Here is a 56,295-nt window from a genome sequence, read left to right as displayed (position 1 = left end):
ATCTGTTGAGGGTGCAGCAGAAGGGTGTTGTGCCGATTGCCTTTTTCGATGTCGGATATACCTCGGTACGCGATATCGAGCTGTTCCCCTTTTCCGAAATCTACGCCACCACCGTGGGCGGGGATTCAGGATTGACCCGTAGCGTATCGCGCCTGTTGCAAGGTGATCGGATGACCGAGATCGATTACAAGGCTTCCTGGTGGCCGACTTCCAGCATGCTGGCGAATTACGGCATGACGACAGCGCGTGATCTGCTTGCCCGGCAATTCAATGCCATGCGTACGGAAATGCTTAAACGCAGTGCTGGTAAATAAAAACACCGTATTGCCATTTCTGATTCAATTGCGTGGATGGGCCGGCATCGGCATCATTGCGCCTTTCTTTTGTTGGCGGCAGGCATGAGAACCATTGCTCTCAAGGTTGAAATTGCGACATTGCGCGGCATGCGCGAGGGCGTGCCACGCTTGCTCGAACTCTTTGCCGCCAAGGATGTGGGTGCCACTTTCCTGTTCAACCCCGGCAAGGACCACAGCGGGCGCGCGCTTGGCCGCATTCTTGCCAATGCCTGGGGCCGGAAAGTCTGCCGACCAAAATTGCGTGAACAGTATGATCTGGCTGCCCTGTTTTACGGTACCTTGCTCCCTGCGCCGGAAATTGGCTGGCGGGGTGCAGAGATCCTGCTGCAGGCAGAGCATGCAGGGTTCGAGCTGGGTATTTCATGCTGGAATGTACTGGCTGCGCGCAAGCGCCTCGCTGGCGCAGATGCGGCCTGGACGCAGATTCAGATCAGGCAGGCATGCAAGCAGTTTGCAGAAGTTATCGGCCATGCGCCTGCCACGCATGGTGCTGCGGGCTGGCAAATGAATCGTGCGGCGTTCCGCCTGCTGCAACGAGAAGGCATGGCCTATTGCTCCGATACGTACGGGAGTGGCCCGTTCTGGCCAATGGTGGCGGGTGAGCCGGTTCGCTGCGTGCAACTGCCAACGACGCTACCCTTGCTGGATACCTTGGCTGCGGAAAGTGACAACAAGCTGGATGTCGGGGTGACGAAGCTGCTGGCGACAACCGAAGCCGAACAGCGCTATGGCCATGTATTCACGTTGCGCGCTGATCTGGAGGGGCTGGCCTGGCTGCCTTATCTGGAACGGTTGATCGATGGCTGGCAGGCACAAGGTTATCGTTTGATCGCGTTGAGGGATCTGCATGCGGTACTTGATCTGGGCGCGCTGCCTTATCACGCCGTGGATTTGCCGGCCGTAGATAGCCAGAAGATTTGTACCAGGCAGGGGGAAAACTATCCGGCCTGAGGCAGGCCGGATAGTCGGATGCGGGATTGCTTGGCAATCAGGATGCCGTATTGCCTTGTTTGACCACCTTGAGTGCCGTGGCCACCATGCCCGCGACATCGGCGGCATTAGCCGGCAGCAGCATGGTATTGCTTTCCTTGGCCAGATTGCTGAAGGCATCGATGTACTGCTCCGCAACCTTCAGGTTCACCGCTTCCATGCCGCCGGGCTGGCGTACGGTCTGCGCCACCATATGAATGGCTTCGGCCGTGGCACGCGCCACCAGCTTGATGGCCTCGGATTCGCCCTCGGCGCGATTGATGGCTGCTTGCCGATCACCCTGTGACTGGTTGATTGCGGCCTGCATTTCACCTTCCGAGCGCTGGATTGCGGCCTGGCGCTCACCTTCGGCCAAGTTGATCTGCTCCTGGCGCACACCTTCTGATTGGGCGATGCGCGCGCGTTTTTCCCGTTCGGCCGTGATCTGCTGCTGCATGGCATGCAGAATTTCCTTGGGCGGAGTCAAGTCCTTGATCTCATAGCGCAATACCTTGACGCCCCAGCTCAGCGCAGCCTCGTCGAGCGCCGCGACCACGGCGCGGTTGATGTCGTCGCGTTCCTCGAAAGTCTTGTCCAGTTCCAGTTTGCCGATGACCGAACGCAGCGTGGTCTGCGCGAGTTGGGTAATTGCAACGATATAGTTGCTGGAGCCATAGGAAGCCTGCTTGGGGTCGGTAACCTGGAAATACAGAATGCCGTCGACCTGCAGTTGCGTATTGTCCTTGGTGATGCAGACCTGGCTTGGCACGTCGAGCGGCACTTCCATCAGCAGATGGCGATAGGCGACCCGATCAATGAAAGGCAATACGAAATTGAGGCCAGGCTCCAGCACGGCATGAAAACGCCCGAGTCGCTCAACCACCCACGCATGTTGCTGCGGAACGATCTTGATGGTTTTTGCGACAAAAATGATGGCGATAACCAGAAAAACGGCGGCAAATTCTAGGGGCATCAGCTTGGCTCCGGTGGTTGATGATGAAGAAGCAGGGTGGTGCCGCGAACGGCAACGATGTAGTAGTGGCTATGGCCGCTTTCTGCGTCATCGGTCAGTTCCGCATCCCACTGGCTGCCGCGGTGTTGCACGCGCAACAGCTTGTTGTTGTGCCAGTCGATAACCATCACACGCTGGCCAACGTCGAGGAAATCATGGGTTGTGGGATGAGGTTGCCTGCTGCGCCAGCGTCGCAACAGAATGGCAACAATGATACTGATCGTGGCGGCGATACTGATTTGCAGGGGAAATGAAAACCCCAGCCAGGCTGCGAGTGAACCGCAAGCAAAACCGATGGCCAGTGCCAGCATGAAGAATGTTCCGGTCAGCATTTCCATGCCGGCCAGAATAAGGGCCAGAATCAGCCAGATACTGGTGTTGGACAGCACGCTCATGGCTCCGAAAACATTTGAATTGCTTTTATAGCCGATGAGCGGTGGCGATGCACGAAAAAAAGCGCACCGCGTGGGTGCGCTTCAGATGTATAACGCCACGGATCGTGAACAAGTTCTCAGTTTTTCCGGAGTACTTCCAGAATGCGCAGGATTTCCGGCAGCAACTGCTTCTTGCGCGAGAGCACCCCGGGTAAATCGAAGATGTGGTTTTCCTTGCGCCGGTATGGCAATTCCTTTTCGGCCGCCGGCCATTCAGTACACAGCAGGATGCTGTGTTCCTTGATGATATCGGTGACCAGCAGCATGGCCCAGCTCAGGTTGCGTTCCTTGCGCACGCTGTTGAGCGTGGCCAGGATATTGGCCTTCACGTCATCGATGTCCGCCAGGGTATTGACCTCGACCTGACCGACCCCGACGGAAAGCCCGCCTTCGGCATATTCCTTGAAGTCGGCCCCCACCATCTGCTGCGGGTCGGCGGTTTTCAGGCTGGACATGCGCGAGAGCATCAGCGTGCCATATTCCTGCAGATCCACCCCCGCGAGGCGTGAGAGTTCGCCTGCGTAGAGGCGATCTTCGGGCGTGGTGGTGGGCGAGCGCAGAAGCATGGTGTCGGACAACAAGCCTGAGAGCATCAGCAGCGCCGTGGTCTGATCCGGTTCCACCCCGGCCATGCGGTAGTGGCCGTAGACGATCGAGCAGGTCGAGCCGATCGGTTTGGAATAGATATAGATAGGCGTACTGGTTTTGGCAGCGCCCAGACGGTGGTGGTCAATGATTTCGCACACTTCGGCATCTTCGGCGCCGAGGATGGCTTGCGACAACTCGTTGTGGTCGACCAGGATCAGCTTGCGCCGGGGTTTTTCAATGAAGCTGGCGCGGCTGACCATGCCAGCATAGCGACCTTCGCGCAGTACCGGCAGACCGCGGTATTCGGAATCGAACAGCGTTTTCTTGGCGTTGTCGAACAGTTCGTCATGATCGAGGCACAGTGGTTCGCTATCCATGATCTGCTTGACCGGAACCGACAGGCGCAACAGGCGGATGGTTTCCGCGGTATCGCATTGCGAGAGGAAAACCGTGCCTTCATAACCCGAAAAATCCAGATAGGGCACGTCGTCATCGGATTCGAAACCGGTCAGGATAATGGCCGGAACCTGGTAGTTCACGGCATGGTAGATCAGTTCCGGACGGTGGCCGACCACGATGATGGGCTTGGTTGCTTCCAGTGCCTTGAGTCGCTTGACCGATGTCTCGAAACTCATCGCGCCGATCATCAGCGGCGCGCTGAATTCATCCTGCTTGCCGCGCTTGAGAAAACGCCCCGGAATGACCTTCTCGATATTGTCGGCGCGGAAGGTGAGCATTGGACGGGATTTCAGGCTGCCTTCCACAAAGTGACGGGTCATTTCGTGAATGCCGACGATGCCGGCAAATTCATCCTGATCGCGGAAAACCGGAACCACCGAAGCGGACTGTTCTTCCAGATCCTCGAAAGCCATCAGTGCCGGATCGTTGCAATCCAGGCGCAGGCCATCGGGCTCTGCCACATCCAGCACGCGTGGCTGGACATCGCGCAGATACTCGGGCGGCTCGATCCCGGCATTGGTAAAGACAAATTTTGCCTGGTTGCCCAAGGGGCCGCACACGGCTGCCTGGTATTTATTATCCGGATCAATGGTGTTCTTGAAACGCGCATAGCTCCAGGCCGCGCAGACCGAATCGGTATCAGGGTTCCTGTGCCCGATGACGATGATTTTCGACATGTTCTCTCCTCATTGACCCGTGGGCGTGCATGCCTGCACGGATCATATCCCTGTCGGGATGTTCTTTATTTTGGCCACCCGCAGATGGCCATGTTGCGGTGCGGTAGTATGGGGATGCGCAACTACAGGGTCAACGTGCAGTTTTTACGATTTAACCTCTGTAAGGTATAGTGCAGTGTGTCGTTTTTTCGGCATGATTGGCATGTTCAGATGCAAAAAAAGCGCACCATGACGATGCGCTTTTTTCGTTTTTGCTGAACCGGTTACGGAACCAGTTTCTCGATCCCGCCCATGTAGGGGCGCAGGGCTTCCGGTACGATCACCGAACCGTCGGCCTGCTGGTAGTTTTCCAGTACGGCTACCAGCGTGCGACCCACGGCCAGGCCGGAGCCGTTGAGCGTGTGGACCAATTCGTTCTTGCCTGCCTCGTTCTTGAAGCGCGCCTGCATGCGGCGCGCCTGGAAGGCCTCGCAGTTGGAGCAGCTGGAAATTTCGCGGTAGGTGTTCTGCGCCGGCAGCCACACTTCCAGATCGTAGGTTTTGGCCGCGCCAAAGCCCATGTCGCCGGTACACAGCGCTACTACGCGGTAGGGCAGGCCGAGCTTTTGCAGGATGGCTTCGGCGTGCGTCACCATCTCTTCCAGTGCTTCGTAGCTCTTTTCCGGGTTCACGATCTGCACCATCTCGACCTTGTCGAACTGATGCTGGCGGATAAAGCCCCGCGTATCCTTACCGTAGCTGCCGGCTTCCGAGCGGAAGCAGGGCGAGTGTGCGGTCATCTTCAGCGGCAGGTCGGTATGCTTGAGGATCGAATCGCGTACCGTGTTGGTCAGCGAGATTTCGGAAGTGGAGATCAGGTACTGGGTCTGATCGTTGCTGGTACCGCGCTCGACGCGGAACATGTCATCGGCAAACTTTGGCAGCTGGCCGGTACCGTACAGCACATCGGCGTTCACGATGTACGGCGTGTACATCTCGGTATAACCGTGCAGGCCGGTGTGGGTGTCGAGCATGAACTGAGCCAGTGCGCGGTGCATGCGGGCAATCTGGTTGCGCAGCACGGTAAAGCGCGCACCCGAGAGCTTGGCGCCGGTTTCGGCATCCAGACCCAGCGGGGTACCGACATCGACGTGATCCTTCACTTCGAAATCGAACTGTTTGGGCGTGCCCCAGCGCCGCACTTCCACGTTGGCGGTTTCGTCGCGGCCGGTCGGCACCGTAGCGGACGGCACGTTCGGTATGGTCAGCAGAAAGCCGTTGAGCTTGTCCTGCAATTGCGCCAGCGCAGTTTCGTTGGCTTTGAGTTCATCGCCCAGATTGGCGACTTCAGCCATGATCGCGGAGACATCTTCACCCTTGGCCTTGGCCTGGCCAATGGCCTTGGAGCTGGCATTGCGCTTGGCTTGCAGATCCTGCGTGCGGGTTTGCAGGGCCTTGCGTTCGTTTTCCAGCGCCTGGAAAGCGGCCACGTCGAGGGTATAGCCGCGATCCGCCAAACGGGCGGCCACGGCGTCGATATCGTTACGGAGCAGTTGAATGTCGATCATGGTAAGTGTGATAGCGGGTTGTGCAATCCGCGGATTCTACACCAAGCCCGTGAGCCTTACCGCGCCGTTTTGGCCAGAATCAGCAAGGCCAGGATGCCGGCGATCAGCCCCCAGAAGGCTGATCCGATGCCAAATAGTGTCAGTCCGGATGCCGTGACCAGAAAGGTGATCAGCGCCGGTTCGCGCTGCTGCTCGTCGCGCATGGCAATCGTCAGGCCGCTGGCGATGGTGCCAAGCAGGGCAAAACCGGCAATGGCAAAGATCAGCTCGCGCGGAAAGGCATTCAGAAACGCGCCGACCGCCGCACCGAAAATGCCCAGGATCAGGTAAAACCCGCCCGCCGCCATGCTGGCCTGATAGCGCTTGGCCGGGTCTTCATGCGCTTCACGCCCCATGCACAGGGCTGCCGTGATCGCGGCCAGGTTGACGGCAAAGCAGCCGAACGGTGCCAGCAACAGGTTGGTGAGCCCGGTCCAGCCGATCAATGGCGAGATCGGGGGCTGGAAGCCTGCCGAGCGCAACACGGCTACGCCAGGAATATTCTGCGAGGCCATCGTGACCACAAACAGCGGCAAGCCCACGCCGATCAATGCCTGCCACTGGAATTCTGGCGCAATCCAGACCGGGCCAGCCAGCGCGAAGCGGCTGGCGTCGAGTTTCAATAGATCCTGGAAGCCGGCCAGCGCGATGCCGGTCAGCAGCACGATCAGCATCACATAGCGCGGTTTTGCACGTTTGCAGATCAGGTAGACCACGAACATTGGCAGGACCAGCATCAGCGCGGTTTGCATCGATACAAATGCGTTCATGCCAAAGCGCACCAGCACGCCCGCGAGCAGCGCCGCGCACAGCGACATCGGTACCTTTGACATGGCGCGCTCAAACCAGCCGGTGATGCCGCACAGCAGGATCAGGGCTGCGGCGAAGATGAAACAGCCCACCGCCACGTTCATCGAATAACCGTTCAGGCTGGTCGCCAGCAGCGCCGCGCCGGGCGTGGACCACGCTGTGACCACGGGCACCTTGTAGCGCAGCGACAAACCGATGCAGGTCAGCCCCATCGCAAATCCCAGCGAAACCAGCCACGAGGCAATCTGCTCGGGTGTGCCATGCGCCGCACGTGCGGCCTCGAACACAATGGCGGCAGAGCTGGTATAGCCCACCAGCACGGTGATGAAGCCGGCGGTCAGGGTGGAAAGCGAGAGGTGGCGGGCGAAAGACATGTTGATTGATCAAGCCTGCTTTTAGTTTGAACGCGTCACCCCGGCGCAGGCCGGGGTCCAGTGGTTTAAAGTGGCTTTGTCGCTGGATACCGGCCTGCGCCGGTATGACGACCAAAGGAAGTCCCTTTTCGGGGCGACCAAAGGAAGTCCCTTTCCGGGACAGCAAAAATCCAGACTTCGGCCAGATTATTCAATGACCTGCTTGCTTGCGGCAATGCACAGCAGTAATCCCGCAAGAGGATAACAGTTGTTTATCTGACTGTGGGAGTGTGAGAACTGTAATCTTTGGCGCTAGGAGTTGTGCTTGTTCCATTCCCGGTCGAGTTCGGCCAGGTGCTTGAGCTTTTCCCCGATCTTGCCTTCCAGTCCACGCGGTGTCGGTTCATAGAATTTCAGCTTTTCCAAACCTTCAGGCAGATAGGTTTCGCCCGCAGCGTACGCTTCGGGCTCGTCGTGGGCATAACGATAGGCCTTGCCGTAACCCAGTTCCTTCATCAGCTTGGTTGGTGCATTGCGCAAGTGCACAGGCACGCTGCGCGACTGATCCTTGGCGACGAAGGCACGCGCGGCGTTGTAGGCGTTGTAGCCGGCATTCGATTTGGGCGCCACGGCCAGATAGATCACGGCTTGCGCCAAGGCGAGTTCGCCCTCGGGGCTGCCCAGCCGCTCGTAGGTTTCGGCGGCATCGTTGGTGATCTGCATCGCGCGCGGATCGGCCAGGCCGATGTCTTCCCACGCCATGCGCACGATGCGCCGGGCCAGATAGCGCGGGTCGGCGCCGCCATCGAGCATGCGGCACAGCCAGTACAGTGCCCCGTCCGGGTTGGAGCCGCGCACCGATTTGTGCAAGGCAGAAATCTGGTCGTAAAAGGCATCGCCGCCCTTGTCGAAGCGGCGTGCATTGAGCGTCAGGGCATCGGACAAAAACTCGGCATCGACCTCGCTGATCTCGGCTGCTTGGGCGGCATGCGCGGATTGCTCCACCAGATTCAACAACCTGCGCGCATCGCCATCGGCATAGCCGACCAGCGTATCGATGGCGGCTTCATTAAAAATGAGACCCGGAAAACATTGCGAGCGGGCGCGTTCGATCAGGCTTTTCAGGTCTTCGGCGGCCAGCGGCTTCAGCACATAGACCTGCGCCCGCGACAGCAGCGCGGCATTGCATTCGAACGATGGATTTTCGGTAGTGGCGCCGATAAAGGTGACCAGCCCGGATTCAACGAAGGGCAGAAACGCATCCTGCTGCGCTTTATTAAAACGGTGGACTTCATCGACAAACAGAATCGTGCGCCGGCCGCGCAGGCGGTTCTGCTCGGCCTGGTCCATCGCGGCGCGGATATCCTTCACGCCGGAAAATACGGCCGACAACGGAATGAATTCGGCTTCGAATGCATGCGCGAACAGGCGCGCCAGCGTGGTCTTGCCCACGCCGGGCGGACCCCACAGGATCATCGAATGTGGCTGACCGCTGGCCAGTGCCAGTTGCAGCGGCTTGCCCGGCCCGAGCAGTTGCCGCTGGCCTACAACTTCCTCAAGGGTTTTGGGGCGCAGCAGCTCTGCCAGCGGTTCATGCAGCGGCGGCGGGGCGAACAGATCATTGACGGATGACATCGGCACCCTTGGGCGGCGTAAAGCGGAACAGGCCAGCCTCGGGCTTGCCATTGAGCGTGATGTTGCGGAACTCGATCCGGGTGGTCTGGCCGAAGCTGTCTTCCAGCTCCATCTTGCGGATTTCATTGTTGGCAAAACCCAGCCGCACGCGGTTGAAGCTGCTTTCGCTCTGTTTGGGCGAGGCTTCGACCCAGGCCAGGCCATCGCGCGCTGGCAGGGCTTTCATGTTGTAGCGCTTGTCCAGGTTGTTTTCACCCGAAAGCAGTGCGGCCGGGCTGGCATCCAGTGCGTTGTCCATGCTGCGCACGGTGACCTGTTCCAGATCCGGATCGTACAGCCAGACCTCCTTGCCATCGCCTACCAGCAGTTGTTCATAGGGCTTGCTGTAATGCCAGCGGAATTTGCCCGGCCGCAGGATGGCGAAATCGCCCTGCGAAACCTGCACCTTGCCCGAACGCGCCGTAACCGTCTGGGAAAAGTTGCCCTGCATGGCGCGCATGCCGGCGAGCGTAGCTTGCAGGTTGGCCACATCGTTGGCCTGTGCCGGCAGCATGGGGGCCAGCAGGCTCAGGGTAAGGAACAGTTTGGAAAATAAGCGCATGAAACAGGATTCCTGATGCAATCAAGGCCGACAGTTTATGCCGTGGGTGGGTGCTAGACAAATCCGGTGCCGCCGGGTTCCGGCATTGCTGCATGGCAGCCAGTTGCGGCTTCTCGGGTAGAATGGCGTTTTTCCCATCCTGACCGATTGTCGTGCGCCTGACTCACATCAAATTGGCCGGTTTCAAATCCTTCGTGGATCCGACGACCATCGTCACGTCGGGCCAGCTGGTGGCCGTGTGCGGGCCCAATGGTTGCGGCAAATCGAACGTGATCGATGCCGTGCGCTGGGTGCTGGGCGAATCTTCGGCCAAGCAGTTGCGCGGCGAATCGATGCAGGATGTGATCTTCAACGGTTCTTCCTCGCGCAAGGCGGTCAGCCGGGCGTCCGTCGAGCTGGTGTTCGACAACAGCGCCGGGCTGGCGGCGGCGCAGTGGTCGCAATACGCCGAAATCTCGATCAAGCGCATGCTCACCCGCCAGGGTGAATCCTCCTATTACATCAACAACCTGCAGGTGCGGCGGCGCGATATCACCGATCTTTTCCTCGGTACCGGGGTAGGCAAGGGCGGTTATGCCATCATCGAACAGGGCATGATCTCGCGCATCATCGAAGCACGCCCGGAAGACCTGCGCCATTTTCTGGAGGAAGCCGCTGGCGTTTCAAAATACAAGGAGCGCCGGCGCGAAACGGAAACGCGTCTGGCCGACACGCGCGACAATCTGGCACGGGTCGACGATATCCGCCAGGAGCTCGATAGCCAGCTTGAAAAGCTCGCCGCACAAGCTGAAATTGCCGCGCAGTATCAACAGCTGAAAGAAACGATTACCGAAAAGCAGAATCTGCTGGCGTTGGCCAGAAAGCTTGAGGCCGCACGCGAGGGCGAAAACGTCCGCCGCCAGATCGAAGCCGCACAGAATGCGCTGGAAGCGCAACTGGCCGAGTTGCGCACGCTCGAAGCCACCATCGAAACTCTGCGCGAGACCAACTACAGCGCCAGCGATGCGGTGCATGCCGCGCAGGGCGAGCTCTACGATGCCAATGCCGGCGTGGCGCGGCTGGAGCAGCAACTGCTGCACTTGCGCCAGACGCGCGAGCGGCTTGGCAGCCAGATTGCCGATACCCGCAACGAATTGGCGCGCATGCAAGCCAGCCATGAAGAAACGCGGGCCGAGCGCGAAGACTGGCTGGCGCGGCTGGAAAATGCCCAGATGACTGGCGAAGAGACCAGCATGGCGCTCGAAGAGGAAAACCTGCACCTGCCCGAGCTCGAAGATGCCCAGCGTAGCGCGGACCAGATCTTCCAGCAGGCACGCGATGCTCTGCAGCAGCGCCGCAATGCCAACCAGCTTGCGCAACAGCAATTGCAGCATCACGAACGCACCCTGGCCACACTGAAACAGCGCCATGAGCGCCTGCTGGCCGATCAGCAGCGCCTGCACGAGGATGCCGAAGATCCGGAACTGGAAGCCATGCTGATGGCGCGGGAAGAATCGCTGCTGGCCGAAGAAACCCTGAACCAGCGTGTGCACGAGCTGGAAGGCTCGCTGGAGTCCTTGCGCGAATCCCAGCTTGCTGCCCGCCAGCAGCGTGAACAGCTGGCGCTGGAGCGCGCCGGGCTTGCTGCACGTGTCGAAGCCTTGCAGGGCTTGTTGTCGGACAGCGATGAAACGGTGCTGGATGCCTGGCTGGCGCGGCACGGGCTGGCGGATACGGCGCGCGTGCTGGAGCTGATCGAGGTCGAGCCGGGCTGGGAAACTGCCGTGGAGGCCGTGCTGGGACTCAAACTGCAGGGACGCATCGTGGATGCCTGCCCAGCTGAGCCGGCGCCTGCGCAGACGGTATTGGTGGATGGATTGCACCAGAATACCGACAGTTCAGGGACGGTGCCGGCGGGCTGTATGGCCTTGTCGACGCACGTCAGCAGTTCGCACCCGGCCTTGCGGGCTGCCTTGCCCGACTGGCTGGCGCAGGTCTGGTGCGCGCAATGGGAAGAAATCGAAGCCCGGCGTGCCGAGCTGCCATCCGGTGGCTGGCTGGTAACGCCGCAAGGCCACATGGCCAGCCGCAACAGCGTGCAATGCCACGGTAGCGGTGGGGCGCTGGCAGGCATGGTGTCGCGCCGGCGCGAACTGGCGGCGTGCCAGGAGCGGCTGGAAGCGCTCGACCCCGTGCTGACAGAGGCCGATGCCGCGGCAAAAACGGCAGGCGATGCGCTGACCCAGGCGGAAGCCAGCCTGCGTGTCTCGCGCCGGGAACAGATGGAACAGCGCAACCAGCTGGCCAAGCTGGAGCGTGAAATCGCCCGCCGTCAGGAAATTGCCTTGCAGTCCGGACGCCGGCGCGAGGAACTTGGCGAAGAGCTGACCAGCGTGCAGACCATGCTGGAAGACGAAACCGCCGCCAAAATGGAATGCGAGGAGACGCTGACGCTGGCAGAGGACGACATGGCACCCTTGGTCGAAGCCATGGAATCCGCGCGGCTATCCAAGGCCGAAGCCGAATCGGCCTGTGAGCTGCAACGCAGCCGCTTGCGCCAGGCCGAGCGCCAGGCGCAGGAAGCACGTTTCGCGATTCAGGCTGCGCAAGCCCGCTTGCGCGAACTGGATCAGCGCGAAGAGGAGTTTTCCGTGCGGCAGGAAATCCTGACCGAGCGCATGGAAAATCTGCTGACCGAGCTTGATGGTATCGATGAAGGCCAGTTCGATGTCGGCTTTCAGGAAGCAGTCAATCTGCGCGCAACCAGAGAGCAGGCGCTGGCGCAGGCTCGCGATGCCTTCAATGCCAGCACACAGCAATTGCGCGAACAGGAAGCAGCGCGCCAGCGTGTGGAAGCCGGGCTGGAGCCGGCCCGCGAAGCCGTCAGCGCACTGCGCCTGAAAGAGCAGGAAGCGCGCCTGGCGATCGAGCGCTTCAGCCAGGAGCTCGAAGAGGCCGGTGCGGATGAAGCCGCCTTGCGGCCCAAACTGGTCGAAGGCATCAGGATTTCAACACTGGTGGGTGAGATCGGCCGGCTTTCGCAGGCTGTGAACGGTTTGGGCGCGGTGAATCTGGCTGCGCTGGAAGAGCTGACCACCGCGCGCGAACGCAAGGCGTATCTGGATTCGCAATCGGCAGATCTGTTCTCGGCCATCGAAACGCTGGAAGGCGCAATCCGCCGTATCGACCGTGAAACCCGCGCTTTGCTCAGCGAAACCTTTGAAGCGGTCAATGCCAGTCTGGGCGAATTGTTTCCGGCGCTGTTTGGCGGTGGCCATGCAGAATTGAGCCTGACCGGCGAGGAAATCCTCGATGCCGGCCTGCAGATCATGGCGCAGCCTCCGGGCAAGAAAAACAGCACGATTCATCTCTTGTCCGGCGGCGAGAAAGCACTGACCGCGCTAAGTCTGGTATTCTCGCTCTTCCGGCTCAACCCCGCGCCGTTCTGCCTGCTCGATGAAGTCGATGCGCCACTCGATGATGCCAATACCTTGCGCTATTGTGATCTGGTGAAGAAAATGGCAGAGCGTACGCAATTCTTGTTTATCAGCCACAACCGCCTTGCCATGGAAATGGCACAGCAACTCGTGGGTGTCACCATGCAGGAGCAGGGCGTGTCCCGCGTGGTGGCCGTGGATATTGAAGCGGCCCTCTCGATGCGGGAAGTCGTCCCGGCGTGAGCTGCTGCAAAGTAAAATTGACAGGTAATGAACCATGACCGACTTGCAACTCGGATCGCTGATCGTCGGCGGCGCCATCGTTGGCCTCGTTTACGCATATAACTGGTGGCAGGAACGCCGCTACCGGCAACAAGCCCAGAAAGCCTTTGCCCGCAATCATCCCGATGTCTTGCTTGAAACGCCGAAAAACATGGTGCGTCAGGGCGAATCCATGCGTATGGAGCCGGTGATCCAGACATCGGCCCCGGCAGAAGCTGTTGCCATGCCGACGATGCGTGTGGTCGAACCCGAAGTTCGCGCAGAGCCGCGTATCGATCCGGTTCTGCTGGCCGATGATGATCTGGACGATTTTGTGGATCCGCAAGCGGCACTGGCAGCACGCAAGCCGGTTGCGCCTACTCCCGCGCCTTCGATTGTTCCCTCGGCGCCCGTGATCGAGGAAGAAGAACCGCAGGACGAAGTGGTAACAACCAGCATGCTGGATGCAGCACTCGATTTCATTGCGGAAATCCGCGCCAGTGATCCGATTCCTGCCGTCAACGTGCCGACTTTCCCCGGTGCCAAACGCATTGTCACACTCGGCCTTAACGATGCCAGCCAGTGGGAAGTGGTGGTTTCAACCAGCCGCAGCCGCTATCGCCAGCTGCAGGTCGGTTTGCAATTGGCTGATCGCCAGGGCGCGCTGACACAGGAGCAGCTCAATGCCTTCTGCATGGGCGTGCAGCAATTTGCCGATGAATTCGATGCGACGGTGGTTTTCCCGCAGCGTTCGGCCAAGCTCAATACCGCGCGTGAACTCGACGAATTCTGCGCCAGCGTCGATGTGCTCATCGGTTTGAACATTCTGCCGGTCACAAAACCTTTCCCGGTTGAAAAAATCCGCGTGTTGGCAGAAAAGGCCGGGCTGCTACGTGGCCCCGATGGCAATTTCCACTATCGCAGCGATTCCGGCAAAACCCTGTTCACGCTGACCAATCATGATGAATCGCCGTTCGGTACCACCAGCGAAGGTCTGACCTTGCTGTTTGATGTGCCGCGTGTCGCGGGCGGCCTGGCTGTATTCGATTATCTGGCCGATTTCGCGCAAACCCTGTCGACTGCGCTGGAAGGTACGCTGGCTGATGACAACGGCAAGGTGCTGACCGAGAGCAGCCTGGACAATATCCGCGCGCAGTTGGCCGATATCTATGCCCGCATGGATGACCGGGGGATTGCGGCGGGATCGATGGCCGCACTGCGCCTGTTCGCTTAAGAAATTCTGACTATTGCAATTGCCCGGCACACATTCGTGTCCCGGGCGATTTGTTTTTTTGGGGACGATGTTCGATGACAATCGATTTTGACCGCGTACGTGAACTGCATGCCCTGTTGCATCGCTATGCCCACGAATACTACGTGCTGGATGCGCCTTCGGTGCCCGATGCCGAATACGACCGTCTGTTTGCCGAATTGCAGGCGTTGGAAATGGCGCATCCGGAGCTGCTCACGGTGGACTCCCCCACACAGCGCATTGGCGGCAAGCCTTTGCCCGAATTCAGTCAGGTGTCGCACAAGGTGCCGATGCTCTCGCTCAACAATGCGTTCGAAGATGCCGACATCGTCGCCTTCGACAAGCGTGTGCGCGAAGGGTTGGGCGTGGCCGAAGTGGCCTACGATGCCGGTCCCAAGTTCGATGGGCTGGCGATTTCGCTGACCTATGTCGATGGCATGCTGGTGCAGGCCGCCACGCGTGGCGATGGCGCCACGGGCGAGGAGGTGACACAGAACGTACGCACGATCCGCGCGGTTCCACTGCGTCTGGTTGCTGCTTCCATCCCGCAGTTGCTGGAAGTACGCGGCGAAGTGCTCATGCTCAAGAAGGATTTCGAGCGCCTGAATGAAGAGCAGGCCGCGCGCGGGCAAAAGACCTTTGCCAACCCGCGCAACGCGGCAGCCGGCAGCCTGCGTCAACTCGATTCGCACATCACTGCTACGCGCCGGCTCACCTTCTTTGCTTATGGGGTTGCGCAATGCGAAGGCGCCGATCTGCCCGATAGCCAGTCGGCCATCATGGATTGGCTGGCCACGCTGGGTTTCCCGGTCTGCCACGAGCGTGGCCGTGTGAGCGGTGCCGAGGGCCTGCTTGATTACTACCAGCGTATCGGCGAAAAGCGACCGAACCTGCCGTACGACATCGATGGCGTGGTGTACAAGGTCGATAGCCTTGCACAGCAGGAAGAGCTGGGATTTGTTTCGCGTGCGCCGCGCTGGGCCATTGCCCACAAGTACCCGGCGCAGGAAGAGCTGACCGTGGTCGAAGCCATCGATATCCAGGTCGGGCGTACCGGCGCATTGACCCCGGTGGCGCGACTCAAGCCGGTGTTTGTGGGTGGGGTGACGGTGACCAATGCCACGCTGCACAACGAAGACGAAGTGCGGCGCAAGGATGTGCGCGTGGGCGATACCGTGATCGTACGCCGGGCCGGCGATGTGATTCCGGAAGTAGTGGGCGTGGTGCCGGAAAAGCGTCCGATGCGCGATGTGCCGGGTGCCGATCTCTTCAGCGCGGCGCAGGAACCGGTCAATCCGCCGTTTGAAATGCCCAAAACCTGCCCGGTTTGCGGCTCGCATGCGGTCAAGGGCGAAGACGAAGCCGTGACCCGCTGCACCGGCGGACTCTTTTGCGGCGCGCAGCGCAAGCAGGCGCTCTGGCATTTCGCCAGCCGCCGCGCCATGGATGTCGATGGCCTGGGCGACAAGCTGATCGAACAACTGGTCGACGCCGTGCTAGTTGAAACACCGGCCGATCTCTATTTGCTGCGGCATAGGAAAGACAAATTAGCAAATCTGGAACGCATGGGTGAAAAATCCGAGCAGAACCTGCTGGCCGGTATTGAAGCCAGCAAATCCACCACGCTACCGCGGCTGATCTATGCGCTGGGAATCCGCAATGTCGGCGAAGCCACCGCGCGCGATCTGGCCAACCATTTTGGTACGCCAGGTATCCGGAAGGATGAAAAAGTTGTTATCGAAGAGTGGCCGAAATACTTTGGTCAAATGCGAGAGTTGATGACGGATTTGCCTGAAGGCGAAGCGGAACGTCGGCAACAAGTTGCCCGCCGCCAGGACCTGCTGACCCAGGTGCCCGATGTCGGCCCGGTGGTGGCGCAATCCATCGTCGATTTTTTCGCCGAGGCGCATAACCGCGAAGTGGTGCAAGCCTTGATCGCCGCAGGCGTGCACTGGCCAGCGGTCGAGGTGAATGCTGCGAAGGAAGGATCGTTCACTGGCAAGACCTTCGTGCTGACCGGCACCTTGCCCACGCTCTCGCGTGATGAAGCCAAGGCCATGATCGAAGCCGCTGGCGGCAAGGTGGCAGGCAGTGTCTCCAAAAAAACCAGCGTGGTGGTGGCCGGTGAAGAAGCCGGTAGCAAGTTGGCCAAGGCCGAGGAACTGGGTGTCACGATCTGGTCGGAAGAAACGCTGCTGGCTGAAATCAGGGCAGGGCGATAGGGTCTTTGTAATCGAATCAAGAGTGGTGGTCGGAAATGAATGCTTTTGTTTTGCGCAACATGAAAACGCTCGAAATGATTGGCGTGATGATGCGTATCGTCAGTTTCACGGTTGTTGGCTGGATGGGGCCTCAAAGCCCGTTTTTACTGGTCTGGATAGTCAATACAATCGATGCCGTATTGCTGACGTGGTGTGCGGTTTTGAAGGCGGACAGGGCATATACCTTGCTCAATGCCTTCTGGATCATCGTAGGCTTGATCGGAATAGCGCGCGCCAGCGGCTGGATGGCTTCTTGACAAGTTAGTCGAAGCCCACAGCCCGACAATGCCTCTACGCCGGCAGCAAAGCCGGCAATCGCGGAGCCAAGGCCGCGCGCTGCTGCGTGGCATCGCCCAGCAGGGCAAAGCCCAGCAGCTCGCCATTTTCCCCGATATAACGTGCCTCCAGCCCGCTTGTGCTTTCATGGATTTGCCACTTGCCTTCACTGGCAAGCGGCGGCGGGGCAATGACCGTTGGGCAGGCCGGGGTTTTGACCACGACCGGCATGGCCGGGTAGACAACACGGGTGGGGTTTCCGGCCAGGGTGGCGGCCAGCGCACGTGCAGCGTGCATGATGGGCTGCACAAAAGGCAGCGCCAGCCCGGCCACTTCGGCGCAATCGCCTAGCGCATGGATGTACGGGTCGGATGTGCGCAGCGTGCGGTCGGTAGCGATGCCGCGATTGGCCAGCAGGCCGCAGGCCTTGGCCAGTTGGGTTCTGGGTTGCAACCCGACGGCGCTGAGCACCAGGTCGGCATGAATCTGATTTTTGTTGCTGAGGGTGATCAGATAGCCTTGGTCCACGTGATCCACCCGGGTGGCGGTGCTGCCGGTATGGAAAACGATCCCGGCATGCTGCAGTCGGGATTGCAGGTATTCGCCGGCGGCCTGCGGCAGCAATCTGCCCAAAGGCCAGGTGGCCGGATCGATCAGAGTGGGTTCGATGCCGCGTGCCAGCAGATCGTTGGCAAATTCGCAGCCGATCAGACCCGCGCCAAGAATGGCTACATGGCGTACGCCGGCCAGTTTTTCAACGTAATGGGTAAACCCCTTCAGGTCGTTCACCGACAGGACATCATCAGCGGCGTTGCCGGCCAATGGCAGGCGGATCGGGTCGGCGCCCACGGCCAGTACCAGATCGCGGTAAATGACCTGCTCGCCATTATCGAGGAACAGTTTTTTTTGCGCGCGGTCGATGGCCAGCACTTCCACGTTGGGGCAGACCTGCAGGTCCAGTTCGTCTGCCATGGCGTCGGCATCCTTCAGTCGCAGCGAATCGGGCGTGCGACCGTGGGCAAATGCATTGGATAGCATCGGCTTGGTGTAGAACGTGGCATCGTCGCGCGCGATCATCAGGATCGGTACGCACAAATCCAGCTTGCGCAACTCACGCACCAGCGTATAGCCGGCCAGACCGCAGCCGACGATGACGACGGGGGCCAGCGCATCTGTCTTGCAGCAATTGCTCACGCGATTTCTACCATCTCGAAATCGGATTTCGCTGCACCGCATTCAGGGCAGCTCCAGTCATCGGGGATGGCCGCCCAAGGTGTGCCGGCCGGGATACCTTCTTCCGGCAATCCGGCAGCTTCGTCGTAGACAAAACCGCAGATTGCGCATTGCCATTTTTTCATCGCGGATCTCCTTCCTGTGTGTATGGCCAGCATAGGAGGTGCCCATCTTTTTGTTAAATGAATCGTTTAAATCCCGGAGATAGCATCTGGCTATGTGGTTCTGCCAGTTGAACTCTTGATCTGTGGTTTGCCGCTACGTAATCGTATTTCACGCGGCCGATTGGACGTTCGCTGCGGGATGAAACCTTATTGAACTTGGGTTTTACGGGGATGTGGTGGCTATGGCTTGCGCCTGGTGTGCCACGGGCATACAGTGGTTTTTGATGTTGAACATATGTTCCTTGTATGGAACTTTCCGGTTTGTTTTAATCTTCGCACACAGGAAACCACCATGAGCCAACCGCTTTATCAGGGCATCATTCCGCCCGTTCCCACTGTTTTTGATGCCCAGGGCCAGTTCGATCCGGCCGGTATGGGCCGTTTGCTCGATCACCTGATCGACAACGGCGTCAACGGCGTGCTGGTGCTGGGCAGTGCCGGTGAATTCAGCCATATGGATCGCGCCATGCGCGAGGAAATCGCAGCTTTCACCGTCAAGTACGTCAATGGCCGTGTGCCGGTGTTGTTTTGCGTAAGCGTGCCGGGTACCAAGGAAACCATCAGCTATGCCGAGCATGCCAAGGAAGTGGGTGCCGATGCCGTGCTGATCGTGAACCCGTTCTATGCGCCACTGAGCCAGGAAGCGCTGTACCAGCATTACAAGCAGATCGCTGCTGCCGTGGATATGCCGCAGATGCTCTACAACTATCCGGCCATGACCAAGCAGGAGCTTGAAATCGGCCTGATCAAGCGCCTGGCGCTGGAATGCCCGAATATCGTTGGCATCAAGGATTCGGTGGTGAGCGTGACGCATACGCGCGAGATCATCGTGGAAGTCAAATCGCAGCGTCCGGATTTCATGGTGTTCTGCGGCTTTGACGAGCACTTGCTCAACACGTTGGCGCTCGGTGGCGATGGTGCAATTCCGGCCTGTTCCAACTTTGCGCCCAAGATCCTGTGCGGCCTGTATCAGGCTTTCCGCGCCGGCGATTATGCCAAGGCGATCGAATTGCACCGCGAAGTAGGCAAGCTGGCTTCGATCTATGGCATCGACACCCCATTCTACGGTGTGATCAAGGAGGCGATTCGCCAGTCCGGCGTGGATATTTCCACAGCCGTGTTGCCGCCATCGGTACCGCTCTCGCCTGCAGGGCAGCAGAAGGTGGCAGAATTCCTGGCCCGTATCCAGTAATACTTGCCAGGAATTTTTTGTATGACAACGCCCGTAACATCCGTGCCCGCACTCGACAAGATCGTGCGTATCTGTGCCTATCTGGAAGAGGTGGGTCTGGCCGGTTTCAGCCAGATCCACCAGGCGCTGGATCTGCCCAAGAGCAGTACGCATACCCTGCTGGCAGCGCTGCTGACGCACGGTCTGTTACGGCAGGATCACGACGGCAAATATGCGCTGGGCCTGCGCTTGTACGAACTCGGCAACCAGGCGGTGGCCGGGTTCGATATCAAGCGCGAGGCCATGCCGATACTGTATGAACTGCGCGAGAAAACTCATCTGACCTGCCATCTGAGCATCTTGCAGGAACGCGAGGCCATTTACCTGGCCAAGCTGGAAAGTCCGCAATCGGTCATTGTGCGCAGCTGGGTGGGCAAGCATGTGCAACTGCATTGCTCCGCCCTGGGCAAGGCCTTGCTGGCGTGGAAGAGCGAGCACGAAATCGACCAGATTTTTCCGCAGGAAGAGTTGCCCGTCTTCAATGCCGCCACCCCAGCCACGCGCACTGCATTGAAACAGCTACTGGTGCAGACGCGTGCGCGCGGCTGGGCCATCGATAACGGCGAGGAAGTGCCGGAAGTGCGCTGCATTGCCGCGCCGGTGCGCGATGCGCACGGCGAGGTGATGGCAGCGATCAGCCTTTCTGGCGTGAATTACCAGATTCCGGATAGCCGGGTGGAAGAGCTGGCGATTCAGGTGCGCGCTGCCGGCATCGCGCTGTCGCGTACGCTCGGCTATACCGGTGATTTCAGCTGAGAAATATCTGTTCAGCCTCTTTGACTGTGCGCAGGCGGGGTCTTCCGTTACCATCACGCCCATGCCAGCAATCGACCCCTCCATCTTCAAAGCCTATGACGTGCGCGCCAGGGTTTCGCGCCTGACGCCCGATGCCGCATACCTGATAGGTTGCGCGCTGGGTTCGCTTGCCATCGAGCGCGGATTCTCACAGCTGGCAGTTGCGCGTGACGGACGCCTGTCCAGCCCGGCACTGGCGCAAAGCCTGATTGCCGGCATGTTGCAGAGCGGTGTCGATGTGCTGGATCTGGGGCTGGCGGCAACGCCGTTGCTCTATTTTGCTGCCAACCGGCTTGCCAACGGCTGCGGGGCGATGATCACCGGCAGCCATAATCCTCCCGATTACAACGGCATCAAGATGATGCTGGGTGGCGATACCATCGATGGTGCTGCCTTGCAGGACTTGCGCGTGTGCATCGAGGCTGGCCGGTTTTCGACAGGGCAGGGTACGCGGCACCCGCGCGACATCTCCGGTGAATACTGTGCTGCCGTGGCAGCGCAGGTGCGGCTGCTGCGGCCACTCAAGGTGGTGATCGATGCCGGCAATGGCGTGGCGGGTGCGATTGCACCGCAGTTGTTGCGGCAACTGGGGTGCGAGGTGGCCATGCTGTATTGCGCGGTGGATGGCCATTTCCCCAATCATCACCCTGATCCGCAGGATGCCGCCAATCTGGGCGACCTGCAGCACGAAGTTACCCGCCAGCGTGCCGATATTGGCCTGGCGTTCGATGGTGATGGCGACCGGCTGGGTGTGGTAACCCGCACCGGCAACATTGTTGCCGGCGATCGTCTGCTGATGCTGTTTGCCGCGGCCGAACTCGCACGCAAACCGGGCCATGTGCTGTATGACGTCAAATCCAGCCGGTTGCTTGCCCGCTGGGTGGCTGCGCACGGCGGCAGCAGCGAAGCGATTCCCACCGGCCATTCGCATATGAAGCGCCGGCTCAAGGCCTGTGGCGCACTGGTGGCCGGTGAGTTGTCCGGTCATTTCGCCTTTGCCGGCTGGGGCGTGGACGATGCCCTGTACGCGGGTGCCAAGTTGCTGCAGATGATTGCTGATGGTACAGATATTGATGCTGAGCTCGCACGTCTGCCCGTGTCCCTGATCACGCCGGAATTGCAGATTGCGCTGCAGGAAGATGGCCAGGCCCGTGTCGCACAGATTGCGCGCAATGCGGTGTTCCCGAGTGCCGAACGCGTGTTCGGGGTCGATGGCTTGCGTATCGAATATGCAGACGGTTTCGGCCTGATCCGCGCTTCCAATACCACGCCGGTTTTAACCCTGCGCCTGGAAGCGGATAATGCCGCAGCATTGCAAAGAATTTACCGCGAAATGGCAACAGCAATTGCGCCGTTGCCCATGCCGGAACTGAAAGAACTGGAATGACCATGATTGCTCTCCCTCCCCGACACATCATCGCCGCCAATGTCGCGGCCGCATTGGCCGAGGATATCGGCGAAAACGACTGGACCACGCAACTGATCCCGGCAGGCAAGCCGGGCGTGGCGCGTGTGATTGCACGCCAATCTGCCGTGATTTGCGGTAAACCCTGGTTTGACGAAGTGTTTCACCAGGTTGATCCGGATGCGTGTATCGATTGGAAAATCGCGGAAGGGGATAGGGTCGAAGCCGGAACCTTGCTGTGCGAAATCAGCGGCCAGGCGCGCAGCCTGTTGACCGCCGAGCGTTCGGCGCTGAATTTCCTTCAGATGCTCTCGGCCGTGGCGAGTGAAACCCGGTGCTATGTCGATGCCGTGGCCGGTACCGGCGCCCGCATCCACGATACGCGCAAGACCCTGCCTGGCCTGCGCCGCGCCCAGAAATATGCCGTGCTGGTTGGCGGCGGGTGCAACCAGCGCATCGGTCTCTACGATGGCATCCTGATCAAGGAAAACCACATCATGGCAGCCGGTTCGATCACCGCCGCGCTTGAGGCTGCGCGCGAGATCGCACCGAGCCATGTCACGATCCAGATCGAGGTGGAAAACCTCACCGAGCTCGATGAAGCCCTGGCTGCTGGCGCCACATCGGTGCTGCTCGACAATATGAGCAACGACGACATGCGCGAAGCGGTAAGCCGCTCGCGCGGCAAGGCCGTACTGGAAGCCTCCGGCGGCATCGAGATGGCAACGATCCGCGCGATTGCGGAAACCGGGGTGGATCGCATTTCGATCGGCAAGCTGACCAAGGACGTGATCGCGGTTGATCTGTCGATGCGTTTTCAGATGTAGCAAAACGGGATTTGTCGCTGTCGTTCTGCGCGGTTGTGGGCTACTGTGAAGGAAAGGGCGTAGGTGCCATGTTGGGGCGCCCACTGTGTTCAATCACTTCAGAGGAGCATGTGTTATGGCAACACGCGAAGAATATGTCCGCAAGCTGCAGGCCAAACTGGACGAATGGAATGCCGATATCGACCGTCTGGCCGTCAAGGCCGCGCTGGCTGAAGCAGAGCTGAAGACCCAGTACAGCGATGAAATCGAGATGTTGCGCAACAAGCAGATCGAAGCACGCGTGAAGCTCGAAGCCATGCAGGAAGCCAGTGAGAGCGCTTGGGAAGACATGCGTTCCGGCCTTGATATTGCCTGGGATGCAATCAGTGAAGCCGTGAGCTCAGCCAAATCACGTTTCAAATAACCTCTGCAAAGCCTGTGAAATAACACAGGCTTTTTTTGTGGTTATTTATAAGCTGTTGGTCTAATATCTGGCCATGTCTTCAACCCCCGAACTTCCCCGCCGTCCGCGCGGCCGGCCAGCCCGTAATGGGCTGGATTACGCCGATACGCGCGCCCTGCTGATTCGCTGCGGCATCGAACTGCTGACCCAGCAGGGGGTGAGCGCGACCGTGATCGACGATGTGCTCAAACGTGTCCAGGTGCCCAAAGGATCGTTCTATCACTACTTCGAGAGCAAGGATGCGTTTGTCGCCGCCGCTATCGAAGCCTATGCCGATTATTTTGCACGCAAGCTCGACAAGCATTTCGGCAATGCCGATCTGATGCCGCTGGCGCGACTGGCTGCCTTTGTTGATGAGGCCTGTTGCGGGGTCGAGCGCTTCGATTACACGCGCGGATGCCTGGTGGGCAACCTGGGGCAGGAAGTCAGTTGTATCGATGCGGCACTGCGTATCCGGCTTGAAGAGATCTTTACCGACTGGGAACAACGCCTCGCGCAATGTTTGCAGCGCGCGGTGGAGGCGGGTGAGCTGGCTGCGAATGCCGATTGTGCGGGCCTGGCGCATGTGTTCTGGATCGGCTGGGAAGGTGCCGTGCTGCGTGCACGTCTGGCGCGTTCGATCGAGCCGATGCAGGCCTTTCTGCGCTTGTTTCTGCAGGCACTGCCACGCCACTGAATTTGTCTGGTTTATTTGTAGTTGATTGGTCTATTTATTTGAAAAGGAAAAAAGATGTTCAAGGGCATTCTGATCACCAAGGATGAGGCCGGCTATCGCGCGAGCTGCCAGCAGATCGACGAGAGCGTGCTGCAGGAGGGCGACGTGACCGTGCAGGTCGAGTGGTCGACACTGAATTACAAGGATGGTTTGGCCATTAGCGGCAAATCTCCGGTCGTACGGCGCTTTCCAATGGTGGCCGGCATCGATTTCGCCGGTACGGTCATCGAGAGCAGCCATCCGCGCTGGAAAACTGGCGACAAGGTTGTACTCAACGGTTGGGGCGTGGGCGAGACGCATTGCGGTGGCCTGGCCCAAAAGGCGCGCGTGAAGGGCGACTGGCTGGTGGCGCTGCCCGCTGCTTTTTCCACACGCCAAGCCATGGCGATCGGTACGGCCGGCTATACGGCAATGCTGTGCGTGCTGGCACTGGAAAAGCATGGCGTAAAACCGGCGGATGGCCCGGTGCTGGTCACCGGTGCCAATGGCGGCGTAGGAAGCGTTGCGGTGGCACTGCTGGCGAAACTGGGTTATCAGGTGGTGGCATCGACCGGCCGCACGCATGAGGCTGATGGGCTCAAGGAATTGGGTGCTGCGGAAGTGATGGATCGCGCCGAGTTGGCAGCGCCCGGCAAGCCGCTGGCAAAAGAGCGCTGGGCCGGCGTGGTCGATACCGTGGGCAGCCATACGCTGGCCAATGCCTGTGCTTCCACGCGCTATGGCGGTGCGGTCGCGGCCTGCGGTCTGGCGCAAGGATTCGATTTTCCGTCGACGGTGATGCCTTTCATCCTGCGCGGTGTGACCTTGTACGGTATCGACAGCGTGATGGCGCCGCTGCCGGTACGCGAGGCCGCCTGGCAACGCCTGGCGCACGATATCGATCCGGCCAGACTGGAAAGCCTGACTTCTGAAATCGGTCTGGAAGAGGCCATTGCCGCAGCAAACGATCTGCTTGCGGGCAAGGTGCGTGGCCGGGTAGTGGTTGATGTAACGCGCTGATTCGGGCGTTACGGCGAATCGGCCGGATGCAATAAAAAAGCATCCGGTCGATTTGGATCAATGAGTTACATGTTTTGCAGAAGAGTTGTCACGGATTCGTCACATTGCCTTCTTATGCTGCCGGGGTGTTCACGGGAAACGAGAATGGCACCACTATCCACCGAGTTGCAGCAGGCAGAACTGGTCCGGCTGTTGCATGATGACCTGCTGACTGCCCTGTTCCAGCCGATCGCCGCGATGGGCGCGGGCGAGGTATTCGGCTATGAAGGCCTGATCCGCGGCCCGTCAGCGAGTTATCTGCATTCCCCTCTGAATCTGTTCGCTGCTGCACACCATTGCGGCATGCTGCCCGAACTCGATTTCGCCTGCCGGCGCGCGGTGATTCGCAGCTTTGTCAAAGCCGGTTTGCCGGGCCGCTTGTTTCTGAATATTTCGCCGGCCTGCCTGACTTCCCCCTCGTTTCGATCCGGGGCTACGCTGGAAATCCTGCGCGAAGTGGGGCTCTCCCCGCAGCGCGTGGTGATTGAACTGACCGAAATCCACCCGGCCGACAACTTCGACCAGTTGTGCAATGCGCTGCAGCACTATCGCGAAATGGGGTTCCGCATTGCCATCGATGACCTGGGCGAGGGCTTTTCCGGTTTGCGTCTGTGGTCGGAATTGCAACCGGATTTCGTCAAGATCGACAAGTATTTCATTCAGGGTATCTCAGGGGATGCGCAGAAACGCCAGTTCGTGCGCTCGATTCACCATATCGCGCTCAATACCGGCGCACGCGTGATTGCAGAAGGCGTGGAAACCCAGGCAGAGCTTGAATGCGTGCGTCGTATCGGCATCGATCTGGCGCAGGGCTACCATCTGGCCCGGCCCCAAGCCAATCCGCCACGCAAGTTGCTGATCGAGCCGGCAGTGCCGGTGCGCGGCGGCCTGATAGCGCAGCAAAGCGCGCGCAGCCTGCTGGTGGATGTACCCACCGTGCGCGAGACCGACAGCAATGAAAGCATTTACCAGCGATTCAGCAAGGCACAGGAATTGCCGGCCTTGCCGGTGTTGTCGGAGTCGGGCGAACCGGTGGGTCTGATCAAGCGCCATGAGGTACTGGAGCGCTTTGCCCGGCCGTTCAATCGCGAACTGTATGGCCAGAAGCCGTGCAGCATGTTGATGGACCCGGCCCCGCTGGTGGTGGAACACAGCATCAGCCTGGAAGAGCTATCGCGTCTGGTGACATCGTGCGAGCGCCGCTATCTGGCCGATGGTTTCATCATTACCGAGGGTGGACGTTATCTGGGCATGGGTACCGGGCACGATCTGATGCGTGCAGTAACCGACATGCAGATCCGCGCGGCGCGCCATGCCAATCCGCTGACCTTGTTGCCGGGCAATGTGCCAATCCAGGAGGAGATCCTGCGTCTGCTTGCCATGCAAACCCCGTTTGTCGTGGTTTATGCCGATCTGGATCACTTCAAGCCGTACAACGATATCTACGGCTATGAAAAGGGTGACGAGGTGATTCGCCTGCTTGGCACCATCCTGCAGGGGGTGGCCGATCCCAATCTCGATTTTGTCGGCCATATCGGCGGAGATGATTTTCTGCTGCTGTTTGTCTCGGACGATTGGCAGGCGCGTTGCCTGGAAATTCTGGAGCAGTTCGATGCCAGGGTGGCCGAGCATTTCCTGCCCGGCCATGTCGAAGCCGGTGGTTATTGCTCACCCGATCGGCAGGGCAACAGCCAGTGGCATTCCCTGATCAGTCTTTCTCTGGGGGCCGTTGCAATCGATCCGGCACAGCACCAGTGTCATCACGATATTTCAGTAGCAGCGGCTGCGGCCAAGAAAATGGCCAAGCAGCAAAGCGGTTCCAGTCTGTTTGTGGAGCGACGCAAGGCCGGCAGCAGCCGTGCCATTGCGGAAGATATCCAGGAGCGGCAGGCTTGCAGGGCGGCCTGATTTGCGTCAGCTCTGCACGGTGAGCGCAACCAGTCTGACGACCAGCGGGCGAACCAGCAGCACGCAACAAAAAGCCACCGGCATGGCCAGCATATAAGCCTTGCCGACACGCCATGCGAAATCACCAGTCACGCCGCCGCTGACCGCAACAATGACCGTGCACATCAGCAGGGCCATAATTGATGACATGAAAAAGGCAAAGGCAACCGGCGAGAAATGCTTGGGCAATTTGCGTGATTTGCAGGGCTGTGTGTAATCAATCGGGTGGTTCATGGGTGAAGCATGTGTGTGAATAAGCAAGTCGGCCGGACTATGCCAAAACCTGGCTGCTAGCGCCAGCCCAGCGCATGCGAGATGGCCTGCGCCGTGGCCAGCACTTGCGGCCCGAGTTCAGCCATGCGCGCTTCCGACATATAGGGTACCGCGCTGGCCACGCTGACGGCTGCCACCAGTTTGCCGCTGACATCGAAAACCGGTGCGCCGACGCAGCGGATGCCCAGTTCGTGTTCTTCCAGATCGTAGACCCAACCCTGGCGCAGATAACCGCGCATGGTTTCCTGATATTGCGCCCATGCCGCCAGCATGGGTTGCTGGCCTCTCTGAACCTGATCTGCCCAGGCTGCTTCGTAAAGTGCCGGCCAGCGTTCCTGTGCGATACCAAGCATCAGTGCCTTGCCCACCCCGGTTGAGGCAATCGGCTTGCGCTGCCCGATCTGCGAGCGCATTTCCAGCCCGCGCGTGCCCGGAATCTTGTCCAGATACAGCACGCAATCGCCATCGACCTGGCCCAGATGCACGGTGTCGCCACATTGTGCAGCCAGCGCTTCCAGGTGCGGACGGGCAATGGGGACCAACGGGCGCTGCTCCAGCGCGATCGTTCCCAGCCGGATCAGTTTGGGCCCCAACAGGTAGCCGCGATAGGGGATATGGTGCAGGTAGCCTTCGCTGACCAGACTATTGAGCATGCGGTGCGCGGTGCTGCGCGGCGTACCCAGTCGGGCAGCAATGCCTTTGACATCATTGATGCCATCGGCCACGCACTCCAGCAGGGCCAGCCCGCGCATCAGGGTTTGCGTGCCGGCAACCGGTTGCTTGTCGGCAGAGGCGTTATCCGCCAGAGATGGGGCGAGCGGGAAAGAGGTATCGGCTTGCATGCAATGTCCATAAGCAGGGCGATCACGCGGGGTGATCAGGATCCGTGCATTGTAATCGATGACAAGCCGATACAGGATGGGGCGGCCCGGATTCATGACGATCCGGGTGCGTGCTTGATCAAGGCATGTACTGGCCGCCATTCACATTGATGATCTGGCCGGTGATATAGCCGCTGCAAGCGTGCGAAGCCAGGAACAGGAAGGATGGCGCAATTTCTTCCGCCCGGGCAAAGCGCCCCATCGGAATGGTAGCGTTGATCTGCGCACGCACGGCGTCGTTCTTGTCGGCATGGAAGGCGGTATCGACCGTGCCCGGTGCCACCACATTAAAGCGCACGCCTTGCTTGGTGTAGGAAGTGACCCAGTTCTTCTGGATGGTGTGGATCCAGGCCTTGGCCGCGGCATACAGCGAGGCGCCCGGGCCGCCACCCATATAACTGGCGAACGAGCCGACCAGTACGACCGACGAGGTGGTGCCGCTGGCTTCTGCGGCGGCAGCCAGATGGGGCATCGCGTACTTGGTCACCATATGGGCCGAACGCGCATTCAGATCGAATACCTGATTGAAGAAATCGTCGTCGATCTCGCTGATCTGCTTGCGCCCGACCAGACCGCCGACATTGTTGATCAGCACATCGATGCCGCCAAAGCGATCCACAAACTCATTGATCAGTTTTTCACAGGCTTGTGTATCGCACAGGTTGCCCGCAAAGAACGCACCTTCACCGCCGAGTTCGCGCAGTTCCGCCAGCGATTGCTCGATTCCCTCCGACATGACGTGTGACGTAATGCCCACCTTCGCGCCTTGGCGGGCAAAGGCACGCGCCGTGGCCATGCCGATCCCTTGGGTTGAACCGGTAATCAGAACCCGCTTGTCTTTCAAGTCATTGAACATCTTCTAGCTCCTTGGGTTGAGGGCCGTTAATGGCCGGGTCGTGTCTGTCCATGCAATGTCTCAATATATGGACAAGTAAAAAATATTTGACACAATGCTATGGCTGTTTCTAATATTTGGTCAACAAAGAAATTATTTGAGACATTTGGAGGCCTTGTGAATCACCCGGATGAATCCATCACGGCAGATGAATCGCCCAAGGGCACGCAAACGCTGATGCGCGGGCTGGCCCTGCTGGAGTGCGTGGCGCAGGGCATTTCGGATGTGAAAGGCATTGCCGCGCATCTGGGTACGCCGCGCAGTACCACGCACCGCATGCTGGGCAGCCTGGTCAGCGAGGGATATCTGCATCACGTGCCTTATCGCGGCTACACGCTTGGCTCGCGCCTGATCTATCTGGGGACCAAGGCACAGGAGCAGCGTCCGCTCGGCGCGCTGGCGCGGCCGCACCTGGAGGCGCTTGCTGCACGGACCGGAGACACGGTCCACCTCGGCACGGTGGAAGGTACGCAGGTCTTCTATCTGGAGAAGGTTCCTGGCACCAAGGGGCTGGAAATGCGCTCGCGTGCCGGACAACGCATGCCGCTGGCCTCCACCGGAGTGGGCAAGGCGCTGATGCTGGGTTTTGCGCCGGGGCAATGGCGCGATTTGTATGACGAAGCGGTGGCGCTCAAGGTGGATGCCGGCGAGCGCTCACTACTGAGCCCCTGGCCGCAGTTTGAAGAAGCCATGCTGCGCTACCGCGCGCAGGGCTGGGTGATGGATCTGGAAGAAAACGAACTGGGCATCCGCTGCGTCGGTGCGCCGGTACGCGATGTCAGCGGCAAGGTGGTGGCGGCGATCAGCGTGGCCAGTGCCGTGCCCTACATGCCCAAGGAACGCATGCTGGAACTCGGCCCGCTGGTGCTGGCTGCGGCCGGCCGGATTTCTGAAGTGCTCGGAATGGAGAAGGCAAGCACATGAATGCCAATGAACAAATGAAAACGCCGGCCTTGCTGGCACTGGATTGGGGAACCTCCAGCCTGCGCGCCTTTTTGCTGGGTGCGCAGGGTGAGGTGTTGCAGGTACGCAGCAGCGCGCAAGGACTGCAATCGCTGCCACAGCCCGGTGCCGCCGGGTTTGAGCAGGCATTGGCTGAAATTGCTGCGGACTGGCTGCAAGCCTGGCCGGAACTGCCGGTTGTGGCGGGTGGCATGGTTGGCAGTGCGCAGGGCTGGAAAGAGGCGCCGTATGTGCGCTGTCCGGCTGATGTCGCCACGCTGGCGGCCCACAGCGTGCGTGTTCGCAGCCAGTTGGGCTGTGATGTGGTGATTGCTCCGGGTGTTTTGCTTGATGAATCCGCTGTTGCTCCGGATGTGATTCGCGGCGAGGAAATCCAGATTGCCGGCGCGCTGGCCGCCAATCCCGAGCTGGCCCGGCGCGCAACCATGGTGCTGCCCGGTACGCATTCGAAGTGGGTGCAGGTGGAAAACGGCCGCATCGTGCGCTTCGCCAGCTATATGACTGGCGAGATGTTTGCCGTACTGCTGAAGCACTCGATCCTCGGGCGTCTGATGGCTGATGCCGAGCAGCCAGAGCCGGCCGCGGCCGAATCCGCCTTTCTGCAAGGCGTGCAGGCCGCCAGGGAAAGTCTGCCCGGCGATTTTCTGCACCAGATTTTTGCTGCCCGCACATTGGGCCTGACCCGGCGCCTGATGCCGGGCCAGCTCAAGGATTATCTCTCTGGCCTGTTGATCGGCCATGAGCTGGTATCCGGGCTGGCCAAATCTTCAACCGTACTGCAGGCGCAGGGGCCGCTGCTGCTGATCGGCGATGCCGGCTTGTGCCAGCGCTATCGCCAGGTTTTTGCCGCGCTTGGCGTACCCGTGGCCGGCACGCTGGATAACCCGGCACCGCGCGGCCTGTGGGAAGTTGGCCGGGCGCTGGGCCTGATCAACGCGCGTGTGGCCGAAGTTCAATCTTGAGGATGCCGTGATGGAAAACACCCGACTTGCCCGATTTGAATCTGCGCAGGCCAGCCTGCCGCTGGTGGCCATTCTGCGTGGCGTAACGCCGGCCGAGGCCGAAGGCGTGGCAAAAACACTGTACGACGCAGGCTTTCGCCTGATCGAAGTACCGCTCAACTCGCCGGAACCGTTCGAGAGCATCGTCCGCATGCGTGCGTGCCTGCCTGACGATGCCCTGGTCGGTGCCGGAACCGTGTTGCGCATGGCGGATGTGGAGCGGCTGGCCGCGATCGGTGCCGATCTCGTGGTGATGCCGCATGCCGATGTGGTGGTGATTGCCGCAGCCAAGGCACTTGGCCTGATCTGCCTGCCCGGTGTTGTGACGCCGACCGAGGCCTTTGCCGCACTGCGTGCCGGGGCCGATGCACTCAAGCTGTTTCCAGCCGAACTGGTCTCGCCGCTGGTGATCAAGGCCATGCGTGCCGTATTACCCAAAGAGACACGGCTGTTTCCGGTGGGCGGCATCACGCCCGACAACCAATCCCCGTTTCTTGCAGCAGGTGCCAATGGTTTCGGCCTGGGTTCCGCGCTGTATTCGCCCGGCATCACCCTCGAACAACTGGCCGGGCGCGCCGAATGCTTTGTCGCTGCGTGGGAATCGCAGTGCGTGGCATAAGTGTGTGGACAGGCCTTGCAGCAGGCCGTCCATGCGTTGGAAACGTCTGATTCATCAGCGTTTCAATGTTTAATTCCAGGAGGTTGAAGATGAAATCGCAAAAACTGATCGTCCGCGTGCTGAGCGCAGTCTGTGTTTCCACCCTGATGCTCGGCGCACCTGCCCAGGCTGCTGATTATCCGACCAAGCAGATCGAAGTGGTGGTGCCCTATGCCGCCGGTGGCGGAACCGATCTGGTCACGCGCGCATTTGCCGATACAGCCAAGAAGTATCTGCCCAAGCCGATGGGCGTGGTCAACAAGACCGGTGGCGGCGGTGCGGTGGGCTTGTCCGAAATCGTGACGGCGCGCCCCGATGGCTACAAGATCGGCACCGGTACGGTTGAATTGACCATGCTGCCGCACATGGGCCTGGTGCAGTTTACCGCTGACGATGTGGTGCCCATCGCCCGCCTGAATGCCGAGCCGAGCGCCATCTCGGTCAAGGCTGATGCGCCTTGGAACAGCTATGAGGAATTCATCGCCTATGCCAAGGCCAATCCGGGCAAGGTGCGTATCGGCAATTCCGGCACCGGCGCCATCTGGCACCTGGCCGCTGAAGCGTTGGCGGACAAGACCGGGACCAAGTTCAACCATATCCCGTACGACGGCGCCAATCCGGCCGTGACCGCGCTGCTGGGCGGACATATCGAAGCAGTGACGGTTAGCCCGGCCGAAGTGGTCAATCATGTGGCTGCTGGCAAGATCAAGCTGCTGGCCGTGATGGCGGATCAGCGTGCCGCCGGTTTCGACAAGGTGCCGACCCTGAAAGAAAAAGGCGTGGATCTGACCGTGATGACCTGGCGCGGCATTGTGGCACCGAAGAAAACTCCGCCGGCCGTGGTTGATGCCCTGCGCAAGGCCGCCAAGCAGACCGCCGAGGATGCTTCCTTCAAGGAATCTCTGGCCAAGATGAATCTGTCGCATGCCTATCTGGACAGCGCTGATTTCAAAAAGGCCATCGACAAGGACAACGCTTTCTTCAAGGGCCTGATGACCAAACTGGGTATCGCCAAATAAACGGACAGACGCGATCGATCCCGGCCTGAGGTGACTCGGGCCGGGAGGTCGAAGTCCTGCATGAAAAGGGTATTGTCATGAGTCATATGCAATCGTCTGGCGACCAGCAGCCTTCACGCCAGGATCACAAAATTGAAATCCTGATCGGCGGGCTGGTCTGCCTGGTGGCCATTGCTGCCATTCTGGTTTCCCGCAAGTTCCCTTCCACCGGCCTGGCAACAGATATCGGTTCGGCCCGTTTTCCGCTGATTTACGCTGGCGCTCTGATCGTATTGAGCGGGTTCCTGATCGCGCGCAACCTGCGCAAACTCAAGCAGGGTATTGCATCGCCTGCACCCGAAACCACCGGAGCGGGCCCGTACCATCTGCGCACCGTACTGGGTGTGGCGGCGACAATTGCGTGCCTGGTGCTGATGCCATGGTTGGGTTATGCGCCGGTCACGGCGGTTTATCTGGCGGGCTTGATGGGGCTGATGGGCATGCGCAACAAATTGCTCAATCCTGTCCTGGCGCTGGTAATCACCGCATTGCTGTATTTCGTTTTCTCGCTGGGCCTGAATGTGCCCCTGCCGGTCGGCACCCTGTTTGAATAAGCTCGCTGCGGCGCAAGGATATTCATCATGCAAGAACTCAATTTGCTTCTGAACGGTTTTGCCGCCCTGGCGCAACAACCGTTTGCATTGCTGCTGTCAGTGATCGGTGTGGCGGTCGGTATCGTGATTGGTGCCATGCCGGGGCTGACAGCCACCATGGGGGTGGCGATTCTGTTGCCATTTACCTTCGGCATGGATCCGGTATCCGGCCTCTTGATGATCTCCGGTGTATTTTTCGGTGGCATCTACGGCGGTTCGGTCACCGCCATCCTGTTGAAGATTCCGGGTACGCCGGCTGCCGCCGCCACGGCCATGGATGGTTTCGAGTTGACCCGGCAGGGCAAGGCCGGCATCGCGCTGGGTACGGCCACATTGTCTTCGTTTATTGGCGGTACGCTCAGTGTGATCGTGCTGATTTTCATGGCACCGATCCTGGCCGGTATCGCACTGGAATTCAGCGCCTCGGAAACCTTTGCGCTGGCTGTTTTCGGCTTGAGCATCATCGCAAGCATTTCGGGCGAATCGCTGGTCAAGGGTCTGATTGCCGGCTTTCTGGGCCTACTGATTGCTACGGTTGGTCTTGATCCGATGGGCGGTTTTCCGCGTTTTACCGGGGGATTCAATGAGCTGATGCAGGTGCCGTTCATTCCGGTGATGATTGGTCTGTTCGCCGCCGCCGAAGCCTTCAAGGCGATGGCCGAGAGCGAAACCCTGAAAAACAAGGCAGCAGAACTGGGGCGCATCATTCCGCCGTGGAGCACCTACAAGCGCATGCTGGGCACCGTGTTGCGCTCGACCGGCCTGGGTGTTTTCATTGGTTCCATTCCTGGCGCCGGTGCCGACATTGCTGCATTCGTGGCCTACAACGAGGCCAAGCGTTTCAGCAAGACGCCGGAAAATTTCGGCAAGGGCGAACTCTCGGCCGTGGCTGCTTGTGAATCGGGTGCCAATGGCTGTACCGGTGGTGCCTTGCTGCCGATGCTGACGCTGGGTATTCCGGGTGATGCCGTTACGGCCGTGATGCTGGGTGCGTTGACGCTGCAAGGTTTGCAGCCGGGGCCGTTGCTGTTCAAGGAACATGCCGATCTGGTGTTCACCCTGTTTGCCGGCATGCTGTTCTGCTATGTGGCCTTGCTGGTACTTGGCTTGGGCTCGTTGCGCTTCATGGGCCGCATCCTGCAGATGCCCAAATCGATCCTGACGCCAACCATCATGGCGCTGTGCATCGTGGGAACTTACGCGATCAACAACAGCATGTTCGATATCGGCATCATGCTGATCGCCGGCGTCGTTGGCTATTTCATGCAGAAATGGGAATTTCCGCCTTCTCCGATCGTGCTGGCGCTGATCATGGGGCCCATGGCCGAAAGCAGCTTCCGCCGGGCGTTGTCCTTGTCCAGTGGCAGTTATGATTTCCTGTATACCCGCCCGATTACGCTCGGTTTTCTGATTTTGGCATTGTTCACGCTGTGTTTCCCGGTGATTCGCCGTTTCCAGAAAAAACGCCAGCAACGCAATCTGCAATTGGCAGCCGCCGATACCCCGGCCTGATTCACAGAGGACTTGTCATGACACAAACCATCACAATTGGTCCGGATGCGTTGATTTGTCCGGAAATACGCAACAACGTGGGTGAAAGCCCGGTCTGGGATGCCGGTAGTGCCTGCTGGGCGTGGATCGACCAGGCCGGCCGTGCCTTCCGGCTGGATGCATCCAGCGGTGCCGTACGTAGCTGGCGTTTGCCGGAGCGTATCGGCAGCATGGTGCTGCGTCCGGATGGCCACATGGTGTGCAGTTGCGAAACCGGAATTTTCGATGTGATGCTGGGCGAAGGTGAAGATGCCGAAATCACACGGCTGGCCAGCGTTGCGCATCCTTTAGCCGGCATGCGCTTCAACGATGGCCGTTGTGATCGGCAAGGGCGCCTGTGGGTATCGAGCATGGTGATGGATATCTCGCTGGGCGAGCCGGCCGGGCGCTGGTATCGCTATACCCGGGCTGAAGGATTGCAGCCTTCCGAGTTTGATGACTTTGTCATTCCGAACGGTTCGGCTTTCAGTCCGGACGGCAAGACCTTCTATTGCTCCGATACGCATCGCGACCGGCGCATGCTCTGGGCGTTCGACTATGACACCGACAGCGGCTGGATCGGCAACAAGCGTGCATTTGCCGATCTGCGCAATGCGGGCGGGCGTCCAGATGGCGCTGCCGTGGACGTGGATGGCTGCTACTGGATCTGCGGGCTGGATGACGGCAGCCTGATGCGCTTTACCCCGCAGGGCAAGCTCGATCGCCAATACCGTTTGCCGATGCTCAAGCCCACCATGTGCGCGTTTGGTGGCGAGGATGGCCAGACCCTGCTGGTGACGTCACTATGCCGTGGCGAAAAGGATCTTGAGACCGACCCGCATGCCGGGCGATTGCTGATGTTCCGCCCCGGGGTACAGGGTATTGCGGAACCACGTCTGGCTGGCTGATTTTCACTTTTCTCCTCGTTACGGCGGGTGATCGCGGCATGCGCGGTTTCCCGCCGTTTTTTATTGCCGCTGCCGGCTGATCGCCTTGCCGCCTACCGGCAAAATTTGCCTGTGCCGGGTTTCCCCGTTGCAGGTGCGCCAGTATTCGTGCGGCTTTCCGCCAATTTCAATGCTGGCATGCTTCCTGCTGGCAAATCGTCCAACTTCAGGAGGTTTGCCATGTTGTCGCGACTTGATAATCACTTTCGGGTACAGGAAACAGCGCTGAAATTGCGTGCTGCGCGCCAGGAGCTGATTGCCGCCAATATCGCCAATGCCGATACGCCCAACTACAAGGCGCGCGATGTGGATTTTACGTCCGCATTCAACAATGCACTGGCTGGTGGCAATACTCAACCTGCTTTGGCGACCACGGATGCCCGTCATCTGCAAACGAGTACCTCGGTCGATATTTTCCCGGCCTCTGCAGTGCTTTACCGCACGCCAAGCCAGCCGTCGATTGATGGCAATACCGTGAATGTCGATGAGGAAATGGTTGCATTTACCGATAACGCCCTGCGTTATCAGGCGGCAATCACCTTCATGCAAAAACGCATCGAAGGCCTGAGTTCTGCGATCAAGAGTAACTAAGGCGGCTGATCATGTCCCTGTTCCGTATTTTTGATATTTCCGCATCCGCCATGCAGGCCCAGTCGGCTCGCCTGAATGCGGTGGCATCCAATCTGGCCAATGCCGAGTCGGTGACCAGCTCAAATGGTCAGCCCTACCGCGCCAAGCAGGTGGTGTTTCAGGCCGCCCCCGTGGGTGCCGGCCAGAATGCGCTGGGTGTCAAGGTTTCTGGTGTGTATGAAGATCCGACCCCGGCCAAACTGGCCTATCAGCCGAACAATCCGCTGGCTGATGCCAATGGCTATGTCGCCATGTCGAATGTGAATGCGATCGAGGAAATGACCAATATGATTTCCGCCTCGCGCGCTTACCAGACCAATGTCGAGGTGATGAATACCGCCAAGACCCTGATGACCCGTACCCTGGCACTTGGCCAGGTCTGAAGGAGCTGAAGAATGGCTACCGTTTCCAGTACCCAGAATAGCAGTTACGACTACAGTGCGCTGAATGCCAAAGCCAGCACTACCAAGACCGATATGGAAGAGCAGCAGGATCGCTTCATGAAACTGCTGGTGACCCAATTGCAGAATCAGGATCCGCTCAATCCGATGGATAGCGCCGAGACGACTTCACAGATGGCGCAGATCAATATGGTGACGCAGTTGAGCCAGCTCAACGATTCATTCACCAGCATGCTGAGCAGCTTTACTGCCCAGCAAACCTTGCAGGCCGCCAATGTGATCGGCAAGTCGGTGCTGGCTGCGGGATCGACCCTGAATTACGACGGTTCAACCGCGATTGATTTCCGTACCAATATCACCTCTGGTCTGAAAGGAGGTCTGGTGCAGGTTGTGGATGCTTCAGGCAAGGTCGTACAGGAACTCGAATTTGGCCAGCAATCGTTTACCGGCTACGGCAATTTCACCTGGGATGGCAAAACAGCCGAGGGAACGACTGCATCGGCAGGCACGTACACGATTCGTGCTTATGGCGCGCAGAGTGATGGCAGTGCCGTGCAGCTGCAAACCCAGACCTGGCAAAAGGTGGGCAGCGTGGCGCTCGATGGCGGCAGCACCAAGATCGTACTGGCCGATGGCTCTGCGGTTGATCTGAATTCAGTGTCACAAATTCGTTAAAAGTTTTTTGCGCGGTGGGTAATGCCCGATCGCGAAAAATAAGGAGAAGGAAATGGGTTTCCAGCAAGGGTTGAGTGGCCTGAATACGTCGTCAAAGAATCTGGATGTCATCGGCAACAATATCGCCAATGCCAATACCGTGGGTTTTAAAGGATCACGAGCTGAGTTCGCGGATATCTACGCTGCCAGCTTTGCCAGTTCCAAGAATCTGACCGGTATCGGTGGACGTGTGGCCGGTATTTCGCAGCAGTTCGGCCAAGGCAATATCACTACGACCGACAATCCTCTGGACGTGGCGATTACCGGCAACGGTTTTTTCCGCATGGTCGATTCGGCTGGCACCGTGACCTATACGCGTAACGGGCAATTTCAGGTTGACCGCAATGGCTACATCATCAACGGTACGGATCGGCTGACAGGTTGGGATGTCGATGAAAATACTGGTCTGCTGGTCAAGGGGGGTACGCCGGAGCCATTGCAATTGACCGTTGGCAACGTGGGGGCGCGTGCTACCGGCGGTTCCGGAACCAGTAATGCCGGCCTGGCGATGATACTGAACCTGAATGCCTCGTCGACTGTACTGAGCCGGGCTGCTTCACCGGCTGGCGTAGGGCCGTTGTCGATCACGGATCCGACCACCTATACCAGCTCCACCTCGGCAACGATTTACGACTCGTTGGGCGTTTCTCATACCCTAACCTTCTATTTCACCAAAACCGCAGCCAATACCTGGGAAGTGCAAACCAGCCTGGATGGCAGCTCGGCAACGGTCAATCAGGGCAATCTTGTATTCAGCAGCAATGGTCAGGTCGATGAAACGGCCAGTACGGCCGACTCGATTGCCTATTCCGAGACATTGACCAATGGTGCAACATCACCGCTTGCATTCAATATCAATCTTTCCGACTCGACTCAGTACGGCAGTGCCTTTGGCGTTAACTCGATCAGTCAGGATGGCTATGCCGATGGCGTGCTGACCGGCATTTCGATTGGCGACGATGGCACCATTCTTGGTACCTATTCCAATGGTCAAAGCCGCACAGTGGGCCAGGTAGTGCTGGCCAACTTTGCCAATCCGCAAGGTTTGCAGCCGCTGGGCAATAACCGCTGGGGCGTGTCGTATGCCTCGGGTGAGGCGCGCGTAGGCGATCCGATGACCTCCGATCTGGGAACTTTGCAGTCAGCAGCCGTTGAAGATGCCAATGTCGATCTCACTGCGGAGCTGGTGAACCTGATCACGGCGCAGCGCAATTACCAGGCCAATGCGCAGACGATCAAGGCGCAGGACACCATCATGCAGACGCTGGTTAACCTGAGATAAGAAGGGAGAAGGGAAGGGTGAGTAACCAGTAGGTTGATCTTCACCCCTTGCCCTCACTGCAAAATGGACCGACTTCTCTATATCGCCATGTCTGGTGCCAAGCAGGCCGAGCTGCGCCAATCTACGGTGTCGCACAATCTGGCCAATGCTTCGACCACCGGTTTTCGTGCCGAGCTGGCCGCATTTCGTGCCATTCCGGTACTGAGCGATTCCGGTCTGCCGACGCGAGCCTTTGTGGTCGAGCAAAGCACGGGTTCGGATCTGACATCCGGCCCCTTGCAACACACAGGCAATGATCTGGACGTGGCGATCAATGGCGATGGCTGGATCACCATCCAGACTGCCAGCGGTGAAGCCTATACCCGCAATGGCGGCCTGGTGGTGGATGCCACCGGCTTGTTGAAAACACGCAGTGGCCAGATCGTGCAGGGGCAGGGCGGTCCGTTGACTGTGCCTGAGAATACCCGCATCACGATTGCGCCGGATGGCACGGTTTCTGGGGTGGCGCTGGATAATCCGAACCAGCAGGTCGAGATTGGCCGCATCAAGCTGGTGAATCCGCTGGCCAATCAGTTGGAAAAAGGCCTGGATGGCCTGTTTCGCCAGCGTGACGGCCAGCCGGCGCAAGTGGATGCAAACGTGAAACTGGTTTCGGGCGCGGTTGAGGGCAGCAATGTCAACACCGTGGATGAACTGGTCTCGATGATTACGGTACAGCGACACTATGATTTGCAGGTCAGGTTGATGCAGGCCGCCGATCAGAATGCACGCAGTGCCACACAGATTCTTTCGCTCAATAGCTGACAGGGATAATTAAGCCATGATGCGTTCATTGTGGATTGCCAAAACCGGCATGGATGCCATGCAGATGAATGTGGATGCGACATCCCATAATCTGGCCAACGTCAGTACCAATGGCTACAAACGCGAGCGGGTGGTGTTCGAGGATCTGCTGTACCAGAATCTGCGCCAACCGGGCGGTGCGACGTCGCAGCAAACCCAGATGCCGACCGGTTTGCAACTGGGTACCGGTGCGCGCGCGGTGGCGACCGTCAAGAATTTTTCCCAGGGCAATCTACAGCTGACTGATGGTCCGCTCGATCTGGCCATCCAGGGAGATGGTTTTTTCCAGATCACGCTGCCTGATGGCAATACCGCCTATACCCGCGATGGCTCGTTTCAGGTGGATAGCCAGGGTAACGTGGTGACCTCCAATGGTTATTCAATCTCCCCGGCATTGCAGGTGCCTCAAGGCACAACCAAAATTACCGTGGCGGCCGATGGTACGGTGACGGCCATCGTGAACAACAATTCCGCTGCGCCGGTACAGCTTGGCAATATCCAGCTGGCAACCTTTATCAACCCGCCGGGACTGCAGGCTATCGGTGGTAATCTGTCGCTGGAAACGGCTGCGTCCGGTGCGCCGTTGGTGGGTGATCCCGGCACCAATGGCCTGGGTGCCGTCAATCAGGGCTATGTCGAAACCTCGAATGTCAATGTGACGGAAGAGTTGATCAACATGATTCAGGCGCAGCGTGCGTTCGAAATCAATTCGCGCGCCATCAGCACCTCGGATGAAATGCTGCAAAAGTTGTCGACCCTGTAATGCTGAATGGATAAAACGATGAAACAGCTTGGTTTGGCCGCACTTCTGCTGGTATTGCTGTCGGCATGCACCACGCCTACCGTGGTGACCCAGCCGACCACGGCGCGGCCGCAAGCGATGCCGTCAGCGAAAATGAGCAATGGCTCGATTTTCCAGTCGGGTTCTGCACGTTATCTGTTTGAAGAGCCGATCGCGCGCGACGTGGGCGATACCGTGCTGATTGCGATCGAAGAAAATCTGACAGCCAGCAATAAATCGAATACCAGTGCCAGCCGCAGCAGTAGCGCGAGCATCAGTGGCAGTGCTTCCATCCCTTATTTCCCCAATGCACTGGAGAAATTCTTCTCTTCATCGCTGACCGGTTCTGGCAGCAATTCATCGAATGGCAAGGGTGAAACCAGCAATACCAATACCTTCAGGGGTTCGCTGGCGGTATCGGTGATTGAAGTGCTGCCCAATGGATACCTGGTCGTGGGCGGAGAAAAGCGGGTCAACGTCAATGGCGAAATCAACAATCTGCGCCTGACCGGCGTGGTCAACCCGCGTGAAATCAAGGCCGGCAATACCATTTCGTCGACTCGGGTCGCCGATGCGCGAATCGAGCAGGTGGGTGAGGGTGTGATCGCCGATGCCAATACCATGGCCTGGCTGGCACGATTCTTCTTGTCCGTGCTGCCGCTGTGAGGAGATAAGCATGCGTCGATTCTTGTTGTTGCTGTTGCTGGTATCAGGGCTGGTTCATGCCGAAAAGATCAAGGATCTGGCCAGTTTTGCCGGTGTGCGCGATAACCAGTTGGTGGGCTACGGGCTGGTGGTGGGTCTGGATGGCAGTGGTGACCAGACTACCCAGACACCTTTTACGGTGCAGTCAGTGACCAATATGCTCACCAGTATGGGTGTGCAGGTGCCTACGGGCGGGAACCTGCAGCTGAAGAATGTGGCTGCCGTGACGGTGACCGCCACGCTGCCGGCATTTGCCCGGCCAGGGCAGCCGCTGGATGTCACGATTTCCTCGATCGGTAATGCCAAATCCTTGCGCGGCGGTACGCTACTGATGTCGCCATTGAAAGGTGCGGATGGTCAGGTGTATGCCATGGCACAAGGCAATGTGGTGGTGGCGGGTGCCGGTGCCTCGGCGGGAGGCTCCAGTACCACGATCAACCAGCTGGCCACTGGCCGTATTCCGAATGGTGCGACCGTGGAGCGGGCGGTGCCGACGCAGCTCGGCAGCGGCGAATTCATTCAGCTGGAATTGCTGAGCACCGATTTTACGACCGCATCGCGCGTGGTGAATGCCATCAATACCCGCTACGGTGGGATTGCCGCAGCGCTGGATGGCCGGGTGATCCAGGTGCGCGCGCCACTCGATTCCAATATGCGCGTGAGCTTTCTGGCCGGATTGGAAAACCTGGAAGTGACCCCGGCGCAAATGTCACCCAAGGTGATCATCAATGCGCGAACCGGTTCAGTAGTGATGAATCAAAGCGTGACGGTTGATCCCTGCGCCATTGCGCATGGCAATCTCACCGTCACCATCACGACCGAGAATACGGTATCCCAGCCGGCACCCTTGTCTGCCGGGCGGCCGCGCACGGTTCAAAATAGCGAAATCATGATCCAGGCCGACAAAGGCCCGATCGTGCGTCTGCCGCAGGCCACCAATCTGCGCGATGTTGTCCGCGCCCTCAATGCCGTGGGTGCAACCCCGCAGGATCTGCTGGCCATTTTGCAGGCCATGAAATCGGCTGGTAGTCTGAAGGCCGAGCTCGAAATCATCTAAGAAACTGTCCACGATCTTGCTGCGAAGCCGTGATCAGGGCTCATGTGCTGCTCAAAATCCTCATGTACTCCCTGTACATTCCGGTTTTTGCGCTGCTCTTCACCCCGCTGACGGCTTCTCGCTACAGATCCTGAGCAGGTTCTAATCAATGATGCCGGCACGCTCCTTGCTTTAATGGGTTACTTCCCGTTGAAGCAAGAGTTTGTCGATGTCCTTGCCCGCATCCGTTAATACTGTTTCGCAAAATCTGGCGTTTGATCCAAACGGGATCAATGCCTTGCGCCAGACATCCCGCAGTGCCGGGGATGCCGGTGTGCGCAATGTTGCCAGGCAGTTCGAGGCGCTGCTGTTGCAGCAGATGCTCAAGTCCATGCGCGAGGCAGGACAAGGCTTTGCCGATACGCAAAGCAGTTCCATGCGCCTGTTCAACTCCATGCAGGATCAGCAATTTTCCCAGGCGCTGGCCATGAAGGGCGGGGCTGGGCTGACTGATGCCATCGTTCGCCAGATTCAGCAGCAGAGTGGCCAAGCCGGCCAGCGTTCGCGAGATGCCACCAGTTTGACCGGGTTTCCTGTAATCGGAGCGGCGGCAAGTGCTGCCCGGCAGGCGGCAAAACCTGCCGCCACGACGGCAGCCGGCGGTGGCCTTGCCGATCGCTTCCTGGAAAAGTTGTCCGGTGTGGCGCAGGAAGTTTCATCTTCGCTCGGTCTTTCTCCAACGCTGGTGCTGGCACATGCAGCGCTGGAATCAGGCTGGGGAGGCAAATCCATCAAAAAGGCCGATGGCTCGGAAAGCTACAACCTGTTTGGCATCAAGGCCGGCAAGGATTGGAATGGCAAAGCCGTGGATGTGCTCACGACTGAATTTATCGATGGACGCATGCAAAAACGCATTGAAACCTTTCGCGCCTACGATTCCTATGCCGATGCATTTCAGGACTACGCGAGTCTTCTGAAGCGCCGTTTCGGCGATGCCATTGGTGCCGGTGCCGATGGAGTAGGTTTCGCACGAGCGCTGCAAGCCAATGGCTATGCCACCGACCCCAACTACGCGAACAAGCTGGCAAAAGTTGCGCAGAGCGTTGCCACGCGGCTTGCCGCCCGTCAGTCCGCATCAAGTCAGGTGGCTTGAGGCCGATAAGAAAAAGAGAGGAGCAGCAATATGGGATCATCCGTTTTCACGATCGGCCTTTCCGGGCTCAAGGCCGCTAACCTGGGCCTGACTACCGCCGGGCACAATATCGCCAACGTCAATACGCCGGGCTATTCCCGCCAGTCGATCCAGCAAAGTGCGCCTTATCCGCAGATGTCAGGCAGTGGCTATGTCGGCCTGGGTGTGCGCGTGGACAGCATTACCCGCAGCTATGATCAGTTCCTTACCCGGCAAGTGCAAACCACCCAGGCCAAGGCCAGCTACTACGAAACCTATTACAGCCATATCGCCCAGATCGATAATCTGGTAGCGGACAGCAGTGCCGGTGTGTCGCCGGCCATCCAGGATTATTTCTCTGCCGTGCAGAATGTGGCGACCAATCCTTCCAATTTGCCGGCGCGCGAAACCCTGCTTTCTTCCGCGCAAACCATGCTGAACCGTTTCGAGTCGGTGAACCAGCAACTGGCAGATCAGCGTACTGCGCTCAATGGCGAGATCACCAATGCGGTAGCCGGTATCAATTCGTACGCCAAGCAAATTGCCGATCTCAACCAGCAAATCGTACTCAGCAGTGGGACGGGTATTCCCCCCAATGATCTGCTCGATCAGCGTGATCAGTTGGTGAAGGAGCTTAATACCTTGGTAAAAGCCTCCACGGTCACGCAAAGCGATGGCAGCATCAATGTCTTCATCGGTACCGGGCAGAATCTGGTTGTTGGCGGGGAAACATTTTCGCTGGGTGCAGTAGGCTCTCCGGATGATCCACAATCCACAACCGTGGTTTACCAGCAAAACGGTAATACGATTTATCTGCCGGAGAATGCACTGGGCGGCGGCGAATTGGGTGCCTTGCTGGATTTCAGAACCAATTCGCTTAACCTGGCGCAAAACAATCTTGCAATGGTGGCCGTGGGCATGGCACAAATGCTCAATGCCCAGCAGCGCGCCGGTATGGATCTGAATGGCAAGCTCGGACAGAACCTGTTCGATTTTTCGCGCGCCAGCAGCTTTACCGCAACGCTGGGTGGTGTTGATATCAGCGTTTCCTCACCGGAAAGTGCGATTCCAGCTTCGGATTACAGCCTTGCCTATGACGGTGTCGGCAACTACACACTGACCCGGCTTTCTGACAAGGCAACACAGAGTTTCACCACTGCGCAAATGACAGCCGGATATACTGCGCTGGGCGTAACGCTGCAGGCAGCCGCAACACCTGCGGCAGCGGCCAGCACCGACTGGTCATTTCCTCCTGATATCGGTTATGTGACGCCCAATTCGATGAATACCGGTTCGGCGGCATTGAGTGGCTATATCAGTGATATCGCCGATTTGCAGCCCAGCGATTACGAGCTTGGCTTCGATGGCAGTCAGTACATCCTGACCCGACTATCCGATAACAGCAAGACTGCATCAGCCACCATGCCGCTGACGGTGGACGGGTTGACCTTGAATCTCACTGGCAGTATGGCCAGTGGCGACAGTTTCACTATCAAGCCGTATGAAGGTTTCATCGATTCACTGAGCGTGCGCATTACGGATGCGCGCGACATTGCCGCGGCATCGGCCATGAAGCTGACTTCGGGTTCCGCCAATACGGGTAGCGCTTCGCTGACGCAGCCATTGGCCGATACGCCATCGACCTCAACCACCGATGCTGCAGTCAATCCGGCATTGCGCAATCCTGTGAATATTGCATTCACAGCGGCAGACAGCTTTACGGTAACGGATAGCGTAACCGGGTCGGTAACCACCCATGGCTATACGGCAGGCATGACGCTGAGTGTAAATGGCTGGAGCTTGAAGATTACCGGGCAGCCGGCTGCCGGCGATACGTTTGCGATTGGCGCAAACACGGCAGGCACGGCGGATGGCAGCAATGCGCTCAAGCTGGCGGCGTTACAGACAACGAAACTGTTGTCCAACGGTACGGCCAGCTTCGAGCAGTCCTACAGTCAGATGGTAGCGCAGATCGGAGTGCAGACCGGCGAGGCCAACATCATGGCCGAAGCGCAGGGCACCATGCTGAGTCAGGCGGAAACCGCGCGCGATTCGGTCTCCGGCGTGAATCTGGATGAAGAAGCGGCCAGCCTGTTGCGCTACCAGCAAGCCTATATCGCGGCCAGCAAGCTGATCCAGATTGCGCAGCAGGCATTTGAAGAAATTGCCAACATTGTTTGATTGATCCGGTATTCATGAAGGAGTGCGATCATGCGCATCGCCACCAATACGTTATTCAATATCAGTACCAGCGGCTTGCAGAAGCATCTGTCTGATCAGGCGCGCCTGCAGGAGCAACTCTCCAGCGGGCGCAGGATTCTCACTCCCTCGGATGATCCGATCAATTCGGCGCGCATTCTTGATATCAGTCAGACGGCCTCAATTAACGAACAGTACGCAGTTAACAGCAAAACGGCTGATTCGGCCCTGAGTATTACCGAATCCAATCTGGCGCAGATTGTCGGTGTGATTCAGGATCTGCAGACCCTGGCAGTCAATGCTGGTAATGCCACGCAAACCGCTGCTGAAAAAAAGATGCTGGAAACGGAATTGCAGGGGCGCTATCAGGAATTGCTGGGATTGGCCAATAGCACCGATGGCAATGGCATTTACCTGTTTTCTGGCTTCCAGGGTGATATCAAGCCGTTCACGGAAAATACCTTTGGTAACGTGCAATACAACGGCGACGAAGGTGTGCGCAAAGTGCAGATATCGAGTGGTCGCCAAATTCCTATTTCTGAAAACGGCAATGAGGTATTTCGTAATATCAAGAATGGAAATGGCACGTTTGTCACGGCTGCAGATGCTGGAAATGGTGGTTCCGGGGTAATTAGTGCGGGTGAAGTTACATCTGTTTCCGATTGGAATTCAATATCTGGATCGCGAAATTTCAGTATTCAATTTACCAGTGCGACCACGTATGACGTTTATCAGGATGGAAATGCAACACCGATTCAAAGTGGTACTTATAGTGCAGGCGGAAATATTGCACTGAGTGGTTACGGTGTCCAATTTTCTATCGCTGGTACGCCCGCAAGCGGCGATACGTTTACACTTGAGGCCAGCAAAAACCAGGATATTTTCTCCACACTCGGTGCCTTTTCCGATGCACTGAATGCGTACAGTACCGATAGCGCCGGAACAGGCCAGGCGGCTTTCCAGAACCAGCTCAATGGCGTCATGCAGAACCTCGACAATGCCTTGTCACAGGTGCTGAAAGTGCAGGCGGCGATCGGTGCGCGCATGAATGAAACCGAGTCGGTACAGGATACCAATGAAGACCTGCAGTTGCAGTACTCCAAGACCATTTCCGGCCTGCAGGATCTGGATTATGCCGCGGCGATCAGCGAGTTCTCGATGAACCAGATGCTGCTGGAAGCTACCCGCAGCAGTTTTGCCAAGGTGCAGGATCTTAGCCTCTTCAAGTATATTTGAGCCTTCCCGACTCCAAGGTATGCGAGCCCTGCAGGGCTCGCATCGTTTTTATGGCCACCAGCAAATCCAAAACCGTTTATGCCTGCCAGAATTGCGGCGCGACTTCGCCGAAATGGCAGGGGCAATGCCCGGGTTGTGGCGAATGGAACACGCTCACCGAATCCGTGCAGGAAAGCCGGGCAAGCAGCCGTTTCCAGTCGCTGGCAGCGGATGGCGCCATTCGCCCGCTGCACGAAGTCGATGCGGCGGAATTGCCGCGCACGCCTACCGGTCTGGATGAGCTTGATCGCGTGCTCGGCGGTGGCCTAGTGCCGGGCGGCGTGGTGCTGATCGGTGGTGACCCCGGTATCGGCAAATCGACGTTGTTGCTGCAAGCCATGACACGCCTGGCGCAGACTGGCAAGAAAACGCTTTATGTTTCCGGTGAAGAATCCCCGCAGCAGATTGCCTTGCGCGCGCGCCGGCTTGATCTCGCCGCATCGCCGGTGGCGCTGTTTGCCGAGATCGGCATGGAAAAAATTCTGTCGGCGCTGGAGCGGGAGCGCCCGCAGGTGGCGGTGATCGATTCGATCCAGACCTTGTTTTCGGATGCGCTCAGCTCTGCGCCGGGATCCGTGGCGCAGGTGCGCGAGTGCGCAGCACAGCTCACACGTTTTGCCAAGCGCACCGGTACCACCATCCTGCTGGTCGGGCACGTTACCAAGGATGGCGCCATTGCCGGTCCGCGCGTGCTGGAGCATATCGTTGATGCCGTGCTGTATTTCGAAGGCGATACCCATTCGAGTTTCAGGCTGATCCGCGCGATCAAGAACCGCTTTGGTGCGGTGAATGAGTTGGGTGTATTCGCCATGACCGACAAGGGGCTGCGCGAAGTGGCCAATCCTTCGGCGCTATTTCTGTCGCAGCATCGCGATCCGGTGCCGGGTTCCTGCGTAATGGTGACGCAGGAAGGCTCGCGCCCTCTGCTGGTCGAGGTGCAGGCGCTGGTGGATGATGCGCATTCGCCGCAGCCGCGCCGACTGGCTGTCGGTATCGAGCAGAACCGTCTGGCCTTGTTGCTGGCGGTATTGCATCGCCACGCCGGCGTGGCGGCATTCGATCAGGATGTGTTCGTCAACGCCGTGGGCGGGGTGAAGGTTTCGGAGCCTGCAGTGGATCTGGCGGTGTTGCTGGCGATTGTGTCTTCCTTGCGGGATAGACCATTGCCGGAAAAGCTGGTGGTGTTTGGCGAAGTGGGTCTGGCTGGCGAGGTCCGGCCGGTGCAGCGCGGGCAGGAGCGGCTGCGCGAAGCCGCCAAGCTCGGTTTTACGCATGCCATCATTCCGAAAGCCAACCGTCCCAAGCAGGCGATTGACGGCATGATAGTAACCGCTGTCGAGCGCCTGGCTGATGCGGTTGATGCGGCAATGTGAAAATCTGCATCGGTCACTTGCTTGAAATCGGTGGCTGCCAACCGCATTAAAGCCACAACAGGCCATTTTTGGTTGCCCAATCCTTCTCGATTGCTGCAATATTCGATCCTGTCAACGAATACTTATCTATGCCAAACCGGAGAACAACATGAGCGATAAAATCGTACCAGTCAGCGATGCATCTTTTGAAGCCGAAGTCCTGCAGTCTGCTGGCCCTGTCTTGGTAGACTACTGGGCAGATTGGTGTGGCCCATGCAAGATGATTGCCCCGATCCTTGATGAAGTGGCTGGCGAATACGCCGGCAAGCTCAAGGTGTGCAAGCTCAATATCGACGAAAACCAGGCCACGCCGCCGAAATATGGCATTCGCGGCATCCCGACGCTGATGTTGTTCGTGGGCGGTGAAGTCAAGGCCACCAAGGTGGGGGCCCTGTCCAAATCGCAACTGACCGCTTTCCTCAATAGCAATCTCTGATGTTTCAAAACCCTGCCGGGTTTGTTTTTCGGCAGGGTTTTGCATATCCTGTTTGACAGCCGCTACAAAGCACTTTAACCTTACAGAAAATCTCCGAGCGGCAGCTTTCTCTGCTGCGAAATCCTGTTTCTTCTTGCCATTTGTTTCCCATCTGTCCAGTCTTTCTTGACGGCATACCTGAGCCATGCACTTATCCAATCTAAAAAATCTGCATATTACTGAACTCGTCGAAATGGCGATCGCCAATGAGCTTGATGGCGCCAACCGCTTGCGCAAGCAGGATCTGATCTTTGCGCTGCTGAAAAATCAGGCCAAAAAGGGCGAAAGCATCTTTGGCGACGGCACGCTGGAGGTGCTGCCCGACGGCTTCGGCTTTTTGCGCAGCCCGGATACTTCCTACCTGGCTGGTCCGGATGACATCTACGTCAGCCCCAGCCAGATTCGTCGCTTCAATTTGCATACCGGCGATACCATCGAAGGCGAGATCCGCACACCGAAAGACGGTGAGCGCTACTTTGCGCTGGTGAAGGTGGATCGTGTCAATGGCGAGCCGCCGGAAAATGCCAAGCACAAGATCCTGTTTGAAAACCTGACGCCGCTTTTCCCGACCAAGCGCCTGAATCTGGAGCGTGAAATCAAGTCCGAGGAAAATGTGACCGGCCGGGTGATTGACCTGATGGCGCCAATCGGCAAAGGCCAGCGAGCCTTGCTGGTTGCACCGCCAAAGTCGGGCAAGACCGTGATGCTGCAGCATATCGCGCATGCAATTACCGCCAACCATCCGGAAGTCGTGCTGATCGTGCTGCTGATCGACGAACGTCCGGAAGAAGTGACCGAAATGCAGCGTTCGGTCAAGGGCGAAGTGGTATCTTCCACCTTTGATGAACCTGCTACCCGCCATGTGCAGGTGGCTGACATGGTGATCGAAAAGGCCAAGCGACTGGTCGAGCACAAGAAGGATGTGGTGATCCTGCTCGATTCGATCACGCGTCTGGCGCGTGCCTACAACACCGTGGTACCGGCCTCCGGCAAGGTGTTGACCGGTGGTGTCGATGCCAATGCGCTGCAGCGTCCCAAGCGTTTCTTCGGTGCTGCACGTAATATCGAAGAAGGCGGTTCGCTCACCATCATCGCCACCGCGCTGGTCGATACCGGCAGCCGCATGGATGATGTGATCTATGAAGAATTCAAGGGTACCGGCAACAACGAAATCCATCTGGATCGTCGTATGGCTGAAAAGCGTACCTTCCCGGCGATCAACATCAACCGTTCCGGTACTCGACGCGAAGAATTGCTGATCCCGCAGGATCAACTGCAGCGCATCTGGGTATTGCGCAAACTGCTGTACCCGATGGACGATCTCGAGGCGATGGAATTCCTGCTCGACAAGATCAAGGCGACCAAGACCAATGCGGACTTTTTCGATTCCATGAGACGTTAACCGGCAGTTGATTGCAAGCGCGAAAAGGCGGATAATCCCGCCTTCTCGTAAAAGGGCTACTGCAAAACCCAGTGGCCGCCTAATCAGGAAACCCCAAAATGAAGACCGATATTCATCCGAATTACCAGGAAATTGAAGTGACCTGCTCCTGCGGCAGCACCTTCAAGACCAAATCGACCATGGCCAAGAACCTGCATATCGAAGTTTGCTCCGAATGCCACCCGTTCTACACCGGCAAGCAGAAGATTGTCGATACCGCTGGCCGTATCGAGAAGTTCAACCAGAAATACGCAATGTTCAGCAAGAAGTAATCTGCTGGCACGCAAGCAAAAAGGCAGCTACCGGCTGCCTTTTTTGTTGTCCTCTGGCATCATTTCCTTTTGGCCTTGCATCCGCCCATGCTTACCTATTCCCCATCTTCTGCCCAGCTTGCTGCCAACGAGCCGCAATCGGAAAAGCCCTGGTTATTACTGCTGCTATGCCTGTTCTGGTTGCTGCCTGGTCTGATCGGGCATGATCCCTGGAAGCCGGCGGAAAACCAGAGTACAGCGATCATCGCCGATTTTCTGGCAGGAGGTGACTGGACCATTCCGTCTCTGGCTGGGCTGCCCTATCTCGAGCATGCACCGCTGTATTACTGGTTGGCTGCCGGATTGGCCCGCATGCTGGGGTGGTTCGGGCTGGCGCTGCATGATGCAGCACGCCTGACGACTGGGTTCTGGATGGTGCTGGCAATGTGGGGCGTTGGTCTGGCCGGGCGCGAGCTGCATGGCAGACTGCAAGGGCGGGTGGCCGTCACCGCTTTGATCGGCAGTATCGGCCTGCTGTTGTGGGGGCACCACGTTTCGCCAGCCGCAGCCATTTTCGCTGCCTTCGCCTGGCAGCTGTATGCCTTGGCCCTTGCCAGACGACGTCCGTTACATGCCGGTGGCTTGCTGGGTCTTTCCTGGTTGGTGCTGATGCTGGGGGCCACCTGGGCGGAAACGCTGCTCGCGATTGTGGCAGCGTTGTTGCTGGTGCCATTTACGGCCTGGCGCCGCAGCGGTTACCTCGCGACCTTGCTGGCAGCTTTTGTGATTGCCTTGCCGTTGGGCCTGCTCTGGCCTTTGTCTCTGTACCAGCAGGCACCGGCAGTATTTGATCTGTGGTGGCAGGAGCAATCGCTGGGCCTGTATGGCGGTATGGGGGCGATACGCCTGTTCCATGAACCCGGTTACCTGCCTTCGATCATTGTCTGGTTCGCCTTCCCGGTGCTGCCCTTGGCAGGCTGGTCGGTGTGGCTGTATCGCACTTCGTTGCGCGATTCGCGTTGGGTATTGCTGCTGATTCAGTCCGTGCTGGTTACGCTGTGGCTGTTGCTGGCGGGTTCGCCCAATGAATCGCAGGCACTGTTGCTGCTGGTGCCGCTGGCGGTGATGGCTGCGGCCGGCGTGGATGATCTGCGCTACAGCGCGGCATCGTCGCTGTACTGGTTCGGCGCCACCACCCTTGGGGCCATCGCGCTGGGGTTGTGGGGCGCATGGCTGGCCTTGCAGCTGGGATGGCCTGCCGGCATTGTGAACGAATTGCTGCGACGTAATCCGGGTTTTGATCCTGCCATTGGCCTGGGTGTGATTTTCGCTGTCGGCATTTCCGTGGCCTGGTGGCAGATGCTGGTGCGCAAGCGCACGCTGGGACGGCGCGCCGTCACTGCATGGGCTTGTGGTTTGACCTTGGTATGGGGCTTGCTGGTCGGCTTGTGGCAGCCATGGCTGGATGCCGCCAAAACCTATCGGCGGGTCGGCCTTGGTTTGCAATTGGCAGCCAAGGCTTCTCCGGGCTGTATCGTCCTGGAGGGAATCGGCGCGGCGCCGGCCGGTGGCCTGGCGTATTTCAGCGGACTGGATCTGCGCTGGACTGGGGTTGCCGGTGCCGAATTGTGCCCGTTGCTGTTGCGTGGCAGCGAAACTGCCGGTAAGCCATTGCTGTGGATGGGCAGCCGCGCGGGCGAGGGCAGCGATCGCTTTTATCTCTATCGCAATCAGTAAACCGGGCTGGTTAAAGGAGCCATCATGAATGCACATCTGGCTGAAACACTGGGGCAGTTGCTGCTGGCCAACGGCCAGCGCGTCACTACGGCCGAATCCTGCACCGGCGGCATGATCAGTGCCGCCATCACTGATATTTCCGGCAGTTCATCTTGGTTTGAGCGCGGTTTCGTGGTGTATTCCAACGAGGCCAAGTGCGAAATGCTTGGCGTGTCTGCCAGCGTCATTGCCGAGCATGGTGCCGTCAGCGAGCCGGTGGTACGCGCACTGGCCGCCAATGCGCGTCTGGCTGCCAGGGCTGATTGGGCGGTGGCGGTCAGTGGTGTGGCCGGGCCGACCGGTGGCAGCAAGGATAAGCCGGTGGGTACGGTCTGGTTTGCCTGGTCCGGGCCGAATGGTGAGGTTGCGCAATGTTGCCGGTTCGATGGCGATCGTGCCGCGGTGCGCGGCCAGACAGTGATGCATGCCCTGAAAAAGCTGATTGAATTGATCAAGGAACAAAAATGACGACAGTTGTGGTTGTTCGCAAGGGCGATCAGGCGGTCATTGCCGCGGATAGTCTTTCCACATTTGGCGATACCCGCATCGATGCGCGCGAGGATGCCTGCTGGAACAAGATATTTCTTTCGCATGGCAGCTATTTTTCGCTTACCGGCAGTGCCGCGCATGACCTGGTGCTGCAGTCGTTGCTGAAAAAGGTCAAGACGCTGGATTTCAGTTCCCGCATGGCCATTTTCGAGAGTTTTCGCAAGCTGCATCCGAAACTCAAGGAGGATTTCTTCCTCAAAACCGAAGAGGACGAGGACGATCCGTACGAATCGAGCCAGATCATCGCCTTGCTGGCCAATCCCAGCGGAATCTTCGGTGTGTTTTCGCTGCGCGAAGTCTACGAATACCGGCGATTCTGGGCCGTGGGCAGCGGCCGGGATTTCGCCATCGGTGCCATGCACGCCGTTTATGATGATCCGGCACTGGATGCACTCGCCATTGCCAGGATTGGAATCGAGGCCGGCTGTGCCTACGACGTAAGCTCCAGCCTGCCGATGACCCATTACGTGGTCACGCTCAACAAGGAATCTGAATAATGCAGGATGTATTGGAACGTTTTCTGTTTGACCATGCCCCGGTGCGCGGCGAACTGGTGCAACTGGATGCCACGATTGCCGAAGTGCTGTCGCGTCATCCCTATCCCGTGCCGCTGGCGCGTCTGATCGGCGAGTTGATGGCCGCCGCCGCCCTGTTGACCGCAACGGTGAAACTGCAGGGCGCGCTGGTGATGCAATTGCATGGCACCGGTTCGGTCAAGCTGATCGTGGTGGAATGTTCCAGCGACATGACCATGCGTGCCATGGCGCGCTGGGATGGTGATGTGGCCGATGTCTCGCTGGCCGAATTGCTGGGTGAGGGCAAGTTCATCATCACGCTGGATCCGGACGAGGGCGAAACCTACCAGGGAATCGTCGGGTTTGAACCGGGACAAAGCGTGGCCGAGATCATCGAACAATACATGCAGCGCTCCGAGCAATTGCAGACCCGCATGTGGCTGGCGTTTGAGAATGACCGTGCTGCCGGCCTGCTGCTGCAAAAAATGCCCGATGCCGCCGGTACGCCGGAAGACTGGGATCGCATCCAGCACTTGGCAGCGACCGTGACCAAGGAAGAACTGCTGGGACTGGAAGGGCGTGAAGTACTCTACCGGCTGTTCCATGAAGAAAACGTGCGCATGTTCGAACCGGCAGCACCCAACTTCGCCTGTACCTGTTCGCGTGAGCGCGTGGGCAGCATGCTGCGCATGATCGGGCGCGAAGAAATCGATGGTGTGCTCAAGGAGCGCGGCAAACTCGAAGTCGGCTGCGAGTTCTGCAATATGCGTTATGAATTCGATGCCATCGATGTGGCACAGGTGTTCGCCGGACAAGGCCTGCAGGAAAGTGGTTCGCAAGTGCACTGAGTCGAACCGGGTGCCGAAGATGTAAAACGGGATATCTGAGCGGCATCCCGTTTTTTCTTACCGATCTAGCGTCGGATAATCGGTATAACCCGCTGCACCGCCACCATAAAAGCTCGCCTCGTCCGGCGCATTGAGCGGAGCAGTGCGCCGGAAACGCTCGGGCAGATCCGGATTGGCCAGGAAGGACTTGCCGAAGGCGATGGCATCTGCAATGCCTGCAGCAATGACAGCTTCGGCTTTTTCGGCCGTATAGCCACCGCAGTAGATCAAGCGGCCGGGAAAGGCTAGGCGCAGATCACGGCGGAATTCGGCGCTCAATGGCCTTCCGCCCGCCCAGTCCGGCTCGGCAATGTGCAGATAGGCAATCTTGTTCCGGCTGAGTTCGCTGGCGACATAGAGCGCCATCTCCTCGCTTTGCTCGATGCTCATGTCATTGAAGACCCCGTTGGGCGATAGCCGCACGCCGATGCGATCCGCATCGATCCTCCGGCCGATTTCGTCCACGATTTCCAGCAGCAGTCGTGCCCGGTTGGCCTTGTTGCCACCATATTGGTCGGTACGCCGGTTGGTTGTCGGGCACAGGAACTGGTTGATCAGATAGCCGTTGGCAGCATGAATTTCCACCAGATCGAAACCGGCACGCATCGCGCGCGCAGCAGAGCGGCCATAGTCATCGACCAGTCCGGAAATTTCCGCCGTGGCCAGTGCACGCGGCGCATCGCACTGCATGTAGGTGGCCGTGCCGTCCGGCAGTACCACGAAGCTCATCGATTTTTCAGCCTGGATCGGCGAGGGCGCGACCGGCAGTTGCGCGTTGGCTTGCAGCAAATGATGCGAGATGCGGCCCACGTGCCAGAGTTGCAGTGCAATCCTGCCACCCTTGCCATGTACGGCATCAACCACTTTCGTCCAGCCTTTTTCCTGTTCGTCGGTATAGATTCCGGGCGTCCAGGCATAACCCTGACCCTGGCGCGAAATCTGGGTGGCCTCGGTCACGATCAGGCCGGCACTGGCGCGCTGGGCATAGTATTCGGCATTCAGATCGGTGGGTACATCGCCGGGCTGGCTGGCACGCGAGCGTGTCATCGGTGCCATGATGATGCGGTTATTCAGCGTAATGGCACCCACGGGCATGGGCGAGAACAGATGGTCGAGCGGCATGGTCGGGTCTCCTCTGCTTGGCATGCTTCAGCCTAGATGAAGATGAGAAGCAAATCGAGGCAACAACCAGTCAGGACCGACAGGGTGGGGCTATTTTTCCGGCAGTGGTGCCAGCAGGTTGCGAATGTCGTCCTCGCCAAATTTGCTCATCGCGGCCTGATCTTCCGAGAGAATTCCGGCAGCAAGCTGGGCTTTCTTTTCCTGCAGGGCGAGGATTTTTTCTTCGATGCTGCCGGCCACCACCAGCTTGTAGACAAAGACATTGCGGGTCTGGCCGATGCGGTGCGCGCGGTCGGTGGCCTGGTTTTCCGCCGCCGGGTTCCACCACGGATCGAAGTGGATCACGGTATCGGCGGCAGTGAGGTTCAGGCCAACGCCGCCTGCCTTCAGGCTGATCAGGAATACCGGATTGCTGCCTTCCTGAAAACCCTTGATGGCCTGCTCCCTATCCTGCGTATCGCCGGTGAGCAGGCTGCAGGGAATCTTGAGTTTGGCGAGTTCGGCTTCGATCAGTGCCAGCATGCTGGTGAACTGGGAAAACACCAGTACCTTGCGGCCTTCCTCGATCAGTTCGGGCAGCATGTCCATCAGCAGATCGAGCTTGGCGCGTTCCTTGACCCTGGTGGCGGCATCCATTTTTAAGAGGCGCGGATCACAGCAGATCTGGCGCAGTTTCAAGAGCGCATCCAGGATCACGATCTGGCTGCGGGCAAAGCCCTTCTGGCTGATTTCCTCACGTACGCGCTGATCCATTGCTGCGCGCACGGTTTCGTACAGATCGCGCTGGCGGCCTTCCAGCTCAACCGTACGAATCACCGTGGTCTTGGGCGGCAACTCGCGTGCCACATCCTGCTTGCGCCGGCGCAGAATGAACGGTGCGAGGCGGCGGGCGAGGATTTCGCGCCGCAGCAGGTCGCCGTGTTTTTCAATGGGTGTGCGCCAGCGCGAGGAAAAATCGCGCGCCGTACCCAACAGCCCCGGCATCAGGAAATCAAACAGCGACCACAATTCGCCCAGATGATTTTCCAACGGCGTGCCGGTCAGGCACAGGCGATGGCGTGCCTGCAGCGTGCGGATCACTTGCGCGGCCTTGCTCGAAGCGTTTTTCACCGTCTGCGCTTCATCCAGAATCAGCATGTGGTAATGCTGCGCAGTAAGGTATTCACTGTCGCGCGCCAGCAGCGGGTAGGTGGTCAAACAGACATCATGCCCGGCCATGTGGGCGAAACTGGCATGCCGCTGTGGCCCCTGCAGTTTCAGCACGCGCAGATCGGGCGCAAAGCGTTCG

Annotated in this window: 54 protein-coding genes (2 of these 54 cut by a window edge); 40 read left to right on the top strand and 14 right to left on the bottom strand. The window is 58.8% G+C overall.

Going from position 1 to position 56,295, the window contains the following annotated elements:
* Nucleotides 1-314, top strand: the 3' portion of a protein-coding gene (locus tag AC0KVQ_RS06725; RefSeq protein WP_473420378.1) for an SRPBCC family protein. Its footprint begins 238 nt before the window's first position; only the last 314 of its 552 coding nucleotides appear in the window; its start codon lies off the left edge, out of view; the stop codon is at nt 312-314.
* An 84-nt stretch (nt 315-398) separates the two neighbouring features.
* The gene (locus tag AC0KVQ_RS06720) at nt 399-1,307 is read left to right on the top strand and encodes a polysaccharide deacetylase family protein (RefSeq protein ID WP_473420377.1); all 909 of its coding nucleotides are present in this window, start codon (nt 399-401) and stop codon (nt 1,305-1,307) included.
* A 37-nt stretch (nt 1,308-1,344) separates the two neighbouring features.
* On the opposite strand, the gene AC0KVQ_RS06715 is transcribed toward AC0KVQ_RS06720, so the two are convergent.
* The 7 genes from AC0KVQ_RS06715 to lolA all read right to left on the bottom strand — a co-directional run bounded on the left by AC0KVQ_RS06715 (nt 1,345) and on the right by lolA (nt 9,480).
* Nucleotides 1,345-2,298: an SPFH domain-containing protein gene (locus tag AC0KVQ_RS06715; RefSeq protein WP_473420376.1), complete on the bottom strand. Its 954-nt coding sequence runs from the start codon at nt 2,296-2,298 to the stop codon at nt 1,345-1,347.
* A complete protein-coding gene (locus AC0KVQ_RS06710; protein ID WP_473420375.1) occupies nt 2,298-2,732 on the bottom strand; it encodes an NfeD family protein in 435 nt (144 codons plus the stop codon). The genes AC0KVQ_RS06715 and AC0KVQ_RS06710 overlap by 1 nt, the downstream gene beginning before the upstream one ends.
* 116 nt (nt 2,733-2,848) lie before the next feature.
* Complete coding sequence (locus tag AC0KVQ_RS06705) at nt 2,849-4,495, bottom strand: putative manganese-dependent inorganic diphosphatase (protein WP_473420374.1); 1,647 nt, start codon at nt 4,493-4,495, stop codon at nt 2,849-2,851.
* A gap of 263 nt (nt 4,496-4,758) precedes the next feature.
* Nucleotides 4,759-6,042: a serine--tRNA ligase gene (gene serS / locus AC0KVQ_RS06700; protein ID WP_473420373.1), complete on the bottom strand. Its 1,284-nt coding sequence runs from the start codon at nt 6,040-6,042 to the stop codon at nt 4,759-4,761.
* 56 nt (nt 6,043-6,098) lie between these two features.
* The gene (locus AC0KVQ_RS06695) at nt 6,099-7,265 is read right to left on the bottom strand and encodes a benzoate/H(+) symporter BenE family transporter (RefSeq protein WP_473420372.1); all 1,167 of its coding nucleotides are present in this window, start codon (nt 7,263-7,265) and stop codon (nt 6,099-6,101) included.
* 291 nt (nt 7,266-7,556) lie between these two features.
* Nucleotides 7,557-8,879 carry a replication-associated recombination protein A gene (locus tag AC0KVQ_RS06690; RefSeq protein WP_473420371.1) on the bottom strand — a complete coding sequence of 441 codons (1,323 nt, stop codon included), beginning with the start codon at nt 8,877-8,879 and terminating at the stop codon, nt 7,557-7,559.
* Entirely contained in the window at nt 8,863-9,480 is a 618-nt protein-coding gene (gene lolA / locus AC0KVQ_RS06685) for an outer membrane lipoprotein periplasmic chaperone LolA (RefSeq protein ID WP_473420370.1), read from the bottom strand. Before lolA ends, AC0KVQ_RS06690 begins: the two co-directional genes overlap by 17 nt.
* Nucleotides 9,481-9,632: 152 nt before the next feature.
* Here lolA and smc point away from each other — a divergent pair, with 152 nt between their 5' ends.
* From smc to AC0KVQ_RS06665, 4 genes are all read left to right on the top strand, one after another.
* Nucleotides 9,633-13,139 carry a chromosome segregation protein SMC gene (gene smc / locus AC0KVQ_RS06680; RefSeq protein WP_473420369.1) on the top strand — a complete coding sequence of 1,169 codons (3,507 nt, stop codon included), beginning with the start codon at nt 9,633-9,635 and terminating at the stop codon, nt 13,137-13,139.
* Nucleotides 13,140-13,173: 34 nt separating this feature from the next.
* Nucleotides 13,174-14,391, top strand: coding sequence for a cell division protein ZipA C-terminal FtsZ-binding domain-containing protein (locus AC0KVQ_RS06675; RefSeq protein ID WP_473420368.1), 1,218 nt, complete (start codon nt 13,174-13,176; stop codon nt 14,389-14,391).
* Between the two features lie 74 nt (nt 14,392-14,465).
* Nucleotides 14,466-16,631 carry an NAD-dependent DNA ligase LigA gene (gene ligA / locus AC0KVQ_RS06670; protein WP_473420367.1) on the top strand — a complete coding sequence of 722 codons (2,166 nt, stop codon included), beginning with the start codon at nt 14,466-14,468 and terminating at the stop codon, nt 16,629-16,631.
* A gap of 59 nt (nt 16,632-16,690) precedes the next feature.
* On the top strand, nt 16,691-16,927 hold the full coding sequence (locus tag AC0KVQ_RS06665; RefSeq protein WP_473420366.1) for a CBU_0592 family membrane protein: 237 nt from the start codon (nt 16,691-16,693) through the stop codon (nt 16,925-16,927).
* 34 nt (nt 16,928-16,961) lie between these two features.
* Here the strand turns inward: AC0KVQ_RS06665 and AC0KVQ_RS06660 are convergent, their stop codons facing one another.
* Nucleotides 16,962-18,140, bottom strand: coding sequence for an NAD(P)/FAD-dependent oxidoreductase (locus AC0KVQ_RS06660; protein WP_473420365.1), 1,179 nt, complete (start codon nt 18,138-18,140; stop codon nt 16,962-16,964).
* Nucleotides 18,137-18,304 (bottom strand): rubredoxin, encoded by a 168-nt coding sequence (locus tag AC0KVQ_RS06655; protein ID WP_473420364.1) that lies wholly within the window; start codon nt 18,302-18,304, stop codon nt 18,137-18,139. The genes AC0KVQ_RS06660 and AC0KVQ_RS06655 overlap by 4 nt, the downstream gene beginning before the upstream one ends.
* A gap of 331 nt (nt 18,305-18,635) precedes the next feature.
* Here AC0KVQ_RS06655 and AC0KVQ_RS06650 point away from each other — a divergent pair, with 331 nt between their 5' ends.
* The 8 genes from AC0KVQ_RS06650 (at nt 18,636) to AC0KVQ_RS06615 (ending at nt 26,704) form a co-directional block, all read left to right on the top strand.
* On the top strand, nt 18,636-19,535 hold the full coding sequence (locus AC0KVQ_RS06650) for a dihydrodipicolinate synthase family protein (protein WP_473420363.1): 900 nt from the start codon (nt 18,636-18,638) through the stop codon (nt 19,533-19,535).
* A 21-nt stretch (nt 19,536-19,556) separates the two neighbouring features.
* Nucleotides 19,557-20,330, top strand: coding sequence for an IclR family transcriptional regulator (locus AC0KVQ_RS06645; RefSeq protein WP_473420362.1), 774 nt, complete (start codon nt 19,557-19,559; stop codon nt 20,328-20,330).
* A gap of 61 nt (nt 20,331-20,391) precedes the next feature.
* The gene (locus tag AC0KVQ_RS06640; protein ID WP_473420361.1) at nt 20,392-21,756 is read left to right on the top strand and encodes a phosphomannomutase/phosphoglucomutase; all 1,365 of its coding nucleotides are present in this window, start codon (nt 20,392-20,394) and stop codon (nt 21,754-21,756) included.
* Between the two features lie 2 nt (nt 21,757-21,758).
* Complete coding sequence (gene nadC / locus AC0KVQ_RS06635; protein ID WP_473420360.1) at nt 21,759-22,601, top strand: carboxylating nicotinate-nucleotide diphosphorylase; 843 nt, start codon at nt 21,759-21,761, stop codon at nt 22,599-22,601.
* A 115-nt stretch (nt 22,602-22,716) separates the two neighbouring features.
* Nucleotides 22,717-23,004 (top strand): sll1863 family stress response protein, encoded by a 288-nt coding sequence (locus AC0KVQ_RS06630; protein WP_473420359.1) that lies wholly within the window; start codon nt 22,717-22,719, stop codon nt 23,002-23,004.
* A gap of 73 nt (nt 23,005-23,077) precedes the next feature.
* A complete protein-coding gene (gene acuR, locus AC0KVQ_RS06625) occupies nt 23,078-23,719 on the top strand; it encodes an acrylate utilization transcriptional regulator AcuR (RefSeq protein ID WP_473420358.1) in 642 nt (213 codons plus the stop codon).
* Nucleotides 23,720-23,773: 54 nt separating this feature from the next.
* Entirely contained in the window at nt 23,774-24,757 is a 984-nt protein-coding gene (gene acuI, locus AC0KVQ_RS06620) for an acrylyl-CoA reductase (NADPH) (protein WP_473420357.1), read from the top strand.
* Nucleotides 24,758-24,901: 144 nt separating this feature from the next.
* Nucleotides 24,902-26,704 carry a GGDEF domain-containing protein gene (locus tag AC0KVQ_RS06615; RefSeq protein WP_473420356.1) on the top strand — a complete coding sequence of 601 codons (1,803 nt, stop codon included), beginning with the start codon at nt 24,902-24,904 and terminating at the stop codon, nt 26,702-26,704.
* Nucleotides 26,705-26,710: 6 nt separating this feature from the next.
* Here the strand turns inward: AC0KVQ_RS06615 and AC0KVQ_RS06610 are convergent, their stop codons facing one another.
* From AC0KVQ_RS06610 to AC0KVQ_RS06600, 3 genes are read right to left on the bottom strand one after another with little or no spacing between them, the layout of a single operon-like run.
* A complete protein-coding gene (locus tag AC0KVQ_RS06610) occupies nt 26,711-26,977 on the bottom strand; it encodes a DUF2798 domain-containing protein (RefSeq protein ID WP_473420355.1) in 267 nt (88 codons plus the stop codon).
* A gap of 56 nt (nt 26,978-27,033) precedes the next feature.
* Entirely contained in the window at nt 27,034-27,954 is a 921-nt protein-coding gene (locus tag AC0KVQ_RS06605) for an IclR family transcriptional regulator (protein WP_473420354.1), read from the bottom strand.
* A 22-nt stretch (nt 27,955-27,976) separates the two neighbouring features.
* Nucleotides 27,977-28,753: an SDR family NAD(P)-dependent oxidoreductase gene (locus AC0KVQ_RS06600; RefSeq protein ID WP_473420353.1), complete on the bottom strand. Its 777-nt coding sequence runs from the start codon at nt 28,751-28,753 to the stop codon at nt 27,977-27,979.
* A 156-nt stretch (nt 28,754-28,909) separates the two neighbouring features.
* Between AC0KVQ_RS06600 and AC0KVQ_RS06595 the strand changes: the two genes are divergently transcribed.
* The 26 genes from AC0KVQ_RS06595 to hslO all read left to right on the top strand — a co-directional run bounded on the left by AC0KVQ_RS06595 (nt 28,910) and on the right by hslO (nt 53,846).
* Nucleotides 28,910-29,716, top strand: a complete 807-nt coding sequence (locus tag AC0KVQ_RS06595; RefSeq protein WP_473420352.1) for an IclR family transcriptional regulator — start codon at nt 28,910-28,912, stop codon at nt 29,714-29,716.
* Nucleotides 29,713-30,717 carry a 2-dehydro-3-deoxygalactonokinase gene (locus AC0KVQ_RS06590; RefSeq protein ID WP_473420351.1) on the top strand — a complete coding sequence of 335 codons (1,005 nt, stop codon included), beginning with the start codon at nt 29,713-29,715 and terminating at the stop codon, nt 30,715-30,717. Before AC0KVQ_RS06595 ends, AC0KVQ_RS06590 begins: the two co-directional genes overlap by 4 nt.
* Before the next feature lie 10 nt (nt 30,718-30,727).
* On the top strand, nt 30,728-31,375 hold the full coding sequence (locus tag AC0KVQ_RS06585; protein WP_473420350.1) for a 2-dehydro-3-deoxy-6-phosphogalactonate aldolase: 648 nt from the start codon (nt 30,728-30,730) through the stop codon (nt 31,373-31,375).
* 89 nt (nt 31,376-31,464) lie between these two features.
* Nucleotides 31,465-32,433 (top strand): Bug family tripartite tricarboxylate transporter substrate binding protein, encoded by a 969-nt coding sequence (locus AC0KVQ_RS06580; protein WP_473420349.1) that lies wholly within the window; start codon nt 31,465-31,467, stop codon nt 32,431-32,433.
* Between the two features lie 77 nt (nt 32,434-32,510).
* Nucleotides 32,511-33,026, top strand: a complete 516-nt coding sequence (locus AC0KVQ_RS06575; protein WP_473420348.1) for a tripartite tricarboxylate transporter TctB family protein — start codon at nt 32,511-32,513, stop codon at nt 33,024-33,026.
* 27 nt (nt 33,027-33,053) lie between these two features.
* The gene (locus tag AC0KVQ_RS06570) at nt 33,054-34,577 is read left to right on the top strand and encodes a tripartite tricarboxylate transporter permease (protein ID WP_473420347.1); all 1,524 of its coding nucleotides are present in this window, start codon (nt 33,054-33,056) and stop codon (nt 34,575-34,577) included.
* Between the two features lie 17 nt (nt 34,578-34,594).
* On the top strand, nt 34,595-35,503 hold the full coding sequence (locus AC0KVQ_RS06565) for an SMP-30/gluconolactonase/LRE family protein (protein WP_473420346.1): 909 nt from the start codon (nt 34,595-34,597) through the stop codon (nt 35,501-35,503).
* A 219-nt stretch (nt 35,504-35,722) separates the two neighbouring features.
* On the top strand, nt 35,723-36,133 hold the full coding sequence (flgB, locus tag AC0KVQ_RS06560) for a flagellar basal body rod protein FlgB (protein WP_473420345.1): 411 nt from the start codon (nt 35,723-35,725) through the stop codon (nt 36,131-36,133).
* A gap of 11 nt (nt 36,134-36,144) precedes the next feature.
* Complete coding sequence (gene flgC / locus AC0KVQ_RS06555) at nt 36,145-36,555, top strand: flagellar basal body rod protein FlgC (RefSeq protein ID WP_473420344.1); 411 nt, start codon at nt 36,145-36,147, stop codon at nt 36,553-36,555.
* A gap of 12 nt (nt 36,556-36,567) precedes the next feature.
* Nucleotides 36,568-37,248 (top strand): flagellar hook assembly protein FlgD, encoded by a 681-nt coding sequence (locus AC0KVQ_RS06550; protein ID WP_473420343.1) that lies wholly within the window; start codon nt 36,568-36,570, stop codon nt 37,246-37,248.
* Between the two features lie 52 nt (nt 37,249-37,300).
* On the top strand, nt 37,301-38,569 hold the full coding sequence (flgE, locus tag AC0KVQ_RS06545; protein ID WP_473420342.1) for a flagellar hook protein FlgE: 1,269 nt from the start codon (nt 37,301-37,303) through the stop codon (nt 38,567-38,569).
* A gap of 63 nt (nt 38,570-38,632) precedes the next feature.
* Complete coding sequence (gene flgF, locus AC0KVQ_RS06540; protein WP_473420341.1) at nt 38,633-39,373, top strand: flagellar basal-body rod protein FlgF; 741 nt, start codon at nt 38,633-38,635, stop codon at nt 39,371-39,373.
* A gap of 16 nt (nt 39,374-39,389) precedes the next feature.
* A complete protein-coding gene (gene flgG, locus AC0KVQ_RS06535) occupies nt 39,390-40,175 on the top strand; it encodes a flagellar basal-body rod protein FlgG (RefSeq protein ID WP_473420340.1) in 786 nt (261 codons plus the stop codon).
* Between the two features lie 18 nt (nt 40,176-40,193).
* On the top strand, nt 40,194-40,859 hold the full coding sequence (locus AC0KVQ_RS06530; protein ID WP_473420339.1) for a flagellar basal body L-ring protein FlgH: 666 nt from the start codon (nt 40,194-40,196) through the stop codon (nt 40,857-40,859).
* Nucleotides 40,860-40,869: 10 nt separating this feature from the next.
* A complete protein-coding gene (locus tag AC0KVQ_RS06525; protein ID WP_473420338.1) occupies nt 40,870-41,955 on the top strand; it encodes a flagellar basal body P-ring protein FlgI in 1,086 nt (361 codons plus the stop codon).
* A gap of 208 nt (nt 41,956-42,163) precedes the next feature.
* Nucleotides 42,164-43,087: a flagellar assembly peptidoglycan hydrolase FlgJ gene (gene flgJ, locus AC0KVQ_RS06520; protein ID WP_473420337.1), complete on the top strand. Its 924-nt coding sequence runs from the start codon at nt 42,164-42,166 to the stop codon at nt 43,085-43,087.
* 30 nt (nt 43,088-43,117) lie between these two features.
* Nucleotides 43,118-45,286 (top strand): flagellar hook-associated protein FlgK, encoded by a 2,169-nt coding sequence (gene flgK, locus AC0KVQ_RS06515; RefSeq protein WP_473420336.1) that lies wholly within the window; start codon nt 43,118-43,120, stop codon nt 45,284-45,286.
* Between the two features lie 30 nt (nt 45,287-45,316).
* Complete coding sequence (flgL, locus tag AC0KVQ_RS06510) at nt 45,317-46,540, top strand: flagellar hook-associated protein FlgL (RefSeq protein WP_473420335.1); 1,224 nt, start codon at nt 45,317-45,319, stop codon at nt 46,538-46,540.
* A 50-nt stretch (nt 46,541-46,590) separates the two neighbouring features.
* Nucleotides 46,591-47,952: a DNA repair protein RadA gene (gene radA / locus AC0KVQ_RS06505; RefSeq protein WP_473420334.1), complete on the top strand. Its 1,362-nt coding sequence runs from the start codon at nt 46,591-46,593 to the stop codon at nt 47,950-47,952.
* Nucleotides 47,953-48,100: 148 nt separating this feature from the next.
* Nucleotides 48,101-48,427, top strand: coding sequence for a thioredoxin TrxA (gene trxA / locus AC0KVQ_RS06500; RefSeq protein WP_473420333.1), 327 nt, complete (start codon nt 48,101-48,103; stop codon nt 48,425-48,427).
* 184 nt (nt 48,428-48,611) lie between these two features.
* The gene (gene rho / locus AC0KVQ_RS06495) at nt 48,612-49,868 is read left to right on the top strand and encodes a transcription termination factor Rho (protein ID WP_473420332.1); all 1,257 of its coding nucleotides are present in this window, start codon (nt 48,612-48,614) and stop codon (nt 49,866-49,868) included.
* Between the two features lie 98 nt (nt 49,869-49,966).
* Complete coding sequence (gene rpmE, locus AC0KVQ_RS06490; protein ID WP_473420331.1) at nt 49,967-50,179, top strand: 50S ribosomal protein L31; 213 nt, start codon at nt 49,967-49,969, stop codon at nt 50,177-50,179.
* Nucleotides 50,180-50,266: 87 nt separating this feature from the next.
* Nucleotides 50,267-51,895, top strand: a complete 1,629-nt coding sequence (locus tag AC0KVQ_RS06485; RefSeq protein ID WP_473420330.1) for an ArnT family glycosyltransferase — start codon at nt 50,267-50,269, stop codon at nt 51,893-51,895.
* Nucleotides 51,896-51,919: 24 nt separating this feature from the next.
* A complete protein-coding gene (locus AC0KVQ_RS06480) occupies nt 51,920-52,402 on the top strand; it encodes a CinA family protein (protein ID WP_473420329.1) in 483 nt (160 codons plus the stop codon).
* Nucleotides 52,399-52,980 carry an MFS transporter gene (locus tag AC0KVQ_RS06475; RefSeq protein ID WP_473420328.1) on the top strand — a complete coding sequence of 194 codons (582 nt, stop codon included), beginning with the start codon at nt 52,399-52,401 and terminating at the stop codon, nt 52,978-52,980. Before AC0KVQ_RS06480 ends, AC0KVQ_RS06475 begins: the two co-directional genes overlap by 4 nt.
* Nucleotides 52,980-53,846 (top strand): Hsp33 family molecular chaperone HslO, encoded by an 867-nt coding sequence (gene hslO / locus AC0KVQ_RS06470; RefSeq protein ID WP_473420327.1) that lies wholly within the window; start codon nt 52,980-52,982, stop codon nt 53,844-53,846. The genes AC0KVQ_RS06475 and hslO overlap by 1 nt, the downstream gene beginning before the upstream one ends.
* Nucleotides 53,847-53,903: 57 nt before the next feature.
* Here hslO and AC0KVQ_RS06465 read toward each other — a convergent pair whose 3' ends face one another.
* A complete protein-coding gene (locus tag AC0KVQ_RS06465) occupies nt 53,904-55,007 on the bottom strand; it encodes an alkene reductase (RefSeq protein ID WP_473420326.1) in 1,104 nt (367 codons plus the stop codon).
* Nucleotides 55,008-55,097: 90 nt separating this feature from the next.
* Nucleotides 55,098-56,295, bottom strand: the 3' portion of a protein-coding gene (locus AC0KVQ_RS06460) for a DEAD/DEAH box helicase (protein WP_473420325.1). It continues 2,126 nt past the right edge of the window; 1,198 of the gene's 3,324 nt are visible here — the last part of the coding sequence; its start codon lies off the right edge, out of view; it ends in the stop codon at nt 55,098-55,100.

It is taken from the genome of Formivibrio sp. oc-25, from assembly GCF_055810895.1.
The sequence above is the reverse complement of the archived record's forward strand: the minus strand, read 5'-3'. Positions and strand labels throughout refer to the sequence as shown.

Excerpts from the sequence above, each read along its gene's own strand:
- AC0KVQ_RS06645 (WP_473420362.1), top strand. The coding sequence starts at position 19,557 with ATGACAACGCCCGTAACATCCGTGCCCGCACTCGACAAGATCGTGCGT.
- AC0KVQ_RS06665 (WP_473420366.1), top strand. The coding sequence starts at position 16,691 with ATGAAAACGCTCGAAATGATTGGCGTGATGATGCGTATCGTCAGTTTC.
- AC0KVQ_RS06715 (WP_473420376.1), bottom strand. The coding sequence starts at position 2,298 with ATGCCCCTAGAATTTGCCGCCGTTTTTCTGGTTATCGCCATCATTTTT.
- flgG (WP_473420340.1), top strand. The coding sequence starts at position 39,390 with ATGATGCGTTCATTGTGGATTGCCAAAACCGGCATGGATGCCATGCAG.
- flgK (WP_473420336.1), top strand. The coding sequence starts at position 43,118 with ATGGGATCATCCGTTTTCACGATCGGCCTTTCCGGGCTCAAGGCCGCT.
- AC0KVQ_RS06475 (WP_473420328.1), top strand. The coding sequence starts at position 52,399 with ATGACGACAGTTGTGGTTGTTCGCAAGGGCGATCAGGCGGTCATTGCC.
- trxA (WP_473420333.1), top strand. The coding sequence starts at position 48,101 with ATGAGCGATAAAATCGTACCAGTCAGCGATGCATCTTTTGAAGCCGAA.
- AC0KVQ_RS06465 (WP_473420326.1), bottom strand. The coding sequence starts at position 55,007 with ATGCCGCTCGACCATCTGTTCTCGCCCATGCCCGTGGGTGCCATTACG.
- AC0KVQ_RS06600 (WP_473420353.1), bottom strand. The coding sequence starts at position 28,753 with ATGTTCAATGACTTGAAAGACAAGCGGGTTCTGATTACCGGTTCAACC.
- AC0KVQ_RS06550 (WP_473420343.1), top strand. The coding sequence starts at position 36,568 with ATGGCTACCGTTTCCAGTACCCAGAATAGCAGTTACGACTACAGTGCG.
- lolA (WP_473420370.1), bottom strand. The coding sequence starts at position 9,480 with ATGCGCTTATTTTCCAAACTGTTCCTTACCCTGAGCCTGCTGGCCCCC.
- flgB (WP_473420345.1), top strand. The coding sequence starts at position 35,723 with ATGTTGTCGCGACTTGATAATCACTTTCGGGTACAGGAAACAGCGCTG.
- AC0KVQ_RS06710 (WP_473420375.1), bottom strand. The coding sequence starts at position 2,732 with ATGAGCGTGCTGTCCAACACCAGTATCTGGCTGATTCTGGCCCTTATT.
- ligA (WP_473420367.1), top strand. The coding sequence starts at position 14,466 with ATGACAATCGATTTTGACCGCGTACGTGAACTGCATGCCCTGTTGCAT.
- AC0KVQ_RS06610 (WP_473420355.1), bottom strand. The coding sequence starts at position 26,977 with ATGAACCACCCGATTGATTACACACAGCCCTGCAAATCACGCAAATTG.
- nadC (WP_473420360.1), top strand. The coding sequence starts at position 21,759 with ATGATTGCTCTCCCTCCCCGACACATCATCGCCGCCAATGTCGCGGCC.
- acuI (WP_473420357.1), top strand. The coding sequence starts at position 23,774 with ATGTTCAAGGGCATTCTGATCACCAAGGATGAGGCCGGCTATCGCGCG.
- rpmE (WP_473420331.1), top strand. The coding sequence starts at position 49,967 with ATGAAGACCGATATTCATCCGAATTACCAGGAAATTGAAGTGACCTGC.
- acuR (WP_473420358.1), top strand. The coding sequence starts at position 23,078 with ATGTCTTCAACCCCCGAACTTCCCCGCCGTCCGCGCGGCCGGCCAGCC.
- AC0KVQ_RS06480 (WP_473420329.1), top strand. The coding sequence starts at position 51,920 with ATGAATGCACATCTGGCTGAAACACTGGGGCAGTTGCTGCTGGCCAAC.
- AC0KVQ_RS06570 (WP_473420347.1), top strand. The coding sequence starts at position 33,054 with ATGCAAGAACTCAATTTGCTTCTGAACGGTTTTGCCGCCCTGGCGCAA.
- radA (WP_473420334.1), top strand. The coding sequence starts at position 46,591 with ATGGCCACCAGCAAATCCAAAACCGTTTATGCCTGCCAGAATTGCGGC.
- AC0KVQ_RS06590 (WP_473420351.1), top strand. The coding sequence starts at position 29,713 with ATGAATGCCAATGAACAAATGAAAACGCCGGCCTTGCTGGCACTGGAT.
- rho (WP_473420332.1), top strand. The coding sequence starts at position 48,612 with ATGCACTTATCCAATCTAAAAAATCTGCATATTACTGAACTCGTCGAA.
- hslO (WP_473420327.1), top strand. The coding sequence starts at position 52,980 with ATGCAGGATGTATTGGAACGTTTTCTGTTTGACCATGCCCCGGTGCGC.
- flgJ (WP_473420337.1), top strand. The coding sequence starts at position 42,164 with ATGTCCTTGCCCGCATCCGTTAATACTGTTTCGCAAAATCTGGCGTTT.
- flgF (WP_473420341.1), top strand. The coding sequence starts at position 38,633 with ATGGACCGACTTCTCTATATCGCCATGTCTGGTGCCAAGCAGGCCGAG.
- flgE (WP_473420342.1), top strand. The coding sequence starts at position 37,301 with ATGGGTTTCCAGCAAGGGTTGAGTGGCCTGAATACGTCGTCAAAGAAT.
- AC0KVQ_RS06720 (WP_473420377.1), top strand. The coding sequence starts at position 399 with ATGAGAACCATTGCTCTCAAGGTTGAAATTGCGACATTGCGCGGCATG.
- AC0KVQ_RS06675 (WP_473420368.1), top strand. The coding sequence starts at position 13,174 with ATGACCGACTTGCAACTCGGATCGCTGATCGTCGGCGGCGCCATCGTT.
- AC0KVQ_RS06530 (WP_473420339.1), top strand. The coding sequence starts at position 40,194 with ATGAAACAGCTTGGTTTGGCCGCACTTCTGCTGGTATTGCTGTCGGCA.
- flgL (WP_473420335.1), top strand. The coding sequence starts at position 45,317 with ATGCGCATCGCCACCAATACGTTATTCAATATCAGTACCAGCGGCTTG.
- AC0KVQ_RS06615 (WP_473420356.1), top strand. The coding sequence starts at position 24,902 with ATGGCACCACTATCCACCGAGTTGCAGCAGGCAGAACTGGTCCGGCTG.
- AC0KVQ_RS06630 (WP_473420359.1), top strand. The coding sequence starts at position 22,717 with ATGGCAACACGCGAAGAATATGTCCGCAAGCTGCAGGCCAAACTGGAC.
- flgC (WP_473420344.1), top strand. The coding sequence starts at position 36,145 with ATGTCCCTGTTCCGTATTTTTGATATTTCCGCATCCGCCATGCAGGCC.
- AC0KVQ_RS06585 (WP_473420350.1), top strand. The coding sequence starts at position 30,728 with ATGGAAAACACCCGACTTGCCCGATTTGAATCTGCGCAGGCCAGCCTG.
- AC0KVQ_RS06695 (WP_473420372.1), bottom strand. The coding sequence starts at position 7,265 with ATGTCTTTCGCCCGCCACCTCTCGCTTTCCACCCTGACCGCCGGCTTC.
- AC0KVQ_RS06575 (WP_473420348.1), top strand. The coding sequence starts at position 32,511 with ATGAGTCATATGCAATCGTCTGGCGACCAGCAGCCTTCACGCCAGGAT.
- AC0KVQ_RS06705 (WP_473420374.1), bottom strand. The coding sequence starts at position 4,495 with ATGTCGAAAATCATCGTCATCGGGCACAGGAACCCTGATACCGATTCG.
- AC0KVQ_RS06605 (WP_473420354.1), bottom strand. The coding sequence starts at position 27,954 with ATGAATCCGGGCCGCCCCATCCTGTATCGGCTTGTCATCGATTACAAT.
- AC0KVQ_RS06690 (WP_473420371.1), bottom strand. The coding sequence starts at position 8,879 with ATGTCATCCGTCAATGATCTGTTCGCCCCGCCGCCGCTGCATGAACCG.
- AC0KVQ_RS06565 (WP_473420346.1), top strand. The coding sequence starts at position 34,595 with ATGACACAAACCATCACAATTGGTCCGGATGCGTTGATTTGTCCGGAA.
- AC0KVQ_RS06485 (WP_473420330.1), top strand. The coding sequence starts at position 50,267 with ATGCTTACCTATTCCCCATCTTCTGCCCAGCTTGCTGCCAACGAGCCG.
- serS (WP_473420373.1), bottom strand. The coding sequence starts at position 6,042 with ATGATCGACATTCAACTGCTCCGTAACGATATCGACGCCGTGGCCGCC.
- AC0KVQ_RS06580 (WP_473420349.1), top strand. The coding sequence starts at position 31,465 with ATGAAATCGCAAAAACTGATCGTCCGCGTGCTGAGCGCAGTCTGTGTT.
- AC0KVQ_RS06525 (WP_473420338.1), top strand. The coding sequence starts at position 40,870 with ATGCGTCGATTCTTGTTGTTGCTGTTGCTGGTATCAGGGCTGGTTCAT.
- AC0KVQ_RS06640 (WP_473420361.1), top strand. The coding sequence starts at position 20,392 with ATGCCAGCAATCGACCCCTCCATCTTCAAAGCCTATGACGTGCGCGCC.
- AC0KVQ_RS06655 (WP_473420364.1), bottom strand. The coding sequence starts at position 18,304 with ATGAAAAAATGGCAATGCGCAATCTGCGGTTTTGTCTACGACGAAGCT.
- AC0KVQ_RS06650 (WP_473420363.1), top strand. The coding sequence starts at position 18,636 with ATGAGCCAACCGCTTTATCAGGGCATCATTCCGCCCGTTCCCACTGTT.